Annotated in this window: 73 protein-coding genes and 1 pseudogene; 26 read left to right on the top strand and 48 right to left on the bottom strand. The window is 69.4% G+C overall.

Annotated features, from left to right (window positions below; genetic code table 11):
• Positions 1-744: 744 nt before the first annotated feature.
• The 22 genes from ACFVST_RS01875 (at position 745) to ACFVST_RS01770 (ending at position 17,775) form a co-directional block, all read left to right on the top strand.
• The gene (locus ACFVST_RS01875) at positions 745-1,317 is read left to right on the top strand and encodes a hypothetical protein (RefSeq protein ID WP_390145867.1); all 573 of its coding nucleotides are present in this window, start codon (positions 745-747) and stop codon (positions 1,315-1,317) included.
• Between the two features lie 86 nt (positions 1,318-1,403).
• Complete coding sequence (locus ACFVST_RS01870; protein WP_390145865.1) at positions 1,404-1,625, top strand: hypothetical protein; 222 nt, start codon at positions 1,404-1,406, stop codon at positions 1,623-1,625.
• 61 nt (positions 1,626-1,686) lie between these two features.
• Positions 1,687-2,031, top strand: coding sequence for a hypothetical protein (locus ACFVST_RS01865; protein ID WP_390145863.1), 345 nt, complete (start codon positions 1,687-1,689; stop codon positions 2,029-2,031).
• A 15-nt stretch (positions 2,032-2,046) separates the two neighbouring features.
• The gene (gene bet, locus ACFVST_RS01860; RefSeq protein WP_390145861.1) at positions 2,047-3,042 is read left to right on the top strand and encodes a phage recombination protein Bet; all 996 of its coding nucleotides are present in this window, start codon (positions 2,047-2,049) and stop codon (positions 3,040-3,042) included.
• 62 nt (positions 3,043-3,104) lie between these two features.
• Positions 3,105-4,247, top strand: coding sequence for a PD-(D/E)XK nuclease family protein (locus tag ACFVST_RS01855; RefSeq protein ID WP_390145860.1), 1,143 nt, complete (start codon positions 3,105-3,107; stop codon positions 4,245-4,247).
• An 84-nt stretch (positions 4,248-4,331) separates the two neighbouring features.
• A complete protein-coding gene (locus ACFVST_RS01850; RefSeq protein ID WP_390145858.1) occupies positions 4,332-5,231 on the top strand; it encodes a helix-turn-helix domain-containing protein in 900 nt (299 codons plus the stop codon).
• 104 nt (positions 5,232-5,335) lie between these two features.
• Positions 5,336-5,614, top strand: a complete 279-nt coding sequence (locus ACFVST_RS01845) for a hypothetical protein (protein WP_390145856.1) — start codon at positions 5,336-5,338, stop codon at positions 5,612-5,614.
• 88 nt (positions 5,615-5,702) lie between these two features.
• Complete coding sequence (locus ACFVST_RS01840; protein ID WP_390145854.1) at positions 5,703-6,323, top strand: hypothetical protein; 621 nt, start codon at positions 5,703-5,705, stop codon at positions 6,321-6,323.
• A 210-nt stretch (positions 6,324-6,533) separates the two neighbouring features.
• Entirely contained in the window at positions 6,534-8,024 is a 1,491-nt protein-coding gene (locus tag ACFVST_RS01835; protein ID WP_390146274.1) for a DNA cytosine methyltransferase, read from the top strand.
• A gap of 30 nt (positions 8,025-8,054) precedes the next feature.
• The gene (locus ACFVST_RS01830; RefSeq protein WP_390145852.1) at positions 8,055-8,783 is read left to right on the top strand and encodes a hypothetical protein; all 729 of its coding nucleotides are present in this window, start codon (positions 8,055-8,057) and stop codon (positions 8,781-8,783) included.
• An 18-nt stretch (positions 8,784-8,801) separates the two neighbouring features.
• Positions 8,802-9,209, top strand: coding sequence for a hypothetical protein (locus ACFVST_RS01825; protein ID WP_390145850.1), 408 nt, complete (start codon positions 8,802-8,804; stop codon positions 9,207-9,209).
• 33 nt (positions 9,210-9,242) lie between these two features.
• Entirely contained in the window at positions 9,243-10,052 is an 810-nt protein-coding gene (locus ACFVST_RS01820) for a hypothetical protein (protein WP_390145848.1), read from the top strand.
• Positions 10,053-10,212: 160 nt separating this feature from the next.
• Positions 10,213-10,554, top strand: coding sequence for an HU family DNA-binding protein (locus ACFVST_RS01815; RefSeq protein ID WP_390145846.1), 342 nt, complete (start codon positions 10,213-10,215; stop codon positions 10,552-10,554).
• 62 nt (positions 10,555-10,616) lie between these two features.
• Positions 10,617-11,120 (top strand): hypothetical protein, encoded by a 504-nt coding sequence (locus tag ACFVST_RS01810; RefSeq protein ID WP_390145845.1) that lies wholly within the window; start codon positions 10,617-10,619, stop codon positions 11,118-11,120.
• Complete coding sequence (locus tag ACFVST_RS01805; RefSeq protein ID WP_390145843.1) at positions 11,117-11,944, top strand: phosphoadenosine phosphosulfate reductase family protein; 828 nt, start codon at positions 11,117-11,119, stop codon at positions 11,942-11,944. Before ACFVST_RS01810 ends, ACFVST_RS01805 begins: the two co-directional genes overlap by 4 nt.
• On the top strand, positions 11,941-12,570 hold the full coding sequence (locus tag ACFVST_RS01800; RefSeq protein ID WP_390145841.1) for a hypothetical protein: 630 nt from the start codon (positions 11,941-11,943) through the stop codon (positions 12,568-12,570). Before ACFVST_RS01805 ends, ACFVST_RS01800 begins: the two co-directional genes overlap by 4 nt.
• Positions 12,571-12,869: 299 nt before the next feature.
• Entirely contained in the window at positions 12,870-13,508 is a 639-nt protein-coding gene (locus ACFVST_RS01795; protein ID WP_390145839.1) for a hypothetical protein, read from the top strand.
• A 62-nt stretch (positions 13,509-13,570) separates the two neighbouring features.
• Complete coding sequence (locus tag ACFVST_RS01790) at positions 13,571-13,873, top strand: hypothetical protein (protein WP_390145837.1); 303 nt, start codon at positions 13,571-13,573, stop codon at positions 13,871-13,873.
• A gap of 89 nt (positions 13,874-13,962) precedes the next feature.
• Positions 13,963-14,970: an N-6 DNA methylase gene (locus tag ACFVST_RS01785; protein WP_390145835.1), complete on the top strand. Its 1,008-nt coding sequence runs from the start codon at positions 13,963-13,965 to the stop codon at positions 14,968-14,970.
• Positions 14,967-15,485, top strand: coding sequence for a hypothetical protein (locus ACFVST_RS01780; RefSeq protein ID WP_390145833.1), 519 nt, complete (start codon positions 14,967-14,969; stop codon positions 15,483-15,485). Before ACFVST_RS01785 ends, ACFVST_RS01780 begins: the two co-directional genes overlap by 4 nt.
• A gap of 1 nt (position 15,486) precedes the next feature.
• A complete protein-coding gene (locus tag ACFVST_RS01775; protein ID WP_390145831.1) occupies positions 15,487-17,133 on the top strand; it encodes a DUF4192 domain-containing protein in 1,647 nt (548 codons plus the stop codon).
• Positions 17,134-17,187: 54 nt separating this feature from the next.
• Positions 17,188-17,775 (top strand): DUF6349 family protein, encoded by a 588-nt coding sequence (locus tag ACFVST_RS01770; RefSeq protein ID WP_390145829.1) that lies wholly within the window; start codon positions 17,188-17,190, stop codon positions 17,773-17,775.
• 836 nt (positions 17,776-18,611) lie between these two features.
• Here ACFVST_RS01770 and ACFVST_RS01765 read toward each other — a convergent pair.
• The 3 genes from ACFVST_RS01765 to ACFVST_RS01755 form a co-directional block, all read right to left on the bottom strand.
• The gene (locus ACFVST_RS01765; RefSeq protein WP_390145827.1) at positions 18,612-18,974 is read right to left on the bottom strand and encodes a hypothetical protein; all 363 of its coding nucleotides are present in this window, start codon (positions 18,972-18,974) and stop codon (positions 18,612-18,614) included.
• Between the two features lie 119 nt (positions 18,975-19,093).
• Positions 19,094-19,642 carry a hypothetical protein gene (locus ACFVST_RS01760; RefSeq protein ID WP_390145825.1) on the bottom strand — a complete coding sequence of 183 codons (549 nt, stop codon included), beginning with the start codon at positions 19,640-19,642 and terminating at the stop codon, positions 19,094-19,096.
• Positions 19,643-19,644: 2 nt separating this feature from the next.
• Positions 19,645-20,076, bottom strand: coding sequence for an ATP-binding protein (locus tag ACFVST_RS01755; protein WP_390145823.1), 432 nt, complete (start codon positions 20,074-20,076; stop codon positions 19,645-19,647).
• A gap of 581 nt (positions 20,077-20,657) precedes the next feature.
• On the opposite strand from ACFVST_RS01755, the gene ACFVST_RS01750 reads away from it, so the two are divergent.
• The gene (locus ACFVST_RS01750) at positions 20,658-21,560 is read left to right on the top strand and encodes a hypothetical protein (protein ID WP_390145821.1); all 903 of its coding nucleotides are present in this window, start codon (positions 20,658-20,660) and stop codon (positions 21,558-21,560) included.
• Positions 21,557-22,132 carry a GNAT family N-acetyltransferase gene (locus ACFVST_RS01745; RefSeq protein WP_390145819.1) on the top strand — a complete coding sequence of 192 codons (576 nt, stop codon included), beginning with the start codon at positions 21,557-21,559 and terminating at the stop codon, positions 22,130-22,132. The genes ACFVST_RS01750 and ACFVST_RS01745 overlap by 4 nt, the downstream gene beginning before the upstream one ends.
• Positions 22,133-22,757: 625 nt before the next feature.
• Here ACFVST_RS01745 and ACFVST_RS01740 read toward each other — a convergent pair.
• From ACFVST_RS01740 to ACFVST_RS01520, 45 genes and pseudogenes are all read right to left on the bottom strand, one after another.
• Positions 22,758-23,582, bottom strand: a complete 825-nt coding sequence (locus tag ACFVST_RS01740; RefSeq protein ID WP_390145817.1) for a phage antirepressor KilAC domain-containing protein — start codon at positions 23,580-23,582, stop codon at positions 22,758-22,760.
• 182 nt (positions 23,583-23,764) lie between these two features.
• Positions 23,765-24,427 carry a collagen-like protein gene (locus ACFVST_RS01735; RefSeq protein WP_390145815.1) on the bottom strand — a complete coding sequence of 221 codons (663 nt, stop codon included), beginning with the start codon at positions 24,425-24,427 and terminating at the stop codon, positions 23,765-23,767.
• A complete protein-coding gene (locus ACFVST_RS01730; protein ID WP_390145813.1) occupies positions 24,424-24,753 on the bottom strand; it encodes a hypothetical protein in 330 nt (109 codons plus the stop codon). The genes ACFVST_RS01735 and ACFVST_RS01730 overlap by 4 nt, the downstream gene beginning before the upstream one ends.
• Positions 24,754-24,767: 14 nt before the next feature.
• The gene (locus tag ACFVST_RS01725) at positions 24,768-24,986 is read right to left on the bottom strand and encodes a holin (protein ID WP_390145812.1); all 219 of its coding nucleotides are present in this window, start codon (positions 24,984-24,986) and stop codon (positions 24,768-24,770) included.
• Positions 24,986-25,876, bottom strand: a complete 891-nt coding sequence (locus tag ACFVST_RS01720) for an N-acetylmuramoyl-L-alanine amidase (protein WP_390145810.1) — start codon at positions 25,874-25,876, stop codon at positions 24,986-24,988. Before ACFVST_RS01720 ends, ACFVST_RS01725 begins: the two co-directional genes overlap by 1 nt.
• Before the next feature lie 64 nt (positions 25,877-25,940).
• The gene (locus tag ACFVST_RS01715) at positions 25,941-26,621 is read right to left on the bottom strand and encodes an SGNH/GDSL hydrolase family protein (RefSeq protein ID WP_390146272.1); all 681 of its coding nucleotides are present in this window, start codon (positions 26,619-26,621) and stop codon (positions 25,941-25,943) included.
• Between the two features lie 931 nt (positions 26,622-27,552).
• On the bottom strand, positions 27,553-28,497 hold the full coding sequence (locus ACFVST_RS01710) for a hypothetical protein (protein ID WP_390145808.1): 945 nt from the start codon (positions 28,495-28,497) through the stop codon (positions 27,553-27,555).
• Positions 28,498-28,499: 2 nt separating this feature from the next.
• Positions 28,500-29,657, bottom strand: coding sequence for a siphovirus ReqiPepy6 Gp37-like family protein (locus ACFVST_RS01705; protein ID WP_390145806.1), 1,158 nt, complete (start codon positions 29,655-29,657; stop codon positions 28,500-28,502).
• Positions 29,654-30,601: a phage tail protein gene (locus ACFVST_RS01700; protein ID WP_390145804.1), complete on the bottom strand. Its 948-nt coding sequence runs from the start codon at positions 30,599-30,601 to the stop codon at positions 29,654-29,656. Before ACFVST_RS01700 ends, ACFVST_RS01705 begins: the two co-directional genes overlap by 4 nt.
• Entirely contained in the window at positions 30,602-33,319 is a 2,718-nt protein-coding gene (locus ACFVST_RS01695; protein ID WP_390145802.1) for a hypothetical protein, read from the bottom strand.
• Between the two features lie 257 nt (positions 33,320-33,576).
• The gene (locus tag ACFVST_RS01690; RefSeq protein ID WP_390145801.1) at positions 33,577-34,023 is read right to left on the bottom strand and encodes a hypothetical protein; all 447 of its coding nucleotides are present in this window, start codon (positions 34,021-34,023) and stop codon (positions 33,577-33,579) included.
• Between the two features lie 11 nt (positions 34,024-34,034).
• Positions 34,035-34,529, bottom strand: coding sequence for a hypothetical protein (locus ACFVST_RS01685; RefSeq protein WP_390145799.1), 495 nt, complete (start codon positions 34,527-34,529; stop codon positions 34,035-34,037).
• 15 nt (positions 34,530-34,544) lie between these two features.
• A complete protein-coding gene (locus tag ACFVST_RS01680; RefSeq protein WP_390145797.1) occupies positions 34,545-35,036 on the bottom strand; it encodes a hypothetical protein in 492 nt (163 codons plus the stop codon).
• 2 nt (positions 35,037-35,038) lie between these two features.
• Complete coding sequence (locus tag ACFVST_RS01675; protein ID WP_390145795.1) at positions 35,039-35,194, bottom strand: hypothetical protein; 156 nt, start codon at positions 35,192-35,194, stop codon at positions 35,039-35,041.
• 28 nt (positions 35,195-35,222) lie between these two features.
• Positions 35,223-35,675 carry a hypothetical protein gene (locus ACFVST_RS01670; RefSeq protein ID WP_390145793.1) on the bottom strand — a complete coding sequence of 151 codons (453 nt, stop codon included), beginning with the start codon at positions 35,673-35,675 and terminating at the stop codon, positions 35,223-35,225.
• The gene (locus ACFVST_RS01665) at positions 35,675-36,226 is read right to left on the bottom strand and encodes a head-tail connector protein (RefSeq protein WP_390145791.1); all 552 of its coding nucleotides are present in this window, start codon (positions 36,224-36,226) and stop codon (positions 35,675-35,677) included. The genes ACFVST_RS01670 and ACFVST_RS01665 overlap by 1 nt, the downstream gene beginning before the upstream one ends.
• Positions 36,227-36,231: 5 nt before the next feature.
• Positions 36,232-36,453: a hypothetical protein gene (locus ACFVST_RS01660; RefSeq protein WP_390145789.1), complete on the bottom strand. Its 222-nt coding sequence runs from the start codon at positions 36,451-36,453 to the stop codon at positions 36,232-36,234.
• Between the two features lie 68 nt (positions 36,454-36,521).
• Entirely contained in the window at positions 36,522-37,775 is a 1,254-nt protein-coding gene (locus tag ACFVST_RS01655) for a phage major capsid protein (protein WP_390145787.1), read from the bottom strand.
• Positions 37,776-37,849: 74 nt separating this feature from the next.
• On the bottom strand, positions 37,850-38,623 hold the full coding sequence (locus ACFVST_RS01650) for an HK97 family phage prohead protease (RefSeq protein WP_390145785.1): 774 nt from the start codon (positions 38,621-38,623) through the stop codon (positions 37,850-37,852).
• Entirely contained in the window at positions 38,601-39,917 is a 1,317-nt protein-coding gene (locus ACFVST_RS01645) for a phage portal protein (RefSeq protein ID WP_390145783.1), read from the bottom strand. The genes ACFVST_RS01650 and ACFVST_RS01645 overlap by 23 nt, the downstream gene beginning before the upstream one ends.
• On the bottom strand, positions 39,914-40,093 hold the full coding sequence (locus ACFVST_RS01640; protein WP_390145781.1) for a hypothetical protein: 180 nt from the start codon (positions 40,091-40,093) through the stop codon (positions 39,914-39,916). The genes ACFVST_RS01645 and ACFVST_RS01640 overlap by 4 nt, the downstream gene beginning before the upstream one ends.
• Positions 40,090-41,574 (bottom strand): terminase, encoded by a 1,485-nt coding sequence (locus tag ACFVST_RS01635; RefSeq protein ID WP_390145779.1) that lies wholly within the window; start codon positions 41,572-41,574, stop codon positions 40,090-40,092. Before ACFVST_RS01635 ends, ACFVST_RS01640 begins: the two co-directional genes overlap by 4 nt.
• 16 nt (positions 41,575-41,590) lie before the next feature.
• Positions 41,591-41,848, bottom strand: coding sequence for a hypothetical protein (locus ACFVST_RS01630; RefSeq protein WP_390145777.1), 258 nt, complete (start codon positions 41,846-41,848; stop codon positions 41,591-41,593).
• 293 nt (positions 41,849-42,141) lie between these two features.
• Complete coding sequence (locus ACFVST_RS01625; protein WP_390145775.1) at positions 42,142-42,579, bottom strand: hypothetical protein; 438 nt, start codon at positions 42,577-42,579, stop codon at positions 42,142-42,144.
• Positions 42,580-42,596: 17 nt separating this feature from the next.
• Positions 42,597-42,791, bottom strand: a complete 195-nt coding sequence (locus ACFVST_RS01620) for a hypothetical protein (RefSeq protein ID WP_390145773.1) — start codon at positions 42,789-42,791, stop codon at positions 42,597-42,599.
• A gap of 2 nt (positions 42,792-42,793) precedes the next feature.
• Positions 42,794-43,069, bottom strand: coding sequence for an HNH endonuclease (locus ACFVST_RS01615; RefSeq protein WP_390145771.1), 276 nt, complete (start codon positions 43,067-43,069; stop codon positions 42,794-42,796).
• Positions 43,070-43,085: 16 nt separating this feature from the next.
• Positions 43,086-43,337, bottom strand: a complete 252-nt coding sequence (locus ACFVST_RS01610) for a hypothetical protein (protein ID WP_390145770.1) — start codon at positions 43,335-43,337, stop codon at positions 43,086-43,088.
• Positions 43,338-43,522: 185 nt separating this feature from the next.
• Positions 43,523-43,699: a hypothetical protein gene (locus ACFVST_RS01605; protein ID WP_390145768.1), complete on the bottom strand. Its 177-nt coding sequence runs from the start codon at positions 43,697-43,699 to the stop codon at positions 43,523-43,525.
• A 284-nt stretch (positions 43,700-43,983) separates the two neighbouring features.
• A pseudogene (locus tag ACFVST_RS01600) lies at positions 43,984-44,040 on the bottom strand (hypothetical protein); the annotation flags it as partial.
• A 56-nt stretch (positions 44,041-44,096) separates the two neighbouring features.
• Complete coding sequence (locus ACFVST_RS01595; protein WP_390145766.1) at positions 44,097-44,345, bottom strand: hypothetical protein; 249 nt, start codon at positions 44,343-44,345, stop codon at positions 44,097-44,099.
• A complete protein-coding gene (locus ACFVST_RS01590) occupies positions 44,342-44,719 on the bottom strand; it encodes a DUF6907 domain-containing protein (protein WP_390145764.1) in 378 nt (125 codons plus the stop codon). Before ACFVST_RS01590 ends, ACFVST_RS01595 begins: the two co-directional genes overlap by 4 nt.
• Positions 44,716-45,018, bottom strand: coding sequence for a hypothetical protein (locus ACFVST_RS01585; RefSeq protein ID WP_390145762.1), 303 nt, complete (start codon positions 45,016-45,018; stop codon positions 44,716-44,718). The genes ACFVST_RS01590 and ACFVST_RS01585 overlap by 4 nt, the downstream gene beginning before the upstream one ends.
• Positions 45,019-45,424: 406 nt before the next feature.
• Positions 45,425-46,066, bottom strand: a complete 642-nt coding sequence (locus ACFVST_RS01580) for a hypothetical protein (RefSeq protein WP_390145760.1) — start codon at positions 46,064-46,066, stop codon at positions 45,425-45,427.
• A 3-nt stretch (positions 46,067-46,069) separates the two neighbouring features.
• On the bottom strand, positions 46,070-46,255 hold the full coding sequence (locus ACFVST_RS01575) for a hypothetical protein (RefSeq protein ID WP_390145758.1): 186 nt from the start codon (positions 46,253-46,255) through the stop codon (positions 46,070-46,072).
• The gene (locus ACFVST_RS01570; protein ID WP_390145756.1) at positions 46,252-46,605 is read right to left on the bottom strand and encodes a hypothetical protein; all 354 of its coding nucleotides are present in this window, start codon (positions 46,603-46,605) and stop codon (positions 46,252-46,254) included. Before ACFVST_RS01570 ends, ACFVST_RS01575 begins: the two co-directional genes overlap by 4 nt.
• A 202-nt stretch (positions 46,606-46,807) precedes the next feature.
• Complete coding sequence (locus ACFVST_RS01565; RefSeq protein WP_390145754.1) at positions 46,808-49,447, bottom strand: hypothetical protein; 2,640 nt, start codon at positions 49,445-49,447, stop codon at positions 46,808-46,810.
• Positions 49,444-49,746 (bottom strand): hypothetical protein, encoded by a 303-nt coding sequence (locus ACFVST_RS01560; RefSeq protein ID WP_390145752.1) that lies wholly within the window; start codon positions 49,744-49,746, stop codon positions 49,444-49,446. The genes ACFVST_RS01565 and ACFVST_RS01560 overlap by 4 nt, the downstream gene beginning before the upstream one ends.
• A gap of 99 nt (positions 49,747-49,845) precedes the next feature.
• Entirely contained in the window at positions 49,846-50,184 is a 339-nt protein-coding gene (locus ACFVST_RS01555; protein WP_390145750.1) for a hypothetical protein, read from the bottom strand.
• Positions 50,185-50,291: 107 nt separating this feature from the next.
• Positions 50,292-50,510 (bottom strand): hypothetical protein, encoded by a 219-nt coding sequence (locus tag ACFVST_RS01550; protein ID WP_390145748.1) that lies wholly within the window; start codon positions 50,508-50,510, stop codon positions 50,292-50,294.
• On the bottom strand, positions 50,507-51,031 hold the full coding sequence (locus ACFVST_RS01545; protein ID WP_390145746.1) for a hypothetical protein: 525 nt from the start codon (positions 51,029-51,031) through the stop codon (positions 50,507-50,509). The genes ACFVST_RS01550 and ACFVST_RS01545 overlap by 4 nt, the downstream gene beginning before the upstream one ends.
• Positions 51,028-51,345 (bottom strand): hypothetical protein, encoded by a 318-nt coding sequence (locus tag ACFVST_RS01540; protein ID WP_390145744.1) that lies wholly within the window; start codon positions 51,343-51,345, stop codon positions 51,028-51,030. The genes ACFVST_RS01545 and ACFVST_RS01540 overlap by 4 nt, the downstream gene beginning before the upstream one ends.
• Positions 51,342-51,593 (bottom strand): hypothetical protein, encoded by a 252-nt coding sequence (locus ACFVST_RS01535; RefSeq protein ID WP_390145741.1) that lies wholly within the window; start codon positions 51,591-51,593, stop codon positions 51,342-51,344. The genes ACFVST_RS01540 and ACFVST_RS01535 overlap by 4 nt, the downstream gene beginning before the upstream one ends.
• Complete coding sequence (locus tag ACFVST_RS01530; RefSeq protein WP_390145739.1) at positions 51,590-52,423, bottom strand: hypothetical protein; 834 nt, start codon at positions 52,421-52,423, stop codon at positions 51,590-51,592. Before ACFVST_RS01530 ends, ACFVST_RS01535 begins: the two co-directional genes overlap by 4 nt.
• A gap of 15 nt (positions 52,424-52,438) precedes the next feature.
• Positions 52,439-52,774 carry a DNA-binding protein gene (locus ACFVST_RS01525; RefSeq protein ID WP_390145737.1) on the bottom strand — a complete coding sequence of 112 codons (336 nt, stop codon included), beginning with the start codon at positions 52,772-52,774 and terminating at the stop codon, positions 52,439-52,441.
• A complete protein-coding gene (locus ACFVST_RS01520; RefSeq protein WP_390145735.1) occupies positions 52,771-52,998 on the bottom strand; it encodes a helix-turn-helix domain-containing protein in 228 nt (75 codons plus the stop codon). Before ACFVST_RS01520 ends, ACFVST_RS01525 begins: the two co-directional genes overlap by 4 nt.
• A gap of 150 nt (positions 52,999-53,148) precedes the next feature.
• Between ACFVST_RS01520 and ACFVST_RS01515 the strand changes: the two genes are divergently transcribed.
• Positions 53,149-53,598 carry a helix-turn-helix domain-containing protein gene (locus ACFVST_RS01515; protein ID WP_390145733.1) on the top strand — a complete coding sequence of 150 codons (450 nt, stop codon included), beginning with the start codon at positions 53,149-53,151 and terminating at the stop codon, positions 53,596-53,598.
• Between the two features lie 128 nt (positions 53,599-53,726).
• Complete coding sequence (locus ACFVST_RS01510; RefSeq protein ID WP_390145731.1) at positions 53,727-54,089, top strand: hypothetical protein; 363 nt, start codon at positions 53,727-53,729, stop codon at positions 54,087-54,089.
• Positions 54,090-54,314 lie beyond the last annotated feature (225 nt).

Genomic DNA, 54,314 nt, shown 5'->3' with positions numbered 1-54,314 from the left:
ATCTACTCGTGCACTGGGGAGTGGACTCTCTGGTGGCGCTCGCGGGAGCTTGGCGGGTGGTACCTCCTTGACAACCGAGCCGTCCCACCTTTCGGCGCTCTGTGGCATCGCCCATTAGGGGGTCGTGAGTTGATCCCGCATCCAAGCACTGTCGGTTTTGAGCTTCGCAGGATTCTCGACGCTCCAGTGGAGATGCGGAAACCGCCCTGGGAGTTCGGCATCTATCCGCGCGACCCCCATCCGGATATTTCAACGACCCTTGGGCTCTACAAGGATGTTCTGCCACTGAATAGTCGCTGGCGTGAAATACCCCGCCGCGGAAAGCGGTCAGTACAGGGAGAGCGTCATGCCTGACCGTCGGCAAGATTGCGCTCAAGGCGAGCCGTCGCGCGGCCCGAACGATCGAGTAAGAACTCTTGCGGCCTGGTCGCCAGTGGTCGTATCGCTGGTTTGTGTATTCGCTGTAGTCGCTCTGGCTTTCTGCGGGCACAGGGAGGCGGCAATGGCAGTGGGAGTGATCGGGGGAGGGGCGACCGTCGGCACCGTGCGGATCACGATCACGTTCCGTCGCTGATGCGGATTTGGGGAGCAATAGATGTGGCCCCTCCGGGCGTGCCGGAGGGGCCACATCAGGTCCTCTTGGAAAGACCGCCACCACGATAGCAGTGAGTACCGCGAACGTGGACGTCCGCCTGCGGCTACGCTGCCTCCGGCATCCAGGTCGGGACAGCGGAGGGCGGCAGGATGAGTCGGCGCAAGCCATACCTGGTCGGGCACCAGGAGTTCGCCAGGTTGTACCGCGTCGATCCGAAGCAGGTCGCGCAGTGGCTCTCCCCGAGCCGCGGCAGCGTGCTGGACCCGTCGACCGCTGTCGTCATCAGCGGGGTGCGGTACTGGCCCTTGGGCTTCGCGGCCGGTTGGGGCGCGACGACGGCTCGTTTCCGGCAGGTCGACCACGATGCGAAGGCACAGATCATCGCGGAGCAGGGTGAGGGCTGGGAGCCGCGTCTCGCGACCGAGCTGCCGCCGATCGTGGGCCAGCACGAGATCATCCAGGTCTTCCGCCTGCCGGCTCAGGGGACCTTGGCCACGACGATCGCAAGCGGGCGCTTCCCCGAGCACGACTGGCTGCTGTCAGGTTCGATGCTCTGGATGCTGGACACCGTCCTCGGCGCCGCCGAGATGCTCCGCAAGACCGCGCGGACCTTGCCGTGGGAAGTGAACGAGGCAGTGGTTACCGCTCTGCGCGAGGGCACGTACGACGGTCCGGGTAGCGGCGTCCTCACTCGTGGCCGTTACGCGCGAAAGGGCCTCTGACCTGCACAAACGCTGTACTTTTCCTCGAATCACCAATAAAATATATGTAACCCCTTCATGGAAGGTTCGATTCAGAGGAGGTGGCAGTGCAGTTCATTGTGACGCCAGGCGGCGACGAGATTGCGATCATGGCGCCCGAAGAGGTCTTCGTCATCGAGAGTGCTCTTGCGCTATACGTCATGGGGGACCCTGACTCCCGTATTGCGGTTCGTGTGCTGCGGGAGGTCTCGTCGGCCAACGGGTCCCGAACCGAGCACATGGGGGCCGAGATTGAGCACATCTCGTGTGATCGTTCCCAAGGGGATTGATCATCTGAACGCCAACCGTCAAGATAGGTGACATTCTTTCAGTCGGCTACTGGAGGTTGGTGTGGCATCCGTCCAAGACGAGCTTCCGGGCCTGGTCATCCACACCGTGCGGCAGCCGGACGGCCAGCCCGCCTCGATACAGGCTCAGTTCGAGACGTTCCACCAGCTCAACCCCTGGGTCCTCCATGCGCTGGAGACCCTGACTGCCGACTACCTCAAGCGCGGTGCACGCCGCGTCGGCATCGGGATGCTCTTCGAGGTCCTGCGCTGGCGCTACGCCACGGCGACCGAGGGCGACGAGTTCCGCCTCAACAACAACTACCGCTCGCGATATGTGCGGTTGCTCATCGAGCGCCACCCCGAGTGGGCGCGCGCATTCGAGGTCCGCAACCTACGGACCGATTGACCTCTTGGAGAGAACGTGACCAACCAACCATCAGATGAACCGGGCGCCGTGGAAGGCGCGGTGGTCGAAAAGGCCCCGGCGTCCACCTCGGCGGCTGCGCAGAGCGCCGTCGTCCTGCGCGCCGATCAGACGGAGTTCGACCCGCGGCAGGTGGCCGCCCTGTCGCTCATCAGCCCCGGACTCGCGAAGGCCCCGCGCGCCCAACTGGCCATCTTCTTCCACTTCTGCGTGCGGTCCGGGCTCGACCCGTTCGCGCGGCAGATCTACATGATCGGCCGCAAGAACTGGAAGGCCGCCGACGACCCGGACGAGCCCGAGAAGACCTGGACCATCCAGACCGGCATCGACGGCTTCCGCACGATCGCCCACCGGGCGGCGGCCAAGGCCGGGGAATCCATCTCGTACGAGGACACCGTCTACTACGACCCGGAGGGCAACGCCCACGACGTTTGGCTGTCCAAGCAGTACCCGGCCGCGGTGAAGGTCACCGTCCTGCGCGGCACTGCGCGGTTCCCGTTCATCGCCCGCTGGGACGAGTTCGCCCCGACGTACTACGACCCCAAGGCGGGCGCGTACGTCGTGGCGAAGATGTGGCAGCAGATGCCCGCTCACATGATCCGCAAGTGCGGGGAAGCCGGCTCGCTGCGCATGGCCGCGCCGCAGGACCTGTCCGGCGTGTACGTGGACGAGGAGATGGCACGCGCCGACGCCGACGCCGTCGTGCGCGAGGCGGAGGACGCCACGCGCCGCCTGCGCGCCGCCGCCGGCCTGGAAGGGGGCGACGACTCCGGGGACAGCGCGAAGGGTGAGACCGGGGATGTCCCCGCGGCCGAGGACCCGGACGCGGAACCGGCGAAGCCCTCGGCGAGGAAGCGGGCGCGTGCGGCGAAGAAGGCGGCTCCGGCAGCGGAGCAGGACGCCTCGGCCTCCGCCGCCGACTCCGAGGAGGCTCCGGCCCCGGCGAAGCGCAAGCCCCGAAAGGCCGCCGTGTCACGCCGCGCCGCTTCCTGACCTGACGACACCGGGTGCCTCCCGTCATCGGCGGGCGGTACCCCATCCTCTTGGAGAACACCATGACCACCTTGGCCATCGCGCCTGAGCGGCCGGTCAGCCTGTGGCCCGCCGCCCACGCGGCGGACGCACGCCGTCCCCGCTCACAACAGACCAAGCTTGGCGCCAGCGACACGGTGTGCGCCCGCCGCGCCGGATACCTCCTGCACGGCCGCACTCCCACCGACACCGGCGAGAAGCGCAAGGCGATCCTCGGGACCTGGCTGCACGCCGGGATACTCGATGCCGCCCGCGAGGAGTACGGATGGCTCGTCGAACGCCGAGTCGAGGACAACACCGTCCGGGGTCACATCGACGCCGTCCAGCTCGACGCCACCACCGCGGCTCGGCTCCCGAAGCGGCTGCGCCCCACGCTCCCGGCCGAGGAGACGACCGTCGAGGACGTGAAGACCAAGAGCACCTACCAGTGGGACAACGTTCTGCGGTACGGCGCGAGCGAGGCCGAGCTGCGGCAGGTCTACCTGTACGCCGACCTGCTTCGCAGCGAGGGCTTCGCCAGCGTCCGGGGACAGCGGCAGCTCGCCTACATCGGACCCCTGCCCGTCGAGCGCATCCGCTTCCGGTTCATCAACCGCGACAACGGCGACGACTACGTCCAGGAGATCGCCTACGAGGCCGACCGCGCCCGCCGCGCCCGCTGGTGGGTCCAGCAGGTCCGCTCCGCCGCCTCACCGGAGGACCTGCCCCGCACCTTCCAAGGTCCGGGGATCAGTGCGATCTGCGACCACTGCCCATTCCGCACCGCGTGCTGGGGACCGCTGGTCTCCGGGCGCTCTCCGCAGAGCCAGCTCATCCACGACGATGCCGAGCGCGCCGAGGCGCTGGCCGAGTACGCCGAGGTGACCGAGCAGATCAAGCCGCTCAAGGAGAAGCAGAGGTTCCTGCGGGCCAAGCTCGACGGCTCTGAGTCGGGCGTCTACGGCGAAAACGCGCTGAAGTGGAGCGGCGGCAATCCGACCAAGGTCGTTGACGTCGAGGCGATGGTCTCGCTGTATCGCCGTGCGGGGCTGGAAGTCCCGATGGCGCCCGACGCGACGGTCATGAAGACGACGCTCAAGGAGGTCGGCATCCCGGTGCCGACGCGCCTCGATCACGACCGGCGGACCGCGGTGAGTATCAACGTCACCGCCAGCAAGAAGTCCTGAGACGCCAGCCAACGTGGGTGGGGCCGCCGTGCCCCGCCCACGCCCTGAGCTGGCGGTATCAGGACGTGACACGGAGAGGTACCGGTGAGCATCCAACTGATGGTGGTGGCCGCATACCTGCCGAGGGAGGTGATCAACCAGACGCAGAAGGCGGTGCTGATGAAGATCGCGGACTCAGCCGATGACCAGACCCGGCTCGCTCGGCCGGGTCTGGAGCGGATGATGGCCTGGGCTGGCGTCGGGGAGAAGACCGTTGTCACGGTGGTTACTCAGCTCGTCGGCCTCGGCCTGGTCGAGCGGGTCACGGTCGGCCGGGTCGGCCTGCGTGCCGAGTACCGGGTCTTCCCGCACGGCGTACCGCCTATCCCGTCCACTGAGGAGCTGATCGAGCGTCGGCGTGCGCAGCAGCGTGCTCCGAAGAACCCTCGGCTGGCGAGGAAGACCCCGCGCCGCAAGCCGTCGCCGGCCGCCCGTACACGTCAGGACATCGCCGTGCGGGGAGAGGCGCGGGCCGCTGCCGATTCAGGGTTGCCCCAGGGGAACCCTGAATCGGTCCAGGGCAGGGTTGCCGAGGGGGAACCCAGTGGGTTGCCGCAGGGAAACCGGGCGGGTTCCCCTGGGGAAACCCCTTCTCTTCCCCCTGCTTCCTCTTCTCTTCCCAACCCCCCTACCCCCACGGCTGACGCCCCAGGGGAGTCGGGGGAGGCGCAGGGAGCGCCGCAGCGGGCGGGCTGCCCGAAGCACGAGCAGCCGGTGGCGAACTGCCGGGGCTGCGGCACGAACCCGCGCGCCGGGCGTGAGGAGGCGCGGCGCGGGGAAGCCGACCGGGCGCATCGCGGGCAGCAGGAGTGGCTACGGGAGTTCTTCGCCGAGCAGGAGCGCCGTGTGGCCGGGACGGATCCCGCGGCCGTGGAGGAGGCTCGTCAGCGGGTGCGTGCACTCAGCCGGATGGGGCGCGAGAAGTTCCACAACTCCCGCAAATAGCTGGGGCGTTCGCAAGATCACCAACATTGACGCCCTGGTATACGCCATTAAGATATAAGTATGAGTTCGGAACTGGCCGACTCGCGGACCTCTTGGAGACTGACTTGACCTCAGCACTCGCCCTCTCCCCTGACGCCTACTTCGTGGTCGCGGAAGTGATCCATGGCCCGCACCTCGCCCCGCGAGTCGGTGACGACCTCTATTGCTCTGCTGAGTGCGCCGAGCACGGCGTCCGCGAACTCGTCCGTGAGCTCGCCGAGGAGCAGGGCGGGAGTGGCTTCGTCCTGCCCCATCAGGGCCGCATGATCGGCTGCGTCGTCACGCGCGGCGGTCGCATGTGGTCGGTGCAGATCCTCGCTCGCGGTGAAGTGCCCACCATCTGAATCGCGTTCGCGTGAAATAGGTGACATTTATCAACGGCGTGCACCCGTTATAGGGACCCGCCGTGCACACCCTCTTGGAGACCAGAACATGACCACCAACATCGCGGCTCTGCCCGATCACAACCGCCTCAACGACCTGCTCTGGCAGCGGCTGTTCCACAACTACAGCCACGTCATCACGCCGCTGCGCTACGCGGGTTGGGTCACCGACGTCGAGACCAGCGGCGGCGAGTTCTTCGTCCGCGCCGCTCTGCGCGACGGCACGGAGGTGACCATCGCCTCCGAAGACAACCTCCCCGTCGACTCCGCCGAGGTGAACGGTTGGATCGCGGTCCGTCAGGACGTGGAGAACCCGAGCAAGCACACCGTCCTGTACGACTCCACTCCGACCGGCCCGCAGCGCCACCACGGCAGCAGCCTGATCCCGCTCATGGCCCGCATCGACGCGCTCGACGTTCCCAGCCGTGCACCTCGGCTGATCGTGTCCGCCACGCACACGGCCCCGTACGGGTCGAACCACAACCAGGCCGCGGGGATCGAGGACGCGGCCACCGCCGTCGCCCGGTTCGCGGAGTGGTCGTGGCGGCTCACCGGCCACGAGGGCTACCGCCGCGTGTGGCAGCGGCCCGAGCACGAGGGCTACCCGATGGCGCTGTTCGAGAGCGCCGGGCACGTCACCACCATCCGCGTCACCCGCAGCGATGACTGACCGGCGGCGCCGCGCGCCGTGCCCCGCAGGGGGTGCGGACCGGTGATCTGGCTGCTGATCATGTGCGCCCTCGAACTGCTGGGGTTCATCGCCCTCGGCATCGAGGACAGCCATCACCACCGCGCGTTACGCGCCACCGACCAGTCCTGACCCACGGCCGCCCGGCCCGCGAACCGGGCCGGGCGGCCCGACTCTTGGAGACCGAAGACCCTGTCCCGATCCATTCACCTGCTCTGCGGAGCGGGCGGAGACGGCCAGGGCCTGCTCGAAGCCGGATTCGAGCCGATCCTCGGCATCAACCACTGGCAGACCGCCGTCGACACCTTCGCGGCCAACCACCCGACCGCGGCGGCGCGTTGCGCCGACATCCAGAACTACCCCATGCGCTGGCTCCCGAAGGCCCTGGTGCTGTGGGCCTCGATCATCTGCACCGAGATCAGTCCCGCCGGCGGCCGGAGGCGCCCCGACCCCGTACAGGACGCCTTGTTCGAGGAAGAGGAGCAGTGGCGCGAACTGCCCCCGGAAGCCTTCGAGATGACGAGGGTGACCGCCTGGTGCGTGTTGCGCGCCGCAGAGGCGAAGCGGTTCCCCTGCGTGGTCGTGGAGAACGTCGTGGAGTTCATCACGGACTGGCTGCTGTTCCCCGAGTGGATACGGGCGATGAAGAAGCTCGGCTACCGGGTCCAGATCGTCTCGGCGTCCTCCGCGCACATCGGCTCGGAGGCAAATCCCCACGCCCCGCAGTGGCGCGACCGCGTCTATCTGGTGTTCACCCTCGCCGGGATTCGCCGGCCCGACCTCGCGCCGCGCCCGCTCGCGTACTGCTTCGACTGCGGGTGCGACGTCAAGGCCCGCCAGAGCTGGCGCGACTCGAAGGTCAAGGTCGGCAAGTACCAGCAGCAGTACGACTACCGGTGCCCGCACGGCCGCTGCGGGCGCGCGCTGGTGGAGCCGTATGTCCGACCCGCCTCTGACGTGATCATGTGGGACGACATTGGCCAGCGCATCGGGGACCGCGCCAAGCCGCTGGTGCCGAACACGATGCGCCGGATCGCGGCCGGTTTGGAGAAGTTCCCCTACGACCCGTCCGTGGTCACGCTCACGCATGGCATGGACGGCACCGACCGCGCCTTCGCCCCGCACACCCGGCCGCTGCCGACCCGTACGGCCAAGCTCGGTGAAGCCCTCCTGGTGCCGGTCGGCGGCTCATGGAACGACACCGCGTCCTCGGCCGCCGAGCCGATGCGCACCCGCACCACCCGCGAGAGCGAAGCCCTCGTCACCGCGGACCCGTTCATCGTGGAGTTCCGCAACAACTGCGACGCCGCACCGATCGACGCTCCGCTGAGCACCGTCCTCACGGCCCGCCACCACGGCCTGGTCGTGCCCGACGGCGCCGTGCGTATCCGGGCCGGCAACACGCTGGTGATCCCGTACCGCAAGGCAGCGCCGAAGACGGCGGGCCAGCCGCTACACACCCTCTCCACCCGCGACTCGGCGGCCGTCGTGAGGACCGCGCCCGCCATCGAGGACTGCTACTTCCGGATGCTCCAGCCCCGGGAGCAGTTGAGCGCGCAGCGGTTCCCCGAGTCGTACGAGGTCACCGGCAGCAAGGCTGCCCAGACCCGGCAGGCCGGCAACGCCGTGTCCGTGAACGTCGCCGCCTGGATCGGTGAACGTCTCAAGCCTGTCCTCGCCTGATCCCACCCCAGAAGAAGGGACACCCCTGCCATGACACCGGCAGCACATGACCAGTTGGCCGTCCTCAGCGCGCAGCGCGAGGAACTACACGAACAGCGCCTGCGCACCGAGAAGGCGTACTGCCTCGCGGTGCTCGACCACATCACCGCGAAGATCCGCACCGCCTGCCCCGAGGCGGTCTACGTGACGTTCGCCTTCCACGGCGACCGGACTCTCGACCTGCACGGCGTGCTGGGCGCGCAGTCGAGCCCCGTGGGTGCCTGCCCCTGGCTGTGGGACAAGCGTGACGGGGAGGACGAGCACGCGCTCGACCACATCGCGGACCAGGTCGAGTCCGACGTACAGACCGCGCTCGTCCCCTATTGCTCGCCGGCGCGGGCCTCCGTCCACCGCAACACGGCCTCCGACGGCAACTCCTGGCTCCTGGAGTTGCCCCCGGTCGATCGGGCCGCCCGCATGGCCGAGCTGGTCCGCGAGCACCACCCGGAGGCGACCGCGCTCGTCGTGGACGAGCGCATGGCCGGACGGGTCCTTGAGATCATCGAAGGCGTCGCCGACGACGGCACCCCGGCGCGCACACCCCGCCCGCGGTGGTCGGCCGACTGCGACAGGGCACTCGCCGGGCTCCTGGCCCAAGTGCTCGCCCTGCCTGCTCTGGCCGACCGGCACCTGATGCCGCTGCCCAGCGACTACGCCCACCCGTTCGGCATCAGCACCAGCGATCAGGTGCACCTGATGCCTCTGCCGCCGACCGCCTGAGCGCGGGAGGAGGAGCAGATGAGCGGCAACGGGTGGGTCAGTGAGGCCCCCTGCGCCGGGGACTTCCGCTTCACGCCGGAGGAGACGACGGCCGAAGCCCCCACGGAGCCGTTGGTCGCTCACCTCGCCGTCTGCCGGGACTGCCCGTTCCGCGCGCAGTGCATCGACCTGGTTCTGCCGAGCGCGAGCCTGTTCGACGGCGTATGCGGCGGACGCCTCTGGCGCAACGGGCAGGTCCTGGCGACCTGCGGCGACGCGCAGCCCGCCGAGCTGCGCGAGCGCGGGCGGCGCCCGATCACCCACGGCACCGAAGCCGGGGCCCGCGCCCACAACCGGCGCGGGGAGCGCGCTTGCTCCCTGTGCCGGGAAGCCGGACGGCTCGCTCAGCAGGCCCGCCGGGCCCGCAAGCGGGACTCCGGCACCTGATCACCACTCCTACAACTCCTGTGGAGACAAAGCATGTTCACCATCAAGGCCCCCGACCTCGCGGCCATCCTCGATCGCGTCGCCCCGCACTGTTTCCAGACGGACGACGACACCGGCGACCTCGATGTCCTGGTCCTCGACTGCACCCCGGGCCACCTGCACGCCGTGGGTTGCGGCGACCGGACCATCGCCGTCGCCCGTACTTCCGTCAAGGGAGACGAGTGGACGGCCCCCGTCGGCTACAACGACGCAGCCGCGCTCCGCGGCTGGCTGGATTGCTCCGACCACATCACCGTCGAGCACATCATCAGCGACGGTCACCAGAAACTCCGCTTCACCGAAGGTCCCGCCGAGATCACCGTGCCCGCCGCCTCCCACGTAGGCCGTCTGCCCTGGCGCGCGCTGCTGCGCCTCGCGCTCGGCGCCCGGAACCACCCCTTGGCTGTCGACTGCCCGGTGCAGCTCAACGCCGATGATCTCGCGCTGTGGGGCAACGCCGGCGCGGTCGGCGAGCCGATCGAGTTCCGCTCCCTCGGCCCGGTGGGCACGATGGTGACGGCCGGAGTCGACTTCCTCGGCCTCCAGGCTCCCTACACTTGGGATGGCCCGACGCCGGGCGAGGGCTGGTCCTGCTCGCTGCGCACCCGCCTGTTCCTGTTCGCCGGGGCCTTCCTCGAAGTGGGAGCGCGGTACGCGGACCACACCGGAACGGGGTGGGTAGTGCCTGCCCGTCCCGGCCCTGACGAGGAGCCGATGCTCGTCTCCGCCGACTACGCGGCCGTCGCCCTGCCGATCTCCCAGGTGCTCGCGGGCGGAAACCTCCTGATCCGGCTCCCTGACTGAAAAAAAATAGATGACATTTATGCAACATGCTTTACACCCCCATACTGCGACGTGCGACGACGAGGCAGACCCCGGATTCGGGCTCAGTCCCCTGCCCGCCGCATGGCGCACCCCTCCCTCAACTCCTGTGGCACAGCGAGAGATCCGAGAGGAATTCCCAGTGAACAAGGCCCAACTCATCAAGGTCGTTGCCGCCGCGACCGGAGACCGCGCTCAGGCGGCTCTCGCCGTCGAGACCACGTTCGACGCGATCGTCCGTGCCGTCGCGGCCGGTGAACCCGTCTCCATCACGGGCTTCGGCAGCCTCACCCCCGAGGACCGCCCGGCGCGCGCCGCGCGCAACCCGCAGACGGGCGAACCGATCAGCATCGGCGCCAGCCGGATCGTGAAGTACCGCCCCGGTGCGCGCTTCAAGGACTTCATGACGGGCCGCCGCGCGGTGCCCGAGTCCGGCAATTGCATCCAGAAGGACCCGAAGACCGCCACTGGCGCTCGCCCATAACCGCCCGCACACCAGGGGCCGTCCGGCACGCGCCGGACGGCCCCGCCCAAGGAGCACGACAGATGAACGACCTTTCCGTGGGCGTCGAGATCGACGCCACCGCGGCGTGGCTGGAAGTGCGCGGCATAACCGGCGCGGCGAACCTGCTGCGGCGCGTCGCCCGGCAGCGAGACCAGGCCGTGCAGCGGCTCGGTCTGCGGGCTGGCACATCCACATCGGAGACGAGCGGCACCGAACACGCGGCCCCGCGCGACCTGGCCGCCGCCGCTGAAGCGGCGATGCTGCGCACGGACGTCGCCCGCCTCCAGACTCTGGCCGAGCGCGCCGGCTGGGTGGCGGATCCGGCCGCGAAGCGCATGGTGCGCTGGCGCGACGGCTGGTGGGAACTGGGGCACCGCCGTCGGAATCCGAAGGACGGATACCACGACACCGGCTGGTACCTGTGGGGACCGCTCGGCAGCTACGACGGCGAGTGGGCCGACCACCACAAGGGCCTGGCCATCGAGGAGGCCGAGCGGCTAATCACCAAGCACCGCGCCGCCGCGACCCGCGGGGACGCCGAGTGAACGCCCAGACCGAACTGGTCAGCGTCCGCTCCCTGTTGGGCGTCGAACCCGTTCCCGATCTCGCGTCCGCCGATCGCATCATCATGAGCAACAGCGGCGGCAAGGACAGCCTCGTCTCAATGGACGAGGGAGTACGCCTGGCCGATGAGGCCGGGGTCCGCGACCGGATCGTGGTCCTGCATATCGACCTCGGTCGCACTCCGCGCAACCACAGCGTGGAATGGCCCGGCACCGTGGACCTGGCCCGCCGTCAGGCAGCCCACTACGGACTGCCGTTCGAGGTCCGCCGTATGACGAAGTGGCCCTCCCTGGTCCACCGCATCCGGGCACGCGGGCAGTTCCCGCACCTGACGACCCGGTTCTGCACGTCGGAGAAGCGTGGCGTAGCCCACCGGTTCATGACCGAGCAGGTGAACGCCCTCGGGATCGCCGGCCGCCCGGCGCGAATCGTGCACGTCATGGGCTTCCGTGGACAGGAGTCCCGCGCTCGCGCCCGGAGGCCAGCCGTTGAGGTCGACCAGCGGGCCAGCAACGGTCGGCGCACAGTGACCCAGTGGTACCCGGTGCTGCGCTGGAGCGAAGCCGAGGTGTGGCAGCGCATCCGGGACCGCGGCCTTCCCTACCACTGGGCGTACGACGCCGACATGTCGCGGCTCTCGTGCAGCCTGTGCGTCCTGGCTTCCGTCCCCGATCTGGAGTGCGCGGCCAGGCTCCGGCCCGAGCTGGCCCGTGAGTACGCCGACCTGGAAGAGGAGATGGGCGTCCCGTTCCGGCGGGAGCTGTCAATGGCGGAGATCATCCGGCGCGCGGGAGGTACTCCGTGACCGCCGAGTCGCAGAGCGCCCCGGTGACTCTGCCGAGCGTCCAGGAGCAAGGGGCGTGGCAGCCGCAGGTGGTTGGCCTCGACCTGTCGCTGACCTCGACTGGCGTCGCCGGTACGAGCTGGGCGCGTGCCTACCGGCCCGGACGCCGCCGCAGCCACGAGCGGATGGACTGGCTGCTTGCGGGCGTCGCGGACAGCGTGTGGGACGGCACGGACCTGGTGGTGGTCGAGGGCGCCGCGTACGCCCAGGGCGGGCAGGCCGGGCACCACGAGCTGGCCGGGCTGTGGTGGCTGGTCACCCAGTACCTGTGGCGTAACCGCATTCCGTACGCCGTCGTGACGCCGCACGGCCGCACGATCTACGCGACCGGTCGGGCCAACCCCGCTCAGGAGTGGCCGCGCAAGGACCGCGCCCGGGTCTCCAAGGGGATGGTCCGCAGCGTGGCGATCGAGCGGTACGGCGTCGAGTGCGAGGGGCCGGGCCGTTACGACCAGGCCGACGCGACGATCCTCGCGGCGATGGGCCTGGACTGGCTGGGCTACCCGACCGTGCCCGTGCCCGACTCGCACCGCCGCGCGCTGGAGGCCGTCCGCTGGCCGGACCTCATTCCCCCGGCCGCGAATTAAAGGAATTGCATTGCGGGAAATCAATTCGCATTCCGTCGGCTACACCTTGCTTCTAGGGTATTTGCCATTAAAATATAAGTAAGGAATTCGGGAAGTTCCCGAACCCGGAAGGGAGTTGGCGTGAAACCCGGCCAGCACCACGGATGCGGCTGCGAGTACAACAGCGGCGGCTTCTGCGGAGGCTGCGGCCACGCCGGATGCGGCGGCCGACGCTAACCACCGCACCGGAACACTTCCCGCGCCCCCGACCTACCGCCGGGGGCGCACCCATACGCGCAAGCGTCCTCTTGGAGACCCAGATGAACACCTACTCCACCGGAGTCCTCGAACTCGCCAAACAGATAGGGGTCGAACCCGAACACGTGGCGGAAGGTCTCCGCCTGGCGTGCCGCTCCTTCAACCACATCCAGGTGAACACCGGCATGTCCGCCGAGCAGTTCCGCCGCATCTTCACCCACAACCGGCACTCCGTCGCCATCGTCGCCAACATCGCGATGCGCCGGGCCGGCCGCCGCGACGACGCCCTGCTCCTCATGGACATCTACAAGGCCAGCGTCGGCATCGCCCCGTACCTGCCGCCCATCCACACCGGGATCGGCACACTGCCCGAGCACCACGACCACCCGCTGGTCCGGGACGCCATCCGCATCCTGACCGCCGCCGGGCTCCCGCCCATACACACCGACGGCGTCCACGAGCTACGCCCCGGCTTCCAGGTCCTGCCGGATACCACCGGCCACCTGCCCGGCTTCCTGTTCATCGCACCCGACGCCGGCGCCAAGAACCGGACCGGATTCGCAGGCGGCGACCTCGGCTACCTCGCCGTCATGCGCTGGGCCGGATGGGGCGTCATCACCGAACGACTTGACGGTGGCCTGTACGCCGTCTGCCACCCGCGCCACTGCGACAACCCTTTCCCCGCTGCCCCCACCTCCTGACCCCGCCCGTGCCCGGCCGCACGCGCGGCCGGGCACGGGCCCACCCGAAAGGCACCACCCGCATGAAGCTCCCCGTCGACGACGCCACGCTCGCGTCCTGGGTCACGCTCCTCGGCCTCACCGACAAGCAGACCGCCGCGACCCTCGAAGACATCGAGAAGACCCTCCGCCAGGGTTACGAGTACCGCCCCGGCGCGCTCCGTGACGCCACCTTCGACCAGCTCATCAGCGAGATGGACAAGGACGAGGCAGCCCTGTTGTTCCTCATCAGCGGGCTGCGCCAAGCCGGATACCCCAACGCCGCCTACGACATCGAGGTGCGCGGCGTCTTCGCCACGCTCAGCTCCCTCCAGCACACCGGCTGACCCCCCTCCCACACACCCGCTCACCGCCCCGGTCGCGCACCGCGCACCGGGGCGGTCCCATGCGCGCCCGCAGAAAGGACTCCGCCGTCGTGACCGACGACCTCCTGCCCCGTGCCGCCGCCCCGGCTGCCGCACGGCCCGCCCCCTCGTGGGCGAAGAAGCCCCCGCCCAAGTCCCAGGCCCGCACCACCGGCAAGATCACCGCCCGCCGCTACGCCGCACAGAGCGACCCGCGCGAGCACGCCCGCAAGATCGCGGACAGCGTCCTTACCGCCTGGTTCCAGTCCTTCGGCGGCAGCAGCATCGACGTCCCCCTGGGCACCGTCGCCGGGCTCTCCCTGCTGCGCAACCTCCCCGGCCTCGCGGACTGGGTGCTCAACCTGACGCCCGAACAGCTCCCGCAACTCCTCAAAGAGATCTACCTCGGCTACTGGATCAACCGACCCGACCTCATCAACCGCGCGATACGCCTGCACGACTGGGCCTGGAACCCCGAGCCCGACAAGCAACAGCTCCGCGCCGTCCACGCCGTCACCCGCGCCGCCATCAACACTGGCCTGCTCGACCTCACCGGCCACGACGACATCTGGCGACGCTCCGAAGCCGACGTCCTCAGCCCGCTGCTCACCGGCCTCCGGCACAAGAGCGACAAGAAGTGGCGCGGCGAGTACCACACGCCGTCGTCCGTCGCGGACCTGATGGCGAACATGACCATCGACAAGGACTTCGCGAAGCCGGGCATGTCCTTCCTCGAACCTGCCGTCGGCAGCGGGACCATGTTCCGCTCCGTCGCCGTCCGCCTGCGCGACCTCGGCCTCGACCCGCACGACTTCCACTGGTACGGCAACGACATCGACGCGCTGTCGGCCGGATGCGCCGCCATCAACGCGATCATCTGGGACCTCGGCCCCCGCTGCCTCATCGGCTGCGCCGACTCGCTCGCCCCGGAAGACGACTGCGCCAAGACCCGCGCCGAAGCCCTCGAAGCCTTCAAGGAACGCGACCGGTACGTGGGCGCCGCCCACTCGCTCGCCGCCTTCCGCCGCGCCTTCGACCTGGTCGACGAACTGATGCCCAGCAAAGAGCCCGTCGCATGACCGGCACCTTCGACCGCCCCGGCACCACGCCCGTCGTCCGTCGCCGACGCCCGGCCTTCGCCGCAGCCCGCGACGAGATCGACGTTCCGCCCCTCGACCAGATCGCCCCACCCCTCGCCCCGCCCTGGCTCAAGGAGGACACCGACACCCCCGACCGCAAAACCGTCTACCACCATCGCGACGGCCACAGCCTCGGCCTGCGCATCCAGCCCCGCGGCATCGCCATACAGACCTGGATCACCGCGGGCCCCGACCTGCCTCCGATACCCGACAACGCAACCGCCACCGAGCAGGCCGAAGCTCAAGCCGCCCGCGACGCCCGGCTCCAACCCGGCCGCACCTGGCACGCCGTCCTCAACACGCGCACCAGCAAAGCCCTGGCCGCCGACCTCGGCGCACTCGTCCGAGACCGCCTGCTCCCCGCCCTGACAAACAAGCCGCGCGGCATCCCAGCCCCGCCCCCACCCGCCCGCATCGGGCAGTCCGACCCCACCCCGACCGCAGAGGGAACCTGAAGTGAGCACCGACAACACCGCGCAGGTCACCAGCCTGCCCCACCTCGCCGAGAGCCTGCCGTACCTCCTCGGCCACTACCCGGACGACAGCATCGCCCTCCACAGCCCCGGCTCCGACTTCTTCGACGGCCCGACCATGACGTACCCCCTGCCCGATGACCCCGCCGAGTGGAAGACCACCGCCGAACTCGCCGCCCGCCAGTTCGTGGCGTACGCCCAAGAGGGGCAGGGGCACGACCCCGGCCAAGGCGTCATCGTCTACCTCTGCCGCGAACCCCGCGCCGATCAGACCCCGTGGGACACCGCCACACTCCTCGCACCGGTCAGCGACTGGCTCACCGCCGCGCTCCATGAACAACGCGCCACAGTCCTCCGGACCATCGGGCTCGTCTCGAACCGGTGGTGGGCATACGAGTGCCTCACCGAAGGATGCTGCGAGGGCGAGCCGCTCCCGTCCGCCGACGACTCCACCAGCATCACCGCGCAGATGGCCCGCCTCGGACGCACTCCAGGTCCGCGCACCCGCGACATCCTCAAGGAGTTCCGGCCGACCGCAGCCAACCCCGACTTCCTCAAGGACCTGAACAGCACCATCGACCAGTTCAACTCCCGGTGCGCGACCAATGCCGGACGTGACGCCACGCTCACGACGACCTGGGCACAGATCGACGCGGCCGTGAGTCAGTTCCGGGCCGGAGCGACCACCCTCAACCATGCCTTGACCGCACAACTCATCGTCGGCCTGCACGACGACGACGCCGTGGACGCCGGCATCGTGCACACGGACGACGACCTTCCGCACGCCCGACGCCTGTGGGCCTACCTCGCCCGGCACTGCGCCGACCCGTTCACACAAGAGGCCGTCCCCGCGCTGACGCTGTACGCCTTCGCCGCCTGGCGGCAAGGCGACCTCATCGCCGCCCGGCTCGCCCTCCGCCACGCGATCACCGCCGACCCCGAATACGACCTGGCCATCGGCATACATATCGGCACCATCGACGGCGAGAACTCCCGAGACTTCCTCGCCACCGCCCGCGAGAACCACGATCAGCGCAGGATGCACGTCCAGCACACCGTCCAGGTCGCCAGCGAGTACCGCCCCGTCACCGGCAGCACGGCGCACCGCCAGCGCGAAGCCCTCGACACTGCCGCCAAGTACCACGGCACGCAGGCCAGCACCCACCGCGGACAGCTCCGTGCCCGCTACAGGACGATCGACGCCATCGGCCGAGCCCTGGCCGACTTCCGCAACGGCCCCCCGCGGCTCACGGACGAGATCGCCGCCCGCATCATCCTCGGCCTCCAAGACCCCGAGACCCGAGACGCCGCGCTGTCCACCGGCGACGAGAACAACCTGCCCACCGAACGGCAACTGTGGGGCCGCCTCGCCGGACGCTGCGTACCCCCGCACGCCGACAAGGCACCACCGCTCCTCACCCTCCTCGGCTGGGTCGCCTGGCGGCAGAACGACACCATCACCGCCAGCCACGCCTTCTCGGACGCGCTCGACATCGACCCTGACCACAGACTCGCCAAGCTCCTGATCGACGGCATCCGCACCGGGTGCGACCCCGCCGCGTTCCTGGCGATCTACCGCGAAGCCGCGCAGCGATTCGCTGACGGCCGCGCCGACTTCGACAACCTCTGAGCCCCACGGTGGCCCCGGCAGCCTCGCCCGGGGCCACCCCCTTACGGAGACCTCATGCCCAGCCCTCCCGGCGAACCGCGCGGCGCCATCGCCCGCCACACCGCCTACCTGCCCCACTTCCGGGACAAGGCCACGAACTCCCGCCCGATCTGGCGCATCGACTGGGGACAACCCGGCTTCACCCACCGCACACCGCCCGAGCCCACCGCCGACCACCGGCCCACCGTCCTCGCCCGCTCCTGGGACCGGCCGGCCCTCGACGGTACCGGCGAGATCTGGCCCTACCTCCACCGCGGGGCCTGCCTCGGCTGCGCCTGGGAGGGCTCCGACCGGCGCCGTAGGGATGAGGCCGTCGAGGACGCCCACGACCACACCCACCCCGGCTGGCGCGACCTTCCAGCGGTGCCCGAACGCCGAGGTCGGCGGTGGCTCACCCACGTCCAGCACATCTACCCGGACGGCTGGTTCGACCGGGGCGGCCCCATCCGTACCGTCCGTACCGGAATCGAGAAGCAGCACAAGCCCGGAGCGGCACCAGGTGGCGGATATGACCTCGCTGTTCAGCCATCGACGAATAACGATCCGGTCACGGTCGTCTCCGACGTGCTGCCGCTCGAATTCGATAGCGCAGAGGCAGCGTGAACGCGGAACTGCGCGCTACGCTGGCTAAGGCGGCTGACCTGCGAAAAGCCGCTCCGCTCCACCTCCCGGCACAGGGGGTGGAAGCCTGCTTCGCCGGTAAGGCACTCCGCTGCGTGTGAGTTCAGATCCTCGGCCGCCCGTACGCACAACCTGCGTCGATGCTGCCGGACCCTCTGATCCCCTGTCACTCGGAGACCTCTCGGATGACTCCCAGGGGACGGCCAGGGGACGGAAGGACTCGGAAGGATCAGGAAAGCCGGTTCGCGGCCAGTACGGTTGTGGGTCGCTGACCTGCGAAAACGGGAAGATTGAGGCAGGGTCGCAGACCTATCGGAAGATCCGAAAAGGACTCATAATCCGTCGGTCCTGGGTTCGAGTCCCAGCCGCCCCACCACAGGGCCCGTTGCAAAGATCGCTCTTACCTGCGGCGCGGCCCTGAACGCTCCGCTCGGGCAGCGGAGTTACCCGTGGTCAAGATCGTTAGCTGGTCCGCTGCTGGCCCGAAGGGTTAGCGATCAAGGCTCGCTAGAGCCCTGGCCGGGTGTCCTGCCCGGGTTCTGCCGTATGTGCGAGCGGGTCTGCCGGAACGCCGACCACCCAGAGTCGAGAAGCCGTTTGCTACGGGTGTCTGCGGACTACTGGCCAGGGATCTCGGTCAGCTTTTCCTGTTCGTCCAAGCACCACCGAACGCCAGCCTCGTCCGTGAAGCGCACGGTCGGGGTCGCTCGGCTGAACTCGATGGCTCCATGGAAGCGCGGTGAACCGAACTCGCCGGTCTCGGAGCGGCCCAGGGCCGAGAAGCCAGATGCTCCCGACTCGTGGCCACTCTGGCTCCGCTAGGGGGCAAGGTCGCCAAACTGCGCGGTGATGTCGTAGATGGGAGCTTCGCTCTCGTTCCGCACGACAACCAGCCACCGGTCCGGGTTGATGAGTTCGCCTGTCTCGTCAGAGAGTTCGGCTCCGGTAGCGGTGACGTCCAGCCGTATTTTGCGGGCCTGCGTCGCTCTTCTCTCAGCCAATTGGGCGCGCAATTCTTCGCGTTCGAGCCGGAGGTTGGCTGCCTGCTCGGCGATGAAGCCTCGCTGTTCGTCGATCTGCTGCTGCTGGCTGCGCAGCGTTCCGCGTGCGTAATACGCCGCGGCCGCAGCAAACGCTCCGGCTATCCACGTCGGGACATCCCCCCAGTCGATCCCACCCATGGGCGTCATCGTAAAAGCCCCGGCCGGCGTCGGGGGATGCACCGGCCGGGGCAGTGGGTCACCCCGCCCGCCGCGCCGTCGCCCCGGCAGGAAATCCGGAGCTCGGCGGGCGGGGTGGTTCAGGGGCGGCCGCGCGGTGAGGTCGAGGGGGCGGTCTCCTCGCTGACCGTGGCGAGGGCGGCCGCGAAGGCGGCGTACAGGTCGTCACCGTTGGTGAGGGCGCAGTCGGCCCCGGGGCGATGCAGCCATGTGCGGCCGTCGACACCGCTGGGGGCGCCGAAGAGAGGCGAGGGGGCGACCAGGTGCTCGCCGATCTGCAAGACGCTGCACCCGGGCAGGTCCCAAGCGTCGGCGCTGTGTACGGGCACCAGGACTTCGACGCTGTCCAGGCTGGCTATCGCCGGGCCGATGGTGGAGCCCAGGGCGTGGAGTTGGCGCAGGGCCTCGCTGCCGGTGTCGATCGGCAGGCGGACCACGTCCCAGCAGATGCCGATGGGTAGTACTGCGCATTGGCCGGCCGCCCACGTCACGAGGACCGGGCTGACAGGGGCGCCGGTGTCCTTGATCCAGTCGATGGGAGGGAAGCCGTCGAAGCTGCTGGCGCCGTCTGCGACGGTGGCACGGCGGATACGATCCTCGGGTGTGCGGCGGGGCAGGGGGCTGGGCATCGTTACCTTGCCACCTCGGCCCAGACGACCTTTCCGAACAGGGCGTCGTCAACGCCCCATGCGGGACACAGCCCGTCGAGGATGAGCAGCCCACGGCCGCGGTCCCGCATGTGCGACTCGGGTCGCCGCCGCGGATGCCGGCGCACCGGGTCGCGGACTTCGACCCGTGTCACGCTGTCGCGGCTGTCGAGGGTGAGGGCGAAGGAGTCGCCGGGTTCGGTGCCGTAGCGGATGGCGTTGGTGACGAGTTCGCTCGTCACCAGCAGGACCGTGTCGACGTGGTCCTCATCTGCGTCCGGCGTGCAGTGCAGCACGTACTCTCGGGCGAACTGTCGTGCCGCGCTGGCCGATTGGGGCTTACCCGCCAACACCAACTGCCGCGGCTGATTGGGTTTCGGGGTGAGCGCCTGTGCGCCCTGTCGTTTGTCGACCATGTGGTTCCCCTAGCTCCGGGTAGTGCGGCTTTTTCTCTCCATATGAGGGAACGCCCCAGTCACCCGAGACGCTGGACCTTGCACCGGACTTTTTCCCGGACGTTCCACGAAGACCGGACTTTGCACGGCCGCGCAGGCGCTACCGTCGAGATGAACCAGATCACCGGAGGTACCAGGTGGACGTCCTGACACCGTTCGAGCTGGCATGTGCTGAGCACGGGTGGTCAAAGCCGTCGGACTTTCTACGGGCCTTCCAGGCGGCAGCAGATGTCCTCGGCGAACCCGTCACAGTGACGGACCGACAGTTCCGACGATGGAAGCTGCCTTCGCCACCCGCGCCGCGGGCAAGAGCTTGGCGTGTGCTCCATGCGATGTTCGGCATGAGCCCCTGCATCCTCGGCTTCCCTGGGCCTCCGCCGGGAGCCAGCGTGGGGCCTGCACCACTCGCCGCACAGAAAGGCACGCCACCCGTGGACCGACGTGCTTTCATCTCCGACACCGTGGGTGTCACCGCCGCCGCAGGTCTTCCTGCTCATACCCGGACTCCCACACCGCCCGGATCGTCCGGGGCCGTTGGGACCGTGCACCTTCTCGAACTCCGCGCAGGGCTCCACTCCCTCTTCGAACTCGACAACGCCTACGGCGGCGACGACGTCCGCAGCCTGGCTGCCCGTCATCTGCGTCGCGTTCGCCGCATCCTGAACACCCGGAGCTACCCCGACACCATCGGCCGCCAACTGCACCTCCTCGCGGGCGAAGCCGCCGAGCACTGCGGGTGGCTCGCTTACGACGCCAACGATCAGGACTCTGCCCGCGGGTACTGGGGTGAGGCACTGACGACTGCCACGGTTCTCAAAGACGTGAACCTGCAGATCCTCGTCTTCTCGTCCATGAGTCTGCAGGCGTGCCACGAAGGCCGGCCGCGCGAAGGCCTCGAACTCGCCAGGGCCGCTCAGGAGCGGGCCACCCGGCTCGGCTCGCCTACCCTGCGGTCGATCATCGCCTCACGGGAAGCCCGCGCACTCTCCCTCATGGGGGACGGACATGGCGCCGGCAAGCGGCTCGCCGCGGCCATGCGCCTGGTGGAGCGCAGCGGCACCGGTCGCCCGGCGCCGGAGTGGGCGGCGTTCCACGGACACGCCGAACTCGATTACTCGCAAGGTCTGCTGTACACCGAGTTGGGCCACCACGGGGCCGCGGTGCAGTTCCTTCGTGCGGCGCTCGAGCACCAGGACCGCACGCATGGCCGCAACCGCGCGCTGTACAGGATCACTCTGGCGAACAGCCTGGTCAGGGCTGGCGACGTCGACGAGGGCGCTGCACATGCCGTGGAAAGCCTGGAGCACCTGGAGGAGGTTGAGTCGGGTCGTGTCACGAGAAAGCTCCGTGACGTAACTGACCTTCTCCGTGGCCACGACGCCGACTGTGCGCGTCAGGCCGTCGAAGAACTGTCCGAATACGCAGATGCGAAAGGAGCGGCGTGACGCAGACTGCGGTCACCTACGAATGCTTCGAAGGCCAAGAGGCCGCAGGGCAGCTCGACACCTTCATCGCGGCCTACGAAGAGGTGTACGAGGAGCCGCCATACCGCGAAGGTCCGAGCGATGTCGCCGAGTTCATCGCCCACTACCAGGTCCACGCGCGGCGGGCCGGGATGCGGCTGGTCATCGCGTGGGACGGTGATGAGGTCGTGGGATTCACCTACGGCTATCTCCTCCCGGCCGACAGCTCGTGGTGGGCCAATGTCCAGGAGGATCTTCCCGAGCACTTCACGAGAGAGGACGGCAGACGGACCTGGGTCATCCTCGAACTCGCGGTCCGTAAGCAGTGGCGTCGCCTTGGCATCGCCACTGCGCTGCACTCCCGTCTGCTGGAGGGCCTGGACATCGAGCGCGTCACGCTCACTGTCCGGCCGGAGCCGGAGGCGAAAGCCGCGCAGTCGGCATACGTGAACTGGGGGTACCGCGAAGTCGGCCTGACGCACCCGTGGGAGGAAGCGCCCTTCTACACCGCCATGGTCTTTGACCTCCCGGAGCGCGCGACCTCAGCGGACTGAGGCACGGCCCGGGCATGACGAAGGCGCCCCCGCCGGCCTGCCGGAGCAGGGGCGGGGGCGCTGGGGTGTCGGGTGGCGCAGCGGTTGTGCGGGTAGAACCGGATGCCAACACGAGTCCGTCACCGGCACCTGGCAAGATCCTGTGCAAGGACGGTAACTGCCGCGTGAGCGGCGTCTAGGGGGCGGCCATGGGCTTCTTCGGCAGGTTGTTGGGCAGTGTCGGTGGCGGTTCGGGGCGGTCGTGCCCTGATTGCGGGGAGGACTTGCGGGCTGACCCAGGATGGGGTGAGGGCCGGTATGAATGCCACAACGACAGTTGCTACGGCCATGGGTTCTACTTCGATGAAGGTGGCACGCTCGTTGATCCAACGAACCGGGGGAATAGCGGGCGCACCTGTCAGTGGTGTGAGGCGGCACTCTCCGGTGGGACGAGCAGCCTTCCCTATGAAGATGGGAGCAATTCGCAGGCTTACGTGGTCTGCCCGTCCTGCAAGCAGAAAAATACTCTGTACGGCTTCGGCGAGGACGACTAGAAGCCAGCGCCCCCACCGGCCGTGAGGCCAGGCGGGGGCACTGTCGTGGTCAGGTGCGGCGGCGGTCTAGGACCGCGGGTGGGGTGCTGGTGTCAGGTCGCGGGCAGCGGGTCGCCGCCGACGCCGAGTCGGTCGGCTATCCAGTCCATGCCCTTCGGGGTGAGGAAGGTCTGCTCAACTGTTTTGTAGCCGGCCGGCACCAGCTTGACCTTGGCGCGCTCTGCCTTGACGTGCACCTCGTAGGGGAGCCTCGGGTTCTGCACCTGCAGGAATTGGAACTTGTCGGATCGGAGCAGGTCCATGAACTGGTTTCTCCCGAGGCCGCCGGTGGTGTCGGTGAATGCCTTGGCCGCGGCGTTCATGTCGATGAGACCGTCTGCGTTGCAGAGCGTGTCCCACTTGCCGGCCTTCGGGGCAGCGATCGCCAGTTCCTTCTTGGTGGCGACGAGTTCCTTGGCGGCGGCGAGGTAGTTCTGAGCGAGCGCGAGGTGGTCCTCGGGGGTGTCGGGGACTGTGGGGGCAGCGAGTTCAGCCTCGCGCGTCTTGACCGCGAAGTAGGTCTTCGCCTTGGCTACCTCGGGCTTGCGGCCGTCCGCGGCGAGGGCGACGTGGTAGGCGGCGAAGCGAGTGAGGCGGTAGTCCTTGACCTGTTGGCGCCCCCACCTGCCGCCATTCATCACTTTGCGGGTAGCCGCAAAGTGATCCTGGGAGTCCAGGCCACTCGCGTCGATGGTCTGCTGGGCCCTTTCGATTGCGTCTTCGAACTGGCGCCACTGTTCGTAGCCCATCAGCGTCTGAAGGTCGCGCGCGGACCAGCGTTCCTGGCCGTTGTGGTCCAGAAGCATGATCTGGTCGAAAGGACTGGTGCCACGTGTTCCGTTGGCGTCCTCGGGCAGGCTAAGGTGGAACTGATCCATGGAGCTTCTCCTCCTACTGGGTCCACGCCCCCGGCGGCCCATACCGCGCGGGGGCTTAGCTATGTCTGGACGCGCCACCCATGTGGGTGACGCAGCATCATGTTACGGCCCATCACTGACAACTCGGCGCGACTCAGGCATGACGAAGGGCCCCCACCACCGCGCGGGTGGTGGGGGCCTGGTCAGTAGGTGCGGCGTTGCGGGTCGAGGGCCGCGGCGAGCGGTACGGACGGTGGATCGTCGGGCGGCGGAGCCTCGTCCTTCCGGCAGACGAGCGCGTCCGGGTCGGTGGGTGGGGGCTGGAGGGTATACCCGTCGGGGCAGGTCTGCCCGTCGCGGCCATCGGCGCCGTCTCGGCCGTCGGTGCCGGCGGGTCCGGGCTCGCCGGGTGGACCGGGTGGGCCCGGCTCCCCTGCGTTGCCGTCTGCGCCGTCCGAGCCCGCGGTCCCGTCGGTACCGTTCTCGCCGTCCTGGCCGTCGGCCCCGTCTGCGCCAGGTCGGCCGGCTGGTCCAGGCGGGCCGCTCTCGCCAGGGCGGCCCAGGGTGCCGGGTACCGCGTCGACTCGGTCGGGCAAATCCGCCACCGCCCGCGCAGGGTCTGGCACGGCCGGGGTCCCGCCCTGGTCGCGGACCTGCGCGCGCAGTGTGCGGACGTCCCCGGCGAGGGTGGACACCGCAGTGCCGCGGCGGGCTGCCTCCGCACCGAGCTGGTCCGCGCGGTGTGCCTCCGCGGAGATGCGCAGCCACACGAGCAGCACCGCGCCGGCCAGGACCAGGAGGACGGCGGCGAGCATGAGCTGCCGCCACCGCCTGGCGAGCAGCGACGGTTGAGCGTGCTTCGTCACGGAGTCCCTCCCAGCCGGGCAATCTGCTCGCGGAGTCGTTGACGCTCACCCGTTAGTTCATGGATCTGCGAGAGGAGTTCGCTCTTCTCCGCACGGGCGTCCGCCAGATCGCGGTACGCCTCGATCAACCGCTGCTCCGTGTCGGCCAGCCGCTGACGCAGAGCGTCGCGTTCCTCCTGGAGGTCGTTGACGAGCTGTCCGTAGCCGGTGACCGCTCCCGACGCCGCCGCGTTCCGGTTCTCGCCGCGCTTGCCGTAGGCGGCGCCGGCGGCCGTTGCGAGCCCGACGGCGATGGTGCCGATAGCGCCGAGCGTCGCAACGTCCACGCGATACCTCCTGGTCAGTCGACGGGCAGGCGCGGGGTGTGCTTGGCCTGCCAGCCACCGAGGAACGTGAGCAGGCCAGGGCCGCCTCCCAGGACGATGGCCTGGAGCCACGCGGGCAGCGGCCCGAGCAGCGACTCGTCTGCTACAGCACCGTTGAGTACGGCGATCAGGATGCCGACCGCGAACGATGCGCCGGTGGCGGCCTTGACCTTCTTCTCCACCGCGGCGGCCATCAGGCGCGGCCCTGCTTCAGGACGGCCAGCACCTCGGCGAGCTGCACCTTGACCTCGGCGACCTCCTTGCGGAGGGCGTCGACGCCTTCGTGCGCGACGCGGGAGTGCCCGTAGGCGGAGCCGAGAGCGGTCTCGACGCTGATCCGCTTGTCCTTCAGGCCCTTGTCGTCGGGCCAGCGGCGCGGCTGCCAATCGCCAACGGCGACCTGGTCGGTGAGCTGCATATCCTTCTCCTTCTTCGGGGGGTTCGGGGTGGTGGTACCGCCTCCGGTGCCCGCACCAGGGCTCCAGGCGGCGGAGTGCCGCAGGCGCTCAGCGACGTCAGCGCGGAAGGTGTCCATCAAGAACGAAGGGTCGACCTTCCCTTCGACCGAGGTCTCCTTGTGACCGACGACGGAGTTGGCGGACCAGCCGTGGGCGCGGCAGATCGCTGCGGCCCAGCGGACCGCGGCCTGGTACTGGACGGCGGGGTACGGGTCGCGGCCGTTGCCGAGGTTCTCGATCTCGATGCCGTACAGGCGGGCGTTGCCGTCGACGGTGCCCGAGGCATTCGAGGGACGCGGGTGGGTCTCCGACTCGTTCAGCACCGCAGTGAACGCATTCACCGCGGCCGGCCCGGCGTGGTTGGCGCGCCCGTTGCCGACCATCGTCGCCGTGCCGTTCTTGGCGAGGTGGGTGTGGGCGAGGGGGCCGGGCAGGTCGGACCGGCCGGACCACACAATGCCGAGCGAGTTCGAGCCGGCGGTGTGGTGGATGAGGATGCCGTTGACCGGGCCCCATGCACCCTTCGAGTTGCGGTTGTGGGTGCGCCAGCCAGCGTGCTCGGCGACGTGGACGCCCTCAAGGCTGAGGGCGGCGACCATGCGGTCTGCGGACAGAGGTGAGGCCATGAGCCACTCCAGACATAGGAGAGCCCCGCACCTCTTCACCATGTGCGGGGCCGCAGGGTTGGGATCAGGCGGGCATGAGGGCGCGGAGTGCGCCCACGACCCTGCGGGCGAGGTAGGCGTGACCCGCGTCCGTGGGGTGCACGTTGTCGGTGCCGACGTAGGCAGCTCGGTTCGCCGCGGTGATCCACGGACCCTGTGTCGCTACCGCGGTACCGGCGGAGTCGTAGACGGTGCCGGTGAGGTTGTTGAGGAACGGCAGGCCAGCGTTGAGGGCGGCCTCTTGCAGGGTGGCCGTGGTGGCGACGACGGACGGGGCCGGGCTGCCGGTCGGGTCCCAGCAGCCGATCACGACAATGTCCGCGCCCGGCACACAGGCTGCCTTAGCCGCGGCGAACACCTCGTCAGCCGCGGCACCGATGTTCTCCTGGCTGCCTTGGTTGTCGTTGTACCCGGCCCACACGATCAGCCGGTCGAACTGGTACGGGGCGATGTCGGTGGGGATGCGGTCGCCGAGGGTCGCCCAACTCGCCGCGGTGATGTAGCCGGTACCGCCCCTGCTCTGGTCCCAGACGTCTGTGCAGCCGAGCAGGCGCCCGGCTCTGTATGTCCAGGTGCCGATGCCCGCACCGGTGTTCTGGCCGGAGCCGTCCGAAATGCTGTCGCCGAGGACTCCGAGTCGCCCACCGCGGGCCGCCGGCTTCCACGCGGTCGCACCCGGCGGCAGGTAGACCCCGCCGAACGGCATGGTCGTCAGATCGAACCTGATACGCCGCACCCTGGCGGTGGGGAACGTGAACTTCAGGACGTAGCGGCTGCCGCCACTGGTGGCGCCGGTGGTCTGCGGCAGGTCCGTGACCGGCAGCCCGTCCACCGAGAGCCGGTAGCGGCATGAGGTGTTGATGTACTTGAACAGGATCTCGAACTGGGCGGCGTCCGTGCAGAACTCCACCGCCCAGTTCGACTGCCCGCTGCTGTACGTGTTCGGGTAGCGGGACGTCGGCAGGTACAGCGTCGTGTCCGGGAACGTCGGCCCGTAGGAGAACGACCCGGCGCCGAGGTACAGGAACGGCCCGGTGTCCGGCGCGAGCAACGCCTGCGCGGACGGGATCGACGACGTGGCCCCGGGGCCGGTGAGGGTGACAGTCGGGGTCTCGGTCGACAGACTGTCGGCGAGCAGCGAGTCCGGGAGATCCCGGCGCCGCCAACCCGCACCCCACCGCACGCCCGCGGCCGCCGTCGAGTCCGGGCTCAGAGTCTGCCCCGCGGCTCCGACCGGCAGCCGGCCGACGGACGCAAGGCCGGTGCCGACGAGGAGATCCCCCGCGGCCGTAGCGGTGGATCGGCTAACGGCGGCCGCCTCGATGGCGGCCAGATCGGCGTCGAGATCGATGGCGGTCGTCGCACGCCGCGGACCGGAGCCGCTGTTGGCGTCGAGATACAGCGTGCGTACCCCGTCCGGGCCGTGGAACTCCGGGACGGCGCCGTGCCCGTCGGCCACGAGCGTGCCGCCGTCGATCGGTGTCTCCCCGTCCGCGTCCACGAGGTCCGTGTGCTGAGTGCCGCCGGACGGCATGTTCCAGCAGGTGACTTGCGCGCCGGGCTGCAGGGTGGCCGCATTGTCGTCGCCGAGGCTGATCACGTAGTCCGCGACGGACCCGAACCGATGCCGCGCCATATCAGCTCACCGCCCAGGAGATTGAGGCGCCTATCACGCTGTCGCCTTTTTTGATTTCGGGGTGTGCGGTCAGGAACGCCTGCCCCGGGGTGCCGCTGTTGCCGCTGCGGATGGTGATGCGGCCGATGCGCAGGCCGGTCACGTAGACGGTGGCGTACTGGTCCCGCGTGGGGTGCACGTACTGCGTCGGGATGGTGCACGGAAGGCGGGAGTCAGTCCCCGCCGCCAGGGTCCCCGTCGCCCGCTGGAACGACCCGAGACGCAGACAGGCGATCCCGTTGCGCACGTCGAGGATGGAGTCGGTCTGCGGCTGCCACGGCAGTTGGGCCGGTCCGGTCACGTTGACCTCGCCGCTGTATTGGCTGACCAACTGCCAGTCCGACCCGGTCCACACCAGCATCCGGCCGGTGTCCGTCTCGTAGACCATGTCCCCGCGTCGGCCCGGCAGTTTGGCCGCGGAGGTGACCGGTCGGCAGCGCCCACCCACATACTGGACGTAGGGCACGACCGTAACCGCGGCCGCCCCCGACGGAACGCGGACGTAGGCGAGGGGAATCTCGTATACGCCAGTGCTGCCCGTCTGCTGCGTGATCGACGGTGTTCCGCCGCCCGGTGTGCCGGCCTTGATGGCCGCGCGGACGGTCCAGTCCGAACGGTCCAGTCGGAGCAGCACCCAGTCGGTACGCGCCTGGGCGCTGCCGTTGGGGGCGATGGTGAGGGTGACGTCGGTGGTGCCCGAAGTCCAGGCGTGCCCCCGAAGGCTGGCCCAGCAGTTGGCCTTGACGATGGCCTGGAGGCCGATCCCGGCGGTGACCACGGTGCCGCTGGTCGGGTCGGCTGGTAGGTACACGCCGTCGTCGGTGGCCCGTGCGGCGATCTCCTCGTACTCCGCATCCGTGACGTTCCTGCTGTTGTGGTCCGAGGACGGCCAGGAGTCCTGCGCCATGCCTATCTCGCCTCCAGCCGCCCGAGGCGGCGGGTCAGGGTGCGCACGGTGCGCACCATCTGCGGGTCTGTGGTCGCCTCGGGGGAGCCGATCAGGGTGGTCACGTATTCACCGCTGTTGGGGGTGGCCTGGAGGTGCATGGACCTCACCAGGTCGGTGACGTCCTGGCCGTGGGGCAGCGCGACGGTGACGCGGTCGCCGAGCCCGAAGTCCGGGCCCGCCCGCAGGTCGGGGGTGTCGACCGTGACGGTGGACAGTTCGACCGGGGCCGCGCCTTCGGCCAGCTCGGCGTTGCCGGCAGCGGTGAGTTCGCCGTTTGCGTCGGTGTCGGCCCCGCCGTCCAGGTACCGCTCGACTCGCCACCAGGTGGCCGCGGCCGCGGCGTCGGCCCGTTCGATGAAGGTGCGCGCCGTGTCCGGTTCTTCCTTCTCGCTGCCTGCCACCAGGACGTGCGTGGCCTCGGGCGCGGACTGCTTGTAGGAGAGGGCGCGGAGGTTGCCGAGCGCCGTCGAGAAGCGGGCGGTCGCCGTCTTGTCCTGCGGGGTGTAGCAGCCGAAAAGGATCCGGTCGCCGTCCTGCCAGGTGCGGAACCCGATGTTCCCTCCGTCGATGGCGACCCGGCGGCACACGTCGAGGAGGCCCTCGAACCGGGTGCGGCACGTTGTCGTGGTCCCGGCCCCGGCGGCGGGGGCGAGGGACAAGTTGACGATGCGCCGGTCCGCGCGGGCGCCGGGCCCGGCGTTCTCGTTGACGAGGGTCCGGATGATCGACTCGCCGCCCGTGGAGTTCAGTTGTCGCCACGTGTTGCCCTTTTGCGCCGACCACGGCGACGCTGGGGCGGGCCATGTGATGTACCCGGCCAGCTTCGCCAAGTCGTCGCTGAAGCCGATGTCCACGGCGCCCACGCCGGGCTCGTTCTCGATAGACCACGTGAAGTCGGTCGGGATCTCCATCGGCCCGGACGTCCAGATCGCGCCGTCCCGGATGACCACCAGTCGGTTGCCCGGCTGTAGTTGGGCCATTACTTCCGGACGTGCGGGCAGCGTGACTGTGCCGGATGCTGGCGCATTGAACCGGATGGTTGCGTCGAGTTCGGTCCATCCGGCGATGGGGTCACCCTGCACGACGCAGGATGCATCGGTGATCAGCAGTTGGATCATGCGGTCTCGTACCTCGGGTAGTAAGTGAGATCCACCGCGCTGCCAACCTCGGCGCCAGCCAGTTGGAACGTCACCGGCGTCTGGCCCGGCGGCAACGACCAGAGCACCGCGCCGGGCCAGTCCAGCGAGCCGACCCAGTTGGCCCCGTCCTGGTAGCGGACCGCGGGCGGATCCGTCGAAACAGTGACCTGCTGCCCGGCGAGGAGATCCCCGTGCCCGACTGCGGACGGGTTGAGGGTGAAGCTGTCGCCCGTGTCCTCCCTTGTGAAAGTGATCAGCGACGCGGGGCCGGTGATGCGCCACTGGGGCCATACGTCCACGTCGCCCGGGTTGATGAGGGTGGTGGCGCCGAGGACCTGCCCGCTGGAGATGGACGGGTACGGCTCCAGGAAGTCCTCACCGACGCCATACGACCGGTGGATGGTCTGGGGGATGACGTCCACCCAGTACGGGTCCTCGCACCACAGCGTGACCACGGCCGAGTCCCAGGTGATGCCGGTCGCAGTCTGACCGCGGCCGTCCCAACCCTCCTGGTAGTAGACCGCGATGTGCCGCACCGAGCCGTCAGGCCGGGCGACCTCCAACAACCCTGGTCCGTCTCGCAGGGTGCGGGTGAACGCCCGTGCCAACGCCCGCCAGTTGCGGACGAACCCGGTGTGGTCGACGGCCTTGACGAGGAGCGGCCACACGATCGTCCGGGGCTGAGGCTGGACGTGCCGCAGCCGTGCCCCTCCCCGCGGGTGCGGGTCCGAGGTCAGCGTGTACGGTGCCGCGCCCAGTCCGCTCACGCCCTCGGCGAGGGTGTACCAGTCCGCCGACAGGTCCGTCATCGGCCACCGCCCGCCGACCGGGTCGATGTAGGTGATGGAGGCGTACCCCACGTCGGGGATCTCAATGGGGGGCGGGGTGACGGGCCCCGCCCCCGCAGTGGTGATGACCGGCATCTACCGTGCCCTCCCCACACGCTGACGCGCCTCTTCCTGCCGCTGGATCAGCCGCAGGTCCGCCGCGTCGATCACGCTGCTGCGCGGATAGACGTTGTACGTCACCGGCTGCTGATCGCGGACGGGCGTCTGCACCACCGGGGCAGCAGCCGCTCGTCCCGGGGCCGCGGCCCGTCCCGAAGGGACAGGCAGCTTCCCGGAGTTGATCGCGTCCATCGCCGCGAGGCCGTACTTCCTCACCGACGCGGCCTTGATCATGTACTCGCCGTTCGAGCCCCACATGAGGACCGAATCGGACGTGCCGGTGCCCGGCCCGCGCACCGGACCGCCGCCCGGATACCCGGGGATCGGGCCCCCGTCCGCCCGGCCGATGGGCCCACCGGACGCCTTCTTACTGAACCTCGCGGCCTGCTGCCGAAGTGCGTCCGCGGTGTTCTGTGGGCCCTTGGCGATGGTCTGCAGGACCGTGCGCCTGGTCACCGTGACCGTCACGCTCCGGTCCTTCACCGAGGCGAGGTCAGCACGAGCCCTGGCCAACTGCCGCTGCAACTGGGCGATCTCCGCGCGCACGGCCGCCTTCCGGCTGTCCGGCACGGTCTTCAGCCGGTGCTTGGCATCCGCGATCTTCCGCTGCAGATCTTCAGCATTGGCTTTGAGTTTCGCCGTCTTGTCGGGGGTTTTGAGGATCTGGGAGGCAAGCCGCGACGCCTCCGCCCGGTTCAACCCCATCTGCATGGCGTTCTTGATGAGCTGCTGCCGGCCCCGCTCGTAGATCCCGTTGACCGTGCTCCAGGACGCCCCCGACTCCCGCGCCGCCCCGGCCGCCTCATCAGTCTTCGCCGCCAGGTCGTTCAGCGCACTGGCCGCCGTCCTCGACTTCTCGGAGTTCAGGACCAGCCTGCCGTTGTGCATGTCGAGCGCGCCCGAGTTCGCCTTGGCCGCCTTCGCCGACGCGTCGATCGCCGCCTCGAACCCGATCATGCCGCTGAGTGCAGACCTGTTGGTGTCGTTGAGGGCCTGAATGGACTGCCGCAGCCCGTCCGCCGAAGCCTTCTGCGCATTGAGCTTCTGCTGCACCTCAATGGCCTGCTGCCCGAAAAGGCCCATGCTCTGGGCGGCGAGCTGCTGTTCGAGCCGCTGCCCGGCCAACGCGGACTTGTAGTCGTCCAGCTTGGCGCGGAGGTCGCTGGTCGACAGGCCCTGCTTGCGCATCGCCGCGGCGATGGAGTCGAAGGCTTTCGCGGCCAGGTCACCCTTGCCCTGCGAGACGAGATTGGCGAGCGCCTTGTCGACGGCGTCGATGTCCTGCTTGGCGTTCTTTACCGGAGTGGAGTCCCAGCTACCGAGACCGCCGAGCGTGACAACCCACTGTTGGATGCCATCGATGGCCGCTGGGTTGACCAGGGTGCGCAGGGAATCGGCGAGTCCCCCCAGGTCCTTGCCATAGGCGCGGACTGCCTCGCCGGTGACACGGCCGGTCCGCCCCAACTCACCCACCGAGGTGGTGAGTTTGTCGACGTCCGGGGCTGCGTCCTGCCCCATGCTCGACAGGGAGCTGATGCCCATGATGAGCAGGCCGATACCGGTGCCGGCCATCGCCAGCTTCGCGCCCCGGGACAGGCCGCCGATGGCCGCGGTGACGCCGCGGATCGGGCCGGGTGCCCCGGCGGCCGCCGTGCGCACCGCAGCGATCTGCAAGCCGAGCGCGGCCAGCGTCGCCCGCGCCGCGTCCGCACCCACCGCCGCCATGCGCACGGCCTTGATGGCGATGGCGAGCTGGAGCAGCGTGGCGATGGCGTCCGGCGGGACCGCGGACACGATCCCCGACAGAGCGTTGACGACATCGAGCATTCCGACGCCGACGTCGGCACCGGCCTCCAGCAGGTTGAGCAGGGCGTCGCCGATGTTCCCCAGGGTGTCCCAGACCTGCGGGCCGACGGACCGCGCGTAGTCGAAGAACCGGCCGATGCCGGAGCCGACTTCACCCGCGTTGATCTTGGCGATGAACTCGGTGCTCTTGCTGATCGCGCGGGTGAGTGTGCGGTCCGAATACTCGGTGAACTGTTGCATCAGCCGGTCGAAACCGGGCGTGGAGATGGCGCCGCCGACCAGCGTCATCAGCCGGTTGAACTGCGCTGACGACGCTTTCACCAGGCCCGTCGTTTTGGGCAGCAGCGCGTTGGCGACCGCGAGACTCTTGGTGAACGGACCCATCACGTCGCCGCTCAGGCTGTCGGACCAGTCGTGGAAGTTGTCCCGCAGCAGGCCAACCGCCACCGCGGCCTCGCGCGTCGGACGCGGCAGCTTGGCGAGTTCCTTCTGGTAGTCGGCCGCAGCCCTGGCGGCCTCGGCCGATCCCTCGCCCCCGTCCTCCAGGGCGTCCTGGTACTTCTTCTGCGCGTCCAGCGCATCGCCCATCGCGGAGATCTGCGGGCCGAGCGCGAGCCCGTAGGCCGCGGCGGCCACCGTGACGGCTCCGAACTGCCCGGCGAGGTGCGCGGTCGACGCGGCGAGCGACGCCGCGACCGGGATCACGGCCGGTGCCAGGCTGATCAGGTTGGCTTTGAGCTTCTCGCCGAGCTTGTCAGCCGCGTCGGAGACCGAGTTGAACGAGGTGCGGGTGCCGCCGGCCGTCCGGTCCAGCCGCCGGTAGGCGTCGGACGTGCTGACGAGGTTGCCCTGTAGGTCCCGCAGCCGGCCGTCGGCGTCGGTCGTCATCCCGGCCAGCCGCAGCCGCAGCCGGTCCGCGCTGTTGCCCGCCCCGTTGAGGACGCGGGACAGCTCGTCACGGCCGGTGAGAGTGAAGTTGAGGCGCTCAGCCACCGGCCACCTCCCCTCACCCGGGCGCGGTCAGCGCGCGGAGATGTGCCGGTTGATCCAGTTCACCGCCGACTGCAAGTCAGCCGGGGACAGTTGGTGGATCTCCCACGGTCTGATGTGCAGGTAGTGCGCGAGCAGCCACCGGGTCTCGGCGATCAGCCCGTGGAGTCCGCCGGGGCCTTTGCCAGGTGGCCTTTTCCCAGGGCCACCAGCGCCGCATCGACGTCTGCCGGATCGTGGGCCAGGCGCCGCAGGTGCGGGGCCATCGCGTCGATGGCCGAGTCCTCCCCGGCGCCGAGCGCCTCCAGCAACATGCTGTCGAGGGCATCGTCAATCTCGTGCCGTTCGATACGGGCCTTGAGTCGCCTCTTCCAGCCGGGCACGTCGAACTCGCCGAACTTCAGGGTCTTGTCGCCGCGGCGGCGGAACACCCACAGCACCGCCCGCATCGCGGTCGGGTCCTGCGCGCGCAGCAGGTCCTCGATCTGCCGCCATGGCGTCTCGCCCATCGCCTGCTCGACGTCGGCGGCCTCGATCGCGGACAGGTCGTCGGTCGACACCTCCTCGGTGCTGCCGTCGTCCTGCACATACGTGATGATCACGGGCTCCCCCTCTATTCCAGTGAGCGGCGCACGTCGCCGACGATCCGCTCAATCTCTCTGTTCATGCGCGGCATCCCGGCCCGGACGGTCCGCGACCACCAGCCGGCGGGCCGCGCCGTCTGCGTCGCCCACCGCCTGCGGTTCCCGAACACCGGGTGGCGCACCCGGCCGGTCTCGATGACCCACGGCATGTTCCGCAGGTCGCGTGGCAGCCGTCCCTTGTCCATCCACACGCGGGCACCCGGACTCACGCCCGTGCGCACGCTGATCCGGATCCCGCCTGCGAGCGTCGCCCTCAACGGGCGTGTTGTGGGCGACGGACCGCCCCGCCGCCCACTGCGCGAGCCCACCAACTGCACCGTGCGGATGGACCGTTGCAGGTCCTTCTGCAGCGGCTCGGCAGCCCGCCGGATACGGCGGTTCATGTTCCGTTGCAGCCGCGGCCCGCCGGCCATCCGCATCCGGCGCGACAGGTCGATGAGCTGGCCGGTGCCGATGATCCGCACGGAGCTGGGCATCGGTCAGCCCTCGGCGGCGGCCGGGATGTCCACGTTCTCCGCAGGCTCGGACGTGATCGCGAACTGGCACATGATCTGCGCCGCATTGTCGAGTTCCCTCACCTTGGCCTGCGAGGTGACCGTCACCGGGTAGACGTCGCATGGCTGGCCGGGCACGTCACCCTCGTCCATCCACACGATGTAGCCGGTGGCTTCCCGCACCAGCAGGGACCGCACGTCGTCGCCGTCCTTCGACGCCCAGAACGTCAGGCTGGAGTCGGAGGCGGTGATCTCACCGCCGACCACCGGCGTAAACCGCGAGCCGAGCGCAGGAGTCGGCACCGTCTCCGACGTCGTCTGCCATCCGTCCATGGCACCGGTCTCGCCCTCCAGAGCCTCACCCGTACTCAGCTCAGCCCGGGTGGGCGCCCCCTTCGCCGCGATCGTCGGTACCCACAGAACCCTGGTGATGCCACGCCGGTAGTAGCGGATGCTCTCCTTAATCGGAGTAGCCATGATCAGTCCTCCTTCTTGAGGCGGCGGCCCTTCGCCGCGGCCGTCGTCTCGACCGGCGTGCCGTCGTCACCAACGACCCGCCAGCCCGCGCGCTGATAGGCGCGCACCTGAATCTGCTGCACCTCGATCTCCCGCTCGGGCAGCAGCTCGTTCCTCATACGGACCATGTCCACGGGCCCGTCCTCCCTAGGTGAATGCGCGGCCGGTCAGTTGCAGCAGCAGCCGCACCTGGGCGCCGCGGTCGGTCTGTTCCTGGACGAGCGCGGACGCGCCGATCGCCAGCTCGGCCGACCGCATACCGAGCGACGGAGACGCGGCCAGTAGCTGTTCGAGCGGTGCCGCGATCTCGTAGGCGCGGGCGCGGGCGGCCCGGACGTCGGTTCCGCCGCGCAGTACGACGATGGCCGCGACAAGCTGCAGTCGTTCCTCACGGTCTGTGCCGAGCGTTGCCCAACCGCCCTCGGTCTGCCCGGCCTCGAAGGTGCCGCCCGCGTCGCCGTCGTAGCCGACGATGAGCCACTCACCGGCTCGGCTGTCGGTGACCGCCGGGCCGTCGATGACCTGCACGCCATCGAGGCCCGGCGCGGTGGTGCAGGCGGCCACGACCGCGTCGATGAGTTCGGGGAGTCGGGACGTCATCAGGCCACCGCCGGGGGAAGCTTGTAAGGCTCCAGCAGTTGCAGCACCCGGTTGGGGATCGCGTAGCCGAAGCCCGGTACGGGCTCGGTCACCGAGTAGTCGTCGCCGCCCGCGAGCACCGGCCCGCGCGATGCGGTCTGCGTCCGCCACAGGTGCTGCACGAGCATCCGCGCGGCGAGCGTGATGGTGGCCGGGACGTCGGCGCGCCCGGCCCGGTAGGTGACGGTCCACGGCCCGCCGTGGAAGAGACCGCCGTCGAGGCGCCGGACGATGCCGGTCGAGCCATCGAGATGCAGCCCGGCAACGGCAAGCGTCGCGCCGGCGTCGAGCTGCGGGATAACGGACACCAGCTCGATGGCGGGGACCGTGAGCAGTGCCAGCGTGGCACCGCGCCCGGTCACGGTCTCGGTGATCTCGCGCGGCTCGATGACGCCCACCAGGTTTTCGATGGGCGCCGTGACCCCGTCGATGAACGCGAGCAGCTCGTCGTCGTCGCGGTCGCCGGTGAGGTTGAGCTGCTGCTTGGCGTCGTCCAGGCTGATCAGCGCCATGCCGTCTACTCCTCGGCGCGGGTCTCGGTGCGCCGGGACCGGCCGCCGCCGCGAGAGCGGGCCGCCGCCTTCTCCGTGCGCGCAGGCGCCTTGGGCTCCTCGACCAGGACGGCGCGCACGCCGTCGGCCCACGCCGCGGCGGTGGCGTCGTCCACGTCAACGACCTGCCCGCGGCGCCACGAAAAGGTCAGCCCGCCAACGGACTTCAGGACTCGGATGCGCGGCATCCCGCCCCTCCTCTCCTACTGGGCGGCCCCCGACGCTCGGAGCGACGGAGGCCGCGTGCGGACTCTGGTTACGCGGCGGCGCCGTGCGCGAACACGCGGAACGCGGAGGTGTCATCGGGGGTCGCGTCCAGGCGCAGGAACCCGAAGAAGCCGACCTGGAGGTAGTCGGCGTACCGCTCATCGAGGCGGACCATCTGCCCGCCGGACACCTGCCGCACCACGTAGGCCGCGGCGATGTTGCCGAACCCAATGGACGAGGCGGCCGGGGCCGGGGCGGGAATGCCGTTGTCGATGAGGATCGGGGAGCCGAGCAGGGTCGAGGGGACCCCGGCCTGCAGGGAGGGCTCCCAGAGCGGGCGGCCCTGGTCGTCCTGCAGCTTGCGCACCATCTTCAGTGCGGCGTCCGACATGGCCCACTGGGCGCCCTGCCGGTACGCGACGTCGATGGAGTGCTGGAGGTCCACGAGGTCGTCGTAGGTGACGGCGGCCTCGGCGGACGCGCCGCCGGTGGCCCCGGCGATGGCGTTGGTGAACAGGCCCTCGGGCTGGTTCGTGCCGGTGCCCGTCGCCAGGTGCGCGGCGACCGCCCGGCCGATGCGCTCGCCGAGCTTGGTGGTCAGCCAGCCCTCGATGTTGAACACGTTGTCCTGGACGAGCTGCAGCGACAGCCGGACCAGCTTGGAGGTGTACGTGTACGCGCCGAGCGTCTTCTGCCCGAACGCCACGTCCTGCTCGGTGATCTGGCTGTTCTCGGCGAGGATCGCGCCGACGTTGTTCGTGTCGTCATTCGTCGGCCAGTTCAGCGGGTTACCGCTGCCGGTCGTGATGACGTTCGCCGCGCCGAGCAGGCCACCGTATGCCTTCATCGTCTCGGTGATCTTGGCGAGGGTGTCCGTCGGGATGAGGTACCCGCCGGCCGATCCGGGCGCCGTCGCTCCGGCGCGGATCTCCGACTGGTTCGACATGAGGAGCTGCCGCTGCTCGTTGGTGAGCCCGGCCATGCCGCCGCGGGTGTACGCGGAGAACGCGGCCCGATAGTCGGCCTCGGCCTGCTCGGCGCGGCCCTCCTCTTCGTTCGCCGGGGCAGTCCGGCCGGTCACGACGATGTCGGACCGCTGCACGGTGTCCATGCGGGCGGCGCGCTCCAGGCGCTCGATGTCCTGGGACGCGGCGGTGAGGTCCGCCTCGGCAGCGTCCCACTTCTCGCGCTCCTCGGCGGTCAGCTCGGCGCGGCCCTCGGCCTCCGCGCGCTGCTGGATCTCCTGCATCTGGGACCAGGTGTTGGCCCGCTTCTCGATCGCTCGGGTGAGCAGAGTGCTCATGGTGGCGGTGTCCTTTCACGGCACGCCAGTCAGCCCCGCGGCGACGCCGTGGGGCTGACGGAAGGGTGGATGGGTCAGGCGCGCGGGAGCCCGTAGCGGGCGGCCAGCGCGCTCATGCGCACGTCGATGGGCAGACCGCGGTGCTGAGTGGACACCGCCGGCTCAGCGGGGGACTGCTCACGAGTGGACTCGCCCGGCTCGCGGACGTGCGTCAGGTCGAGGAGTTCCGGCCGGAACTTCGCGCGGGCCTCGATGGCCGCGGCGTCGCCGCGGTGGTCGAGGGCGCGGGCCACAGCCTTCAGCTCGGCCTCGGTGTCGGTGTAAGCCGGGAAGGTGACCGCCGAGACTTCGATGAGGCGGACTTCCCGGATGGTGCGGACGTCGACCTCGACGGGGTCGGCGCCCTCGATCTCGATCTCCTCCGTGGTCCAGTCGTCCTTGATGACGTAGAACCCGAAGGACATGCCGGTGATGTTGCGGTTCTCCACATTCACCGCGAGGTCCTGCACGTAGGACAGGCGGGTGTCGAGGGCGGAGTCCACGGCCAGGCCGTGCCCGTCCTCGGCCAGGCCCAAGGTCCCCGCGGACGCCCGGCTCACGACGTAGTACGAGTCGTGGTCGATCAGCATCCGCGCGTCGCCCTCGGACAACGTCTTCCCGAAGCTACCGGGAGCGATCTCCTCGTAGAAGCCCCAGCGCAGCGGATTCCCGATCGCTGTGCGGGAGTTGAAGACGGCGGCGTATCCGGCGAACCGCTGGGCGCCGCCATCCCCGTCGGCGCGGATGGTGATGTGCGCGGTGTCCAGGGACAGGCGGCGCCGCTCTTCAGCGCCGGTCGTTGTCGGCATCGTCGCCTCCTTGGTCGGCGTCTTCGGCCAGCAGGCGGCGAGCCTCGGCCATGAGCGCGGCCGCGCGCACCGGCGCTGGCACATCATCAGGTGCCAGCGGGTTGGAGCCGAGCGGCGCCATGTACGTGGGCTGCAGGTAGGTGTCGCCCTCGGGCCCCTCGATCGGGGGCAGTTCCTCCAGGGCGCGGATGTCGTTGGCGGACATGACGCCGGTGGAGCGCATCGCCCGGTAGAACGTGCCGCGCGACGACGAGTCGCCGCGGAGCAGGCCCTGCAACCGGTAGTGCGCGTACTCGCCCGGCGGCAGCAACTCCTTGGTGATCCGCTGCTCCGTCGGCGCCAGCCACGTCGGGCCGAGGTCGAACGTGACCCAGCCCTGCGCCTGCTGCTCCAACCCGGTGCCCCACGATGTCGACTTGGCGGTCTCGGACAGCAGGAACAGCGGCACACCGAACATGCGGCTGATCTCGCTGATCTGGAACTCCCGCGACTCCAGGAACTGCGCGTCACGGAGCGGCATGGTGATGGGTTTGAACGAGGCGCCGGCGTCGAGGACGGCGACCTCGTGCGCGTGCTCGATACCGCCGACCTTGGCCTGCCACCGGCTCTTGAGGGCCTGCGCCTGCTCGGCGTTCAGCCGCTGCTCAGTCTGCAAGACGCCGCTGACCATGTTGCCGCGGCCGAACAGCCGCGCAGCTCCCAGCTCGGCGGCCTGCGCCAGGCCGATGCCCTGCCGGGCCGCGGCGATCGGCGACAACCCCTGCAGGCCGTCATAGCCGAGGCCCGGCACATGCAGCAGCTCACGCGGCGTCAGCCGGTGCACATCGCCCCAGTCGTCGGTGATGTAGAAAAACTTGCCCGACGGGTTCTCCACGGACGGCCGGTCACGGTCCACCGCCACGCGATCCGGCGTCACCGGCCACAGCTCCTTGACCTGCCCGTTCGGTGCGCGCAGTTTCTGCAGGTAGGCATTGCCCCACAGGACGCGGTGCACATAGGCGAGCCGCCAGAGTTCGAGCGGCGTCAGCTCAGGGTGCGGATCGGCGAGCAGCACCGACTCCGTCCTGTCCTTCGTCCCGGCCGTGTACGAGTGCAGCGGCAGCGCCGCCGACACCCCAGCGATCACCGCCACCGACCGCCACACCGCCGGCATGTGCAGCGACGTCCGCTCCGACACCGTCACCCCGGCCTCAGACCGGCCGCCACCCATCCACTCCAGCAGAGCCGAGCTGGTGAGCGGCGTCCCCGGATTCTCCGGCGACGCGCGCCGCTCGAACAGACCGAAGAGGCTCACTCGCTGCTCGCCCCCTCACGCTCCGGCGCGGCCGACGTCGCGCTCTCCCGCTCTACCGCCACGACGCCCAGCACACCGCCCAGAATGAGCGCCACAGGCACGGACAGCAGGGCCACACCAACGAGGACCAGGACGACGAACCCCAACTCGGCCAGGGCCAGTACGCGCGTGCTCACCACAACCTCGGCCCCCTCTCATCGTCCACCTCGGCGCCGAGCCCCCACTTGGCCAGCGTCACCGCCACCAGCGGACTGATGTCCACCGAGACGATGCGCCGCGCCCACGCCCACGCATCCCCGAGCGGCCTTTTCTGCGCACCCGCCAGGGCCGCGGCGAGCGGCGCCTGGGCGAGGTGCGACAGTGCCTGCTCCGTGACCGCGTCGTAGAACTGGCCAGTGGCCTGCACCACGTCCCGCGCCTTGGCCTCCACGACTGGGGCGAGCAACTGCGGATCGTCGGACTCGTCATCAGGGTCGACCTTCAGCGCCTCCCGCAGGTCGCCAATCAGCGACGCAGCAGGACTGCCCGAGTCGATGACCCAGCAGCGCGGACCCCACTTCTTCGTCAGCTCGCGCACCCGGTCCTTGAACCAGCCCGTCCCCGGGCGGTGCTCAACGACCTCTACATGCGTGCCCCCGCGCCACGGCCCGGCCACGGCGATAGCGACGTGCGACCGTTCCGGCGTCATGTCGACGGCGAACGACACAGGGTCGGCCGGCGCCGAGTCCGCGGCGGCCAGCGCCTGCCAGGCGTCCTCGCCGATGACCTGCCAAGTGTCCGCCGAGTCCGACGGGTACTCGCCGACGCCAAGCCGCTCACGCTCGAAGATGCCGCCGCTGCCGAGCGACGCCCGTTCGTTCCTGACGTGCTGTTCGCTGATCCGGATCCCCAACGCGGGGTTCGCCGTCGCCCACGCCCGCGGGTCGTCCGGATTGTCGTGGTCCGTACAGGCCGGGCCGCACTCATCACGGTGCGCATCCACCGACCACTCGAAGTACGCCAGCGACGGATCCGGCTTGCCGGACTCCACCGCCACGTCGGCACGCCGCCGCAGCCGCGCGAGCTGCACGCTCGGGGCGCCGATCCCGGCCGAACCGAGGTACCAGATCTGCGGGTTGGGCACCGCGGACATCGTCGGCATCAGAGCGCCCATCGCGTCATCACCGAGAATCATGGCCTCATCCAGGACATTGCAGTCACCGGTGAAGCCGCGGCCGCTGCCGCCGGAGCGGGCCAGGAAGCGAAGCACCTGCCCCGTCACCAACTCGATCGCTTCCTCGCCGGTCGTCCGCCGCACCCGGAGGACACGTTTCCGCAGGTCAGGGCACCCCATGATGAGTTGCTCGATGCGACGGAACGCCACGATCGAGGTCTTGAACTCGTGGGCGCTGTGGAGGATCAGCTTCTCTCCGAGCAGGAACAGGCCCGCCAACTCGCGGGCTTCGATGATCCCGCCCTTGCCGTTCTGGCGCGGGACATTCACCGCGACCTCGAACGCCGACCAGTTGCCGTCCTCCCGCTCCCGCAGGCCCTGATCCAGGACCAGTTGCTGCCACGGGTCCAGCACCAGCCCCGCCAGCGCAGCCAGTTCGGCCGCCTCCTGCCCGCTGGACGAGAGCCAGTTCGTCGGCACGGTCGTCAGCCGCGGCGTCTGCACCCCACGGAGAGGGCCGTCAGGCTCCGCGGCGGCGGGCCTCACGGCGAGCTGTGAGGTCATCGAGCGCATCCCCCTCCTGCGTCATGGGCGCCAGGTCGCGCAGCTCACCGACCACCATCCGCAACTCGCGGGCTACGTTCGCCGCGCCGGTCGGCCCCCTGGCGGCGTCGAGGTGCTCAGCCAGCGTCACAGCGGCAGCCGCGAGACCGGGCGCCGTCGGCTCAACGCCCAGCGCGGAGATCTCTGCACGGACCGCGTCGGACACCTCCCCCATGACCACCACCCCCGTTACAGTCCGTCATCATCAAGCTTAGCTACACAGCGTGATCACGCACTAAAATGCCTCAACGGAGTTCACGCGATTAGGCGAGACATTTTGATCACGCAAAAAATCGGGCGACAAGGGCTTTTGGGTCGCCCGGTACCGGGCCCAACTTTCGACCCACTCTCCCCCCGGAGCCCCGGGGCGCCGGCCGGAACCGATGGCGGTTCGCGCTGTTCAGCGTGTTCGATTGCGCATTGTGACTGAGCGTCGCGGCGGGTCGTGCCCGTGGCCGTGGCGTCGGATCACCACCGACGCGAGGCGTGGGGCATGGCTTCTGGGGTCCTGCCGCGGCGGGCCCGGTACCAGCGGGTGGCTACTCTCCGCATCTCCGGTGCGCGCATCGCCTCGATCCGAGCCATCACTATCTGTTCGCCCGGGTCGACTACGACGATCCGGGCCTGGTGCCGGCGGTACTTGGCCAGGGCCTTCGGGCTGGGCTGGCTGTGGATCAGGTAGACGTCCAGTCGGTCCAGGTGCTGCAGCGCTTCATCGATCGCGGCGAAGCGCGCGCGGTGCGCGACCCGTAGGTGGAGGGGGTGCTGGCACCAGGCTGCGGCACCGGGGCCGGTGAGGGCACTGGTGATGCGGTCGAGGTCGATGACGATGTCCGCGGCGATGGCGTGCGCTTCGATCCACGACGACTTGCCGGCGGCCGGCGGGCCAGTGACGACGTACAGCACGGTACGTCACCTCCAGGTCAGACGCCTTTGCTCGCTGGGAGTTGGGTGTCGCAGTCGGGGCAGAGGTGCGCAACGACCTCGTCGGTCACTGCTGCTCGCACCTCGATGGTGTGCAGGTGACGGCAGGCGCCACGGATGTACTCGGTCAGGCCGCCGAGGTTGGGGATCTCGATCCATTCCCAGCGGGGGTCAAGCTCTGCGATGTCGGCCACGGTCACCACCTCCGCGAGGCTCTCAGCAGCCGTGCGCTGGGGGCGCGGTTGCCCTTGGCCGAGTTGCACCGCCTGTGTGCTGGGCGGGCGTTGGCGGGGTCGAGGAGGGCGCCGCCGCGGCTGATAGGCACCTCGTGGTCGAGGGTGAACGACAGCGGATGCCGGGCGTCCACGTTGTAGGCGATGTTGTGGCCGCAGAGCCAGCAGGGAAGGCGCTGGGAGCGGAGCCATGCGGTCAACCGTCGGTAGGGGCGCCCGTTGCGGGGGTTGCCGGTCATGGGCGCCACCTCCCGGTCAGTCGTCGCCGAGGACCTCGGCGCGTGCGGCGTCGGCCTTCTTGTTGAGTGCGGTCGTCATGCGGAACACGGTGAAGGTGAGCAGCAGGAAGACGACGACGAGCAGGACTTGGGTGATGACGGAGAGCACGGCGATGTTGCGGGTGCCGCTGGCGATGAGCGCCACGATGCCGATGCCCGCGGCCCAACCGAGCCACAACTTCACCTTCTCGGCGCGGACGGCCTTCTGTATCTCGCTGTAGCTGGCCACTGTTCCCCCGGGATGGGTGGGTATCTGAGTGGCCATCATGGCTCGGCTGCGGGGCATGTGGGGCCGGAATACGGGGACACGACGAAGCCCCCGCCGGGGGAACCGTAACGGGGGCTTCGTCGTGCGTGTGTGGCGTCTGGACATGCCGGACGTGGTCTGAGTGTTACAGGTGGTCAGTCCGCTGGTCAAGCCGCTTCGGTGACGGGGGCGGGCTGTAGCTCGGCGAGGTCGACCAGGGTCCGTCCGCGGTGGTCGTGGCCGTGGTGGGTGAGGGTGCCTCGGTGGAGGCGGACGCGGAGGGCGCCGGCCTTGATGCCGGTGGCGGCCTGTGCGGCGTAGATGTCGACGATGACGGGCTGCATGTCTCCATGGTGCCCTTGGTCTTGGCGCTCCAGCGGGCCAGGATGTGGGCGGCGTGCTGGCGGACGAGACGGGGGACGATCTCCTCGGCAGGCTGCCCCGTGGCGGACTCGATCGTGCGGATGTCCTGGCCGAGCTGGTCGGTGGGGGTGAGCGTCAGTCCTTCGGGGCCGGTCCGCAACCAGGGTGCCGCACGGGGCGCCGGATCAGGCGGCGTGTCTGCCCCGCCGGGTGCCTCATCCGGGGCGGGGACCTCCTCGGTAGCCGTGGGGCGGGCGAGGAGGTCTCTGCGCACGGTCTCGCGGGAAACCCCCAGCTCAGCGGCTATGTCTGCTGTGCTCATGTGGAGTTCGGTGAGGTGGTTGACGATGATGCGCCGGACCTCGATGGATAGCACGCTCACAGGGCGCTCCGCTTGCTCGTGGTGGTGCACGGGTGGATGTCGTCTCGGTGGTCCTGGTGGGCGCGGCGTGTGGCGGCGGCGGTGTAGTCGGTGTGGCACTGGGCGAGGAGGTGAGCGACGCGGAGACGTTGCGCGTCGTCGGCGTTGGTGGGGGTGCGGCGGACGATGCCGGCGGCGATGAGATGCCGGGGCGGGGTCGGAGGGGCGGTGCGCTGCTCGGCGTTGAGGGGGCGGGTGCGGTTCACTGGCCACCCCCGCGCAGGTGGTTGGCCTCGTCGGCCAGGCGGTCGAGTTGGTCGAGGTGGGCGCGCGTGGTGTCGGTGAACGCGCGGACTTCCTCGGGGGTGAACGAGGTGGTGCTGCCGTCGATCTCGATGGCGACGACGGGCAGCGGCTCGGGCCGCAGGATGCCGAAGGGGGCCGTCGTGATCCACGCGGTGAGGTAGGTGATGGTCCCGTGCCTGGTGTCGATCTCGGCGGCGATCTCGGGGCCGTTGTGGACGATGTCTGCCTTGAACTGGCTGGTGGTGTGCGGGTCGACGCACCATGCCGGCTCGTCCACCTCGAGGGGCTTGATAACGAGGATGGGCACGGCGACGGTGCGGGGCTCGGCGTTCACAGGCCCTCACCCCGCTCGGCGGCGAGGAACGCGGCCACGATCGGGAACTGGGCGTCGACGGACCGGCAGACGGCCTCGTACTGCTGCTGCTCGATGGCCTGCTGGACGGTCTGGTCGATGGCGCGCAGCAGGATGCGGAGGGACTCGGCGAGGGCGCCGTGGGCCTGGGCCACGTCGGCGGCCTGGCCGTAGTCGACGGTGCCGTAGGTGTCGAGCAGACGGCGGGCCACGATGATGGCGGCGGGCAGCTCGATCGTGATCGACGCGCGTTTGGGCGCGCTAAGGTGCTGGTGGTCCATGAGGAGGTTCGCTCTCTCTCGTGGTCAAGTCCCCGGTTCGGCGTTGACGCGCCTTCCGGAGGCCGGGTCGGGCCCTCGGCCGGCGGTGCAGTCGCCTTCGCCGAGGGGCCTTACTCGTTGGGGTGATCTTGAGTTGTTGAGTTGGATAGCGGTGCAGTCGCCGGTCCGTACTCGTTTATCGCTCTTCGCACGATGCGGACGTCGATCCCGGTTTCCCGGGCGACAGCCTTCTTCGTTCCGAGTTCTCGGACGCCTTCTTCGAACGCTTCGGCTCGTCGTCGGGCGCTTGCCGTGATCTCTTCCCGTAGTTCACGCTGGCGCCGGGTTTCGGCAGCAACGCGCTCGCGCCAATTGGAGGTTGGCACGCAGGCCAAGGTACTAGGACACGCTGTCCCAGTCAACGTGGTCACGCCGCGCCCGTCGCCGCGAACTGCGCCTGCCCCGCGGCGAGTTCCACCCACCGCGACGGCGGCCAGTCCGTACCGCACCATTCGCAGCGCGCCGTTGTCGACCCGGACCGCAGTAGCACGACGGCCCCGCACGACTCGCCGTTCAACTCCGTCAGGCAGTATCCGAGACGCCGAGGTTGGTCCGCCGGGTCCCGCGGGTCGACGATCGAACGGGCCGCCTGGTGCAGGTCGCGGATCTCCTCGGCGAACGCGCCGGCCATCGGCCACGACTCCACTACCCACTCCAGGTTCATCAGCAGCGCCCGGGCCGCGACGACCACCCGCCGCTCGGTGGTCCCGGCGGGGACCGGCTCACCCCACCCGCGGTCGGCCTGCATCGCCGACCGCCAGTCCTCCAGCACCCCGACGATCCCGCCCGGGCCGCGGAGGGAGAACGGGGTCTCGGCGAGAGGTAGGGGCGCCTCGGCGGGTCGGGCGCGGCCCAGTTCAGGGCGGCGCCCGGCGGGGTGAAGGAACGCGGCGAGTGCGTCGTACAGGCGCGGCATCAACTCCAGGCGCCGCGCGGTGGCGCGTGCGCACCCAGGGCACAGGTAGCCGGCGTCCACATCGGTCTCGCACAGTCCGCAAATGTGGCTCATCGACTACTCCGCAGGGATGTTGCGGCCGTGGGTGTCACTGGCGGTGGCCTGGTTGCGGAGCTTGGCGGCGTGCCGCAGGGCGATGCCGCGCTTGCGGGCGGCGGCGAGCGCTACGCGCCGGCGCTTCTCTGCCGCGATGCGGGCGCGGGCCGCGGCTATGCGCTCGGCCACGATGTCGTCGACGTTCACACGGCGGCTCCGGGCGAGGGCTGGTCGCGCAGGCGCTTCACGGCGTCACTGACGCGCCCCGTGGACATGGCGCGCTGCTGTGCGGCAGAGGCGGACTTCACCTTGCGGGCGACGTCGTCGTAGTCGGTGGCGGAGACCTCGATCCAGTAGCCGGTCTCCCGGTACGGGCTGTCGGTGGCGAAGCAGTGGGCGATGCGGTGCGTGGTGCTGCCGACGGGCTCGGGGCCATGGGTGTGCCAGTGGCAGCACCAACGGCACCAGACACGGAGGTCGCGGAACTTGCTGCCGCTGCCTTGGATGTAGCCGGGCAGAACAGGGACGCCGTCGACGAGGCGCTGGGCATCGGGCACGAGACTCTCCTTCAGGGTGGGACATGTGGACAGCGGATGTGGACGTGGACAACGTGGACGGCTGTCCACGTCTGGCTGTCGCGCGTCGCACGAGTGAGATTGAAGTCCGTTTTGTTTATTTATGTAGTGGTTGAAGGAGGGAGGGCTATCGCTGGACATGTGGACGTGGACAGTCGTCCACATGTCCACATGTCCACGTCGCTCACTCCGTCTGGACACAGATCCGGTCGGCCTCGACGAACACCCACTCGTGGGCTTCGGCAACCTCCACGGCACGGCGCAGGAACTCACGGTCGCTGCTGCGCAATCGGCGGTTCAGCTCGCCGAAGGTGATGCCACCGACCGCGGAAGCGTGCTTCTTCACCAGCCGGGCAATGCGCTGCAGAGTGCGGTCCGTGTCCGTCTTGGCCTGGTGCGCACGAAGCTCCTCGGCGACCTTTGCGTCCTGCTCGCGGCGCCGCGCCGCCTCCGCCTCACGTTCTGCCCGCCGGATGAGCGTCGCGCGGACCGCGCATGAGGACTGCCACACGACCTCGGCGAGTTCCCAGTCCTCTTCCGTTGCTTCGGTCCGGCCTCCGTCGAGCAGCGCGAGCAGGGCGGTCAGCTTCACCTTCATCAGGTTCGCATGGCCGTCGAGTTCATCGATCTCCAACTCGCCCCGGTTGCGGGCGACATGCTCAGCCCACAGCATCCGGCGGATCCGTTCAGGCAACACGATGTCCAGTTCGGTGGCGGGCTGCAGCGAGGCGGGGTTCACCGGGAGAGGACCGGGCGAGGCTGGCGGCTCGTCCGGGATCGACGGGTCCGCGGCCCATGCCCACAGGAACCGCTGCGGTGTGCCCGTGCTCGCGTCTGCGATAACCGGCATGACCGTCGCGGGCTGGAACCCGACGACCATGCCCAGGCTGTACGACCCGGCGGCCACATACCGAGTTCGTTCCTCGGATGCGTTCGTCTGGCCGAGGGTCTCGCCGATCGCTGCGCGGCGGAGTGTCTCGCCGAGGACGCTGCCTGGGCGCTCTGACAGGCGGGCCAGGGTCTGGCCCTCGTCGACGTAGAAGTAGGCGTTGTGCCGGACCTGCTTGCGCACCTTCTTCGTGACAGGGTCGCCCTTCAAGGGCCCCTTGGCGTGGATCTCGCCTGTCTCCTCGTCGACCGTGCCCATGAAGGCCTCGGCGATGCCTTCGCCGGAGCCGATGGGCAGGCCGTCCCGGAACTCGGGGTCGAGCGGAGGCAGTAGGGCGCGGGCGACCTTCGTGCCGATCGACTTGCCGCCGCCGGATGCGGCGACGATGGCGGTGAATAGGTTGAGGGAGGCGCGGCCGCCGATTCCGGAGACCGCGGTGATGCGGTGGGAGATCATCGCCGACATTCGGGCGAGCAGTGAGTAGAAGAGCACGTCGCCGCTGGAGCCCTCGGCGTGCGCGGCCTGCCGGATGTGCTGGTGAACGGCACGGCGCGTCCAGAACTCTTCGGGCAGCAGTCCATGGGGCCGTCTGTGGTCGTCGTCCGGGTCTGCTTCATCCTCTGGCGCCGCATCACTGAGCGAGTCCCCGGCCCACATGTCGTCGCCGGGTGGAGTGGAAGCCGCCGTGCGTCGCTGTGACGGCGGTCGGCAGTGCTGCCGGACGCGGGTGAGTACAGCGGTGGGCAGAGCGCGGGCTGGTGCCTGGGCGTCTTGGTCGAACGCGGCGCGCAGTACGTCCAGCGTGGCCTCCCGTTCGTCGCCGCCGTAGTGGAGGTGCGCCCACAAGGTGGGGACGGTGAGTTTCCTTCCGGTCGGCTGTTGCCCGACGGGGAGGCCGGATCGCTCGGACCAGTTCACGGCTACGTGGTCGTCGCAGACGAGGCTGTACTCGCTGTCCGCGGCGCCCTCTGCGCCAGCCGGGCGCAGCCATTTCTCGCGTCCGTCGGCGGCCGCCCCGCGGTACGTCCACCCGGCGGGTTCCAGGAAGTCCCGGAACGTCAGTTCGGCGGCGAGGATGTCGAAGACGCTGGAGCCGCCACCGGAGCGGGGGAATGAGGAACGGCGCGGGGGCGGCGGGGCCACTGTCGTGCGGCCGGTGCGCGCGTCGTGCCGGGCCCGCTTCTCCGCCGCAGCCTTCTCCAACAAGGCGCGGGCGCCCGGCTCCAGGCGCCGGACGGCATCCCGCATCGCGGCCAGGTCCACGGGCTCGCCGGTGCCGGGGAAGCTGCCGGTTGACCGGGGCTCGGCCTTCCGGTTGACGGTGCCGGGGATCCGCATCAGCCGGTCGAGATTGCCGATCTGCGTGTCCCACGAGCAGCCGTGTGAGTAGGCAGAACCGCCGAGCACGGCCTGCAGCCCCATGGTGAACTGTTCGATGGCCGCCCGGTCTTCGTCGCTGCCGATGATGTGCGGCTGATTGAGGACCCAGATCGGGTTGTAGCCGCCGCCGGACAGCCACCAGCCGGAAGGCTCGGGCAGCCCGGAGGCGAGGACGATCTCGCGGACGTGGTCCGCGTCGGCGGGGTGCGGCATGTCGTCGAGACCGGGCTTGTGCCCGGCCGTGCCGAAGTCGCCGTCCGCCCACAGAAACGTCAGGCCGTGGGCCAGTTCCTTACCGCCGCGCCCCTTCGCGGGATGTTCTCGAAGGGTGGTGACCTGGGTGTAGATGCCCTTCGGAAAGCGAGCGTCGAGGGTGGCCACGTACTCGGTGGCCGCGGTGATGCCCTCCTCGTCGGTGGTGAAACGGCGGCCGACCCACCGGTCTGCGTCCGAGCACACGCTGAGCAGGCCGGGCACGCCCTGGAAGTGGTAGGCCAGCGACGCGCGCACCAGCTCCTGGTCGGCGACCAGTTCAGCGGGTGGGGCCTGGGTCACGGGTTCACCGCCGGGAAGTAGTAGACGCCGGTCGGACGGCCGACGCAGCGCGACGTGCGGGGGCAGACGCGCGGTGTGCTCGCGCGCCCGGCGGGATGGATGTGCTGGTGGTCGCAGAACGGGCAGTCGACGACGAGGAGAGCCCGCGGCTCACCGTCCTCGAACTGGGTGTAGCGGTACGCGACGAGGCGGGCCGCGGCGGCGGCCATACCCAGAGCGACCGGAGGCGCCTCGACGTCCGCCTCGGCGTGCTCGGTGTCCTCCCCGAAGATCGGGAGGACGGTGGTGGTGCTGTTCACGAACGTGCTCTCTTCTACGAGCCGGGCGATTGAGGTTCGTGTTCGCGCAGGCCCCGGGCCAGGGTGGTGGTTGGCCCGGGGCGGCGGTGCGCTCCCCGGTCAGCCGGTTCGTGTTCTGGCGAGGGTCTGCGCGTGGTCGGCGGCGTAGCGGCGCATGGCCGTCTGCGCTTCGGTGGCGACGTAGGCCCACCGGGTGCCGGCCGGGAGGTGGATCTCGACGTCGCGGGCGGCGAGGAAGAACCGGGCTGCGATCGCGCTGCCGAGCCCGACAGCGACTCGGAGCGCGTCCTCGCCGACGCGGACGACCGCGGTGTGGCAGTCGGTTGAATGGCGGGTCTGCTCGTACAGGTCCCGGCACACCTCGTCGTGGGTGCTGTACCGGCCGGTGAGGTCGACGGTGACGACGAGCCGAACCGCCGGTACCTCGACGGGCCGCACGGACTGTGGCTGTGGCTGTGGCTGTGGCTGTGAGCCGGAGTCCGGGACGGGCGCGGAGGTGACGGGGCGGAGGCCAGCGGGCCACTCGCCAGCGCGACGACGTTCGGTCATGCTGATGCCCTCCGTACCTCGGGCTGGTGGAACGCGGCGCGGATACGGGCGCGTTGGTCGTCGTCGAGGGGCGGCGCCTGGTCGACGATGCGGTCGATGCGCGCCCAGTAGGCGGCGTTGCGAGCCGGGTCAGCGAAACGGACAGGCCGGGCGGCACGGGCCGGGCGGCCAGAGGATGTGGCCCCGGCCGTTTCGGTGTCAGTCGGGACGGTCACGACGGCACCTCCCAGACGGTCAGGCCGCGGGTGTCGATGACGACTTCGTCCTCGCCGCGCCCGGTGTTGATCGTGAGCATGTGGGCGGGCGGTGCCGTGCAGACCCAGAGCCTGCCGGGGGCACGCCCGGTCACGTTGCCGGCGGCGTACCGGCGGGCGACGGCGACGGACTTCGTCCAGGACCAGTCGCTGCGGCGTTCGGGCACGGATCCGCGGTACAGCAGCGTCGGCTGCGTGGGGCGGGGCGTGCGCTGCCCGTCGATGGTGAACCCGGCGGCGTCGAACAGCAGGCGCCACTCGTCGTGGGTGAGTTCTCGGTCGGGCCGGTCCGCCATGGACCACACGTCGCCGACGAGTTCGGCGAGAACCCGGTCCGTGATCTTTTTGTGGGTGTGCGCGGTCTGAAGCAGCCAGGGCCCGCTGTCGCGCCCGCCCCGGTCGATCAGGCGCTGCAACTCCTCGCCGGTGAGCTGCTCGGCGGCGAGAACACTGTCGTACGCCTCGTGGGCCAGGACGCTCACGGTTTCACCGCCCGTTCGGCCTTCTCGCGGGCGATGAGTGCCACAACGCTGTCGAAGACCGCGGCGGGGTCCCCGTGCTCGACGACGAGTTCGGCGATGTAGTCCAGGCACTCGGCGACGGCCGGGGACACGCTGGTCTTCGCGGACTCGATGTCGGCGAGAGCGCGCACCACCTCTATCTGCTCGTCGACGGCAACGCTGGAGTCGTGCCCGGGCGCGCATTCGGCGCAGAGACCGAAGCGGTTGCCGAGCTTGCCGGTGCGGACGGTGGTGGCGCTGCGCCCGTCGTAGACGCAGATGTGGGTGTCGGTCATGCCTGCGGCTCCCGGATGAGCGCGCGGGCGGCGGCCAGGCGGACCGCGGGGTCCTGGCCGGTGGGGACGACGAGAATGTGCTTGCCGTCGGCGAGGAAGTACCAGGCCACGAACTGGTCGCGGAGGCTTTCGGCGAGGAAGGACGGGTCCCGTTCCTCGACAGTGAGCTGGTGCTCCGCGACGAAGGCCTCGAAGGCTGCGGTCGCGTCGCGCTGGACAGTCGGGGTGGGCGGCGAGGCGGTCGTCACCGGGCCACCTCCGCCCACACCACGTCGAACAGCGGACGGTGCTCCTCCGTGTACACGGCCACCTGCCGCAACGCACCGGAAACGAACCTCTCCACGCTTCCCGGCTCGGCCCCGTACCGCTCCCGGTGGGCGTGCTTGAGGCGCTTGCCGAAGGTGGTGGACAGTGACCGCAGGGCCTCACCCGTGACGCCCTTGTCCTCCAGGTACTCGCCGACCGTCAGCGGGCGGCGGGTGAGGTCGATCTCGGGTTCCTCGCCGAGTGCGCGGGCCGCAACGTGCCGGGCTTTCGCGTCGAGCCACGCGGGGTCAACGATCCCGGACAACAGGGTGAGGACTTCGGCCTGCTGTTTGGCCCGGCCGATGACGGCGTCGTGCCGCTGCTCCGGCGTGGCGGTCTCCTCGATGTCGAGGAGGTAGGTGCGGACCTGGCGGGCGATGTCGGACTCGGTCAGCAGCTGGCCGACGTTCAGGATCGCCCGGCGGGTGAAGACGCGGAGGGCGCTGCGTCGGGATGGGACTGTCAGGCTGACAGTCCCATGGAAGTCACGCAGGGCTTCGCCGCGGAGCGTCGCCATGCCGTTCTCCGTCAGCTCCTCGCGGTTGCGGCGAACCACGCTTTCGATCGCGTCGACTCCGACCTCGTAGTAGGAGGTGACAATCTCGGTGGTGGCGTGGATGCCGTCGGGCAGGAGGGCGACGGCCTTGACCTTGTCGAGCACGTCCGTGCGGTCGACGGTGGCGGCCCGCATGGTGGGGGACTCGGTGAGGACCACCTCGGCGGACGCGGTCGGGGTAGACGGCGACGCTGTCGCCTGTGCAACGATGTTCATGGAGCAGTTCCGATCTCAGTGCATGGTTTTCGTGGGTTGCTCGACTAGCGCCCTGGGCTCGACCCCCGGGGCGTCGTCGCTTTCCTCTGCGGGCGCTGCCAGCTCGACCTTGGCAGCGCCCTGGTCCTGAAGACCGAGGAAGTTCAGAAGGTCGCTGCGCCGTGCGCGGAGCTGCCGACCGACCCGGATGATCGGTATGGGCAGTGCGCCCTCGCGGGCGAGTTGGAAGGTGGTCGTGCGCCCGATGCCGAGTGCGGCGCCGAGGGTGGGCCAGACGTCGAACATCACAGGCAGGTCTAGGGCTTCGGAGGCGGAGAGCGTCTTGTGGCGGACTACGGTGCGTTTTGTCATGCCGCCCCGTTCTCGACGTCGCGGTCGATTAGGTCGTCGACGCTCAGCTCATAGGCCGTAGCCAGGGTGAGCAGGGTGTCGGCGGCGGGCTTGGCGATGCCACGGCGGAGGCGGGACAGGGTGGATTGTGCGACCCCAGTGCGCTTCCAGATGGCGTAGCTGGTGTGGTCCCCGCGTGTCGCCGCAGCCTCCATGAGCCGGTCGCTTCGAAGGAAGAAGGACATCATTAGCTCCTTGCTCGGCAGCTAGTTGCTGTCGATGCAGGAAGTATGCCCCGTTGCTGCCTGCTTCGCAAGTAAGACTTGCTAGGTAGCTAGATAGATGGGTTGCTTGCGAGGTAGGCACGCCGTTACTTGCGCGCTAGCATGTAAGCTATGAGCGAAAACGCGAACACCCGGAGGGCAGAGCAATTTGCTGCTTACATCCGCGAGGCCGCACGTCGCGCTGGCTACGACATCGACTCACCCCGCGGAGGCGGTAAGACCGCGATTGCCCGAGCCACAGGCATGTCTCAATCCTCAGTCGGAAGGATCATCGCTGGAACATCTATGCCGGACCCTGTCTACCTTCAGCCCCTGGCGCGAACTCTGCGAGTGCCTATCGAAGAGATGCTCGTCCTCTCAGGGCTTGTCTCGAGGGAGAGCTTGACGGAAGCCAGGGAGGCGCCGGCGCAGCGCCCATTGTCTCCGCGTGATGCCGCCAACGACTTGGGGATTAGAGACCCGTCGATGGTGGATGCATTCGAAACGATGGTCCGTGCGTTGCTGACCCAGCAAAATATTCGATCGGAAGACGACCGGGAGAGTAGAGGTGACGCCGCGTGAGGTGGCTTCGGCTTGGTGAAACTCAGGGTGAGCAACTGCGAACAGTGGGGCGAGGGTTCAGATGGTGCGCGATCTGGTGCCTCGTAACCGGCCTGGTGGAGGCCGCGAGCTACATCAGAGGTACCAGCGTGAGCCGCGAGATGCAGGTGCTGCCGCTGGCAGTCTGCCTCGGAATGACCCTTCTTTACTTTGCGATCAGTGCCTTTCTGAAGCGGCATAGCAATCGGGCATTGAGCCAGGAAGCTGAGCACTATGCGGAGCAATGGCTCCTAGACGTGCGCAGCCGCAGGGCTGCGTACTTTCTCAAAGTTGCCCTAGAAATACGTGCTGATCAGCAAGCGCTGTGGAAGATGGATGGCTTCCGGATGGGCGTTGAGCAGGCTCACCGTTTGCGGGCGTATGAGGACGTGCCGAGGCAGCGACTACGCCTAGTTCAGGGGGAGTCTGGTGCAGAGACCGCTCGGGGAGAGCGACCGGGGCACGCGAGTTGATGCGGGGTACGGTGCCAGATAAGGCGACTGGTAACTCCTGAATGGGCGGACGTCGGTAGTGCCGCGAAAGAAGAGCAAGGAGGTCTAATGCCAGCATCTCGCCGCGCTGGCGGTATCAGTAAGCGGTGTGTGTTTTTACCGGGCTGTTTCGGTGCCGGTGATCCGGTGAGTTCGGGTACCGGTGGATCTCCGGTGAGTTTGGGAGCCACTTGGTCTGATGGTGTG

This window comes from Streptomyces sp. NPDC058045, from assembly GCF_042885635.1.
Lineage (GTDB): Bacteria > Actinomycetota > Actinomycetes > Streptomycetales > Streptomycetaceae > Streptomyces.
The sequence above is the reverse complement of the archived record's forward strand: the minus strand, read 5'-3'. Positions and strand labels throughout refer to the sequence as shown.

Bases quoted from the DNA above. Each gene is read 5' to 3' on its own strand.
- ACFVST_RS01725 (WP_390145812.1), bottom strand. From the start codon at position 24,986: ATGGCCGCCGCGGTGGAGAAGAAGGTCAAGGCCGCCACCGGCGCATCG.
- ACFVST_RS01680 (WP_390145797.1), bottom strand. From the start codon at position 35,036: ATGGCTACTCCGATTAAGGAGAGCATCCGCTACTACCGGCGTGGCATC.
- ACFVST_RS01525 (WP_390145737.1), bottom strand. From the start codon at position 52,774: ATGACAAAACGCACCGTAGTCCGCCACAAGACGCTCTCCGCCTCCGAA.
- ACFVST_RS01820 (WP_390145848.1), top strand. From the start codon at position 9,243: ATGTTCACCATCAAGGCCCCCGACCTCGCGGCCATCCTCGATCGCGTC.
- ACFVST_RS01825 (WP_390145850.1), top strand. From the start codon at position 8,802: ATGAGCGGCAACGGGTGGGTCAGTGAGGCCCCCTGCGCCGGGGACTTC.
- ACFVST_RS01695 (WP_390145802.1), bottom strand. From the start codon at position 33,319: ATGACGACCGACGCCGACGGCCGGCTGCGGGACCTACAGGGCAACCTC.
- ACFVST_RS01810 (WP_390145845.1), top strand. From the start codon at position 10,617: ATGAACGACCTTTCCGTGGGCGTCGAGATCGACGCCACCGCGGCGTGG.
- ACFVST_RS01795 (WP_390145839.1), top strand. From the start codon at position 12,870: ATGAACACCTACTCCACCGGAGTCCTCGAACTCGCCAAACAGATAGGG.
- ACFVST_RS01710 (WP_390145808.1), bottom strand. From the start codon at position 28,497: ATGGCGCAGGACTCCTGGCCGTCCTCGGACCACAACAGCAGGAACGTC.
- ACFVST_RS01630 (WP_390145777.1), bottom strand. From the start codon at position 41,848: ATGGGGGAGGTGTCCGACGCGGTCCGTGCAGAGATCTCCGCGCTGGGC.
- ACFVST_RS01520 (WP_390145735.1), bottom strand. From the start codon at position 52,998: ATGTCCTTCTTCCTTCGAAGCGACCGGCTCATGGAGGCTGCGGCGACA.
- ACFVST_RS01700 (WP_390145804.1), bottom strand. From the start codon at position 30,601: ATGCCGGTCATCACCACTGCGGGGGCGGGGCCCGTCACCCCGCCCCCC.
- ACFVST_RS01540 (WP_390145744.1), bottom strand. From the start codon at position 51,345: ATGACCGACACCCACATCTGCGTCTACGACGGGCGCAGCGCCACCACC.
- ACFVST_RS01675 (WP_390145795.1), bottom strand. From the start codon at position 35,194: ATGAGGAACGAGCTGCTGCCCGAGCGGGAGATCGAGGTGCAGCAGATT.
- ACFVST_RS01615 (WP_390145771.1), bottom strand. From the start codon at position 43,069: ATGACCGGCAACCCCCGCAACGGGCGCCCCTACCGACGGTTGACCGCA.
- ACFVST_RS01650 (WP_390145785.1), bottom strand. From the start codon at position 38,623: ATGCCGACAACGACCGGCGCTGAAGAGCGGCGCCGCCTGTCCCTGGAC.
- ACFVST_RS01715 (WP_390146272.1), bottom strand. From the start codon at position 26,621: ATGCCGTTCGGCGGGGTCTACCTGCCGCCGGGTGCGACCGCGTGGAAG.
- ACFVST_RS01770 (WP_390145829.1), top strand. From the start codon at position 17,188: ATGCCCAGCCCTCCCGGCGAACCGCGCGGCGCCATCGCCCGCCACACC.
- ACFVST_RS01585 (WP_390145762.1), bottom strand. From the start codon at position 45,018: ATGGACCACCAGCACCTTAGCGCGCCCAAACGCGCGTCGATCACGATC.
- ACFVST_RS01790 (WP_390145837.1), top strand. From the start codon at position 13,571: ATGAAGCTCCCCGTCGACGACGCCACGCTCGCGTCCTGGGTCACGCTC.
- ACFVST_RS01760 (WP_390145825.1), bottom strand. From the start codon at position 19,642: ATGCCCAGCCCCCTGCCCCGCCGCACACCCGAGGATCGTATCCGCCGT.
- ACFVST_RS01780 (WP_390145833.1), top strand. From the start codon at position 14,967: ATGACCGGCACCTTCGACCGCCCCGGCACCACGCCCGTCGTCCGTCGC.
- ACFVST_RS01765 (WP_390145827.1), bottom strand. From the start codon at position 18,974: ATGGGTGGGATCGACTGGGGGGATGTCCCGACGTGGATAGCCGGAGCG.
- ACFVST_RS01530 (WP_390145739.1), bottom strand. From the start codon at position 52,423: ATGAACATCGTTGCACAGGCGACAGCGTCGCCGTCTACCCCGACCGCG.
- ACFVST_RS01840 (WP_390145854.1), top strand. From the start codon at position 5,703: ATGACCACCAACATCGCGGCTCTGCCCGATCACAACCGCCTCAACGAC.
- ACFVST_RS01605 (WP_390145768.1), bottom strand. From the start codon at position 43,699: ATGCAGCCCGTCATCGTCGACATCTACGCCGCACAGGCCGCCACCGGC.
- ACFVST_RS01670 (WP_390145793.1), bottom strand. From the start codon at position 35,675: ATGACGTCCCGACTCCCCGAACTCATCGACGCGGTCGTGGCCGCCTGC.
- ACFVST_RS01660 (WP_390145789.1), bottom strand. From the start codon at position 36,453: ATGCCGCGCATCCGAGTCCTGAAGTCCGTTGGCGGGCTGACCTTTTCG.
- ACFVST_RS01515 (WP_390145733.1), top strand. From the start codon at position 53,149: ATGAGCGAAAACGCGAACACCCGGAGGGCAGAGCAATTTGCTGCTTAC.
- ACFVST_RS01665 (WP_390145791.1), bottom strand. From the start codon at position 36,226: ATGGCGCTGATCAGCCTGGACGACGCCAAGCAGCAGCTCAACCTCACC.
- ACFVST_RS01830 (WP_390145852.1), top strand. From the start codon at position 8,055: ATGACACCGGCAGCACATGACCAGTTGGCCGTCCTCAGCGCGCAGCGC.
- ACFVST_RS01855 (WP_390145860.1), top strand. From the start codon at position 3,105: ATGACCACCTTGGCCATCGCGCCTGAGCGGCCGGTCAGCCTGTGGCCC.
- ACFVST_RS01580 (WP_390145760.1), bottom strand. From the start codon at position 46,066: ATGAGCCACATTTGCGGACTGTGCGAGACCGATGTGGACGCCGGCTAC.
- ACFVST_RS01720 (WP_390145810.1), bottom strand. From the start codon at position 25,876: ATGGCCTCACCTCTGTCCGCAGACCGCATGGTCGCCGCCCTCAGCCTT.
- ACFVST_RS01740 (WP_390145817.1), bottom strand. From the start codon at position 23,582: ATGGATCAGTTCCACCTTAGCCTGCCCGAGGACGCCAACGGAACACGT.
- ACFVST_RS01755 (WP_390145823.1), bottom strand. From the start codon at position 20,076: ATGGTCGACAAACGACAGGGCGCACAGGCGCTCACCCCGAAACCCAAT.
- ACFVST_RS01655 (WP_390145787.1), bottom strand. From the start codon at position 37,775: ATGAGCACTCTGCTCACCCGAGCGATCGAGAAGCGGGCCAACACCTGG.
- ACFVST_RS01875 (WP_390145867.1), top strand. From the start codon at position 745: ATGAGTCGGCGCAAGCCATACCTGGTCGGGCACCAGGAGTTCGCCAGG.
- ACFVST_RS01705 (WP_390145806.1), bottom strand. From the start codon at position 29,657: ATGATCCAACTGCTGATCACCGATGCATCCTGCGTCGTGCAGGGTGAC.